Below are 44311 nucleotides of genomic sequence, written 5' to 3'. Positions count from 1 at the left end.
CTTTCCGGCGGCCAGCGCCAGCGCGTCGCGCTGGCGCGCGCCATGGCGATCGAACCCAAAGTGCTTCTGCTCGACGAGCCGTTCGGCGCGCTCGACGCGCAGGTGCGCCGGGAACTGCGCCGCTGGCTGCGCGACATCCATGACGCCACCGGCCACACCACCGTCTTCGTCACCCACGACCAGGAAGAGGCGCTGGAGCTTGCCGACCGCGTCGTGGTGATGAGCCAGGGCCGCATCGAGCAGGTCGGCACCGCCGACGACATCTATGACAGGCCGAATTCGCCTTTCGTCTATGGCTTCATCGGCGAATCGAGCTCGCTTCCGGTCAAGGTCGAGAATGGCGAGGTCTGGCTCGCCGATCGCCCGGTCGGGCTGTCGGCCCCGGACGCCGCCAGCGGCAACGCCAGGCTGTACTTCCGCCCGCACGACGTCGAATTGCTGAGCGGCTGCTGTGGCTGCATCGCCGGCACGGTGGTCGCCAGCCGCCGCGTCGCCGGCACCCGCCGGGTGGAACTCGAGATCGGCGGCGAACGCCAGCGCGTCGAAATCGAGCTGCCCGTCGACCATCCCGCCGCGCAGAAGAGCCGGATAGCGTTCCGCCCGGGCCGCTGGAAGCTGTTTCCGGCTGCTTGATATTAGACCGAGCACTACTCCAGCCAGTTCTCGATCTTCAGGTTGCGGATTTGGATGAACTCGCCCGTATTGGCCGTTACCAAAGTGATGCCCATAGCGCAGGCGTGCGCAGCAATAAAGAGGTCGTTATGGCCAATGGGTTGGCCGGCGGCCTCCAGTTCTGCACGAAGGGCGCCATACTCTGCATCCGCCGGCACATCGAGCGGCAAGACCGGAATCTCGGCCAGCAATTGCTCGACTTTTTTGAGCAGCTTGGCTGATCCGTTCCTGGCACAGCCATACCGCAATTCCGAGGCCACCACGATGCTTGTGCAAATGGCGTCGTCTCCCTCGCGCTCCACTGCATTGGCGGCTTTGCCAGCCGGATTTCGGATCATGTCACTGATGATGTTCGTGTCCAGCATGAACCGCATCAAAAAATGTCCTCGGATTCGACCGGCGCATCATTGATTTCGGGAAAATCGTCCTCGGGGCCGAGCGGCGGCTCGTTTGCCCATTGGGCGAGCAACGCGCCGAGCCCAGCTTTGCGGATCGGCTCAATGACAAGGCGGTCACCTTCACGGCTGATCAGGACCTTCTCGCCGGGGAGTTCGAACTCGACAGGAATGCGCACCGCCTGGCTGCGGTTATTGCGAAACAGCTTCGCTTCCTTCGACGGCCGTGTCGTTGAATGGCGGTGTTGGGGCATGGTTGCCTCCCTTTGTATATGCATATTGTATATGCATGCTGGCCCAGCAATGCAAGGGTAAGAAAGCGTTGGGCGGAACAGAATTCTAGTGATAGCGCTCGTGACGACATTTTTTCTTACGGTGGCACCGCGAAACCATTGCAGGTGTCTCGTCGGGCCAGTGGCGCAGGGCTATGGTCGGGCGATTAAGCACTAGACGGAGTCTCATTTCATGAAGCGATTTCTCCTCGGCGTCGCCACCGTCGCCGGCCTGTTTCTCGCATCTTCCCAAGCCTGGTCTGCCGACAAGCTTCTCAACGCCTCCTATGATGTCGGCCGCGAACTGTTCGTCCAAGTCAACAAGGCCTTTACCGAGAAGCACCCGGGTGTGAGCATCGACCAGTCGCATGCCGGCACCTCGGCGCAGGCGCGTGCCATCGCCGAAGGGCTCGGCGCCGATGTCGTCACCTTCAACCAGGTCACCGACATCGACTTCCTGGTCAAGAAGGGCCTCGTCTCGGCCGACTGGCAGAAGGATTTTCCCGACAACGCCTCGCCCTTCTATTCGCTGCCATCCTTCCTGGTGCGGGCGGGCAACCCCAAGCACATCAAGGATTGGAGCGACCTGGTGCGCGACGACGTGCAGGTAATCTTCCCCAACCCGAAGACCTCGGGCAATGCGCGCTACACCTATCTGGCGGCTACCGCCTACGCCAAGGAGGCCTTCAAGGGCGACGACGCCAAGGTGAAGGAATTCATCACCAAGTTGTTCAACAACGTGCCGATCTTCGACACGGGCGGGCGCGCAGCCACCACCACTTTCGTGCAGCGCGAGATCGGTGACGTGCTGATCACGTTCGAATCCGAGACCCGCGGCATCCGCAAGGAGTATGGCGACGACAAATTCGAGCAGGTCACGCCTTCCGTCAGCCTGCTGGCAGAATTCCCGGTGGCGATCGTCGACAAGGTCGCCGACGAACATGGCACGCGTGATCTGGCCAAAAGCTATCTCGATTTCCTCTATACGCCCGAGGGCCAGGACATCGCCGCCGACAATGGCCTGCGTGCCCGCGACGCCGCGGTCGCCGCCAAACACAAGGCCGACTTCCCGGACGTGCGCCTGCTGACGGTGGAAAACGTCTTCGGCGGCTGGGACAACATCCAGAAAGAGCATTTCGCCGCCGGCGGCCTGCTCGACCAGGCCTATGGCAGCCGATAAGGTTTTCGCGGCGCGATAGCAGGGCGGGATAAGCAAATCAGGAAAGCCGGCGCTTTGCCGGCTTTCTCCGTTTGCGGCAAAGCATGGCAAATACGACCTGCCGCGCACAAGGTTACGAAGAATCAACGCGTTTGCGCCTAATGTGCCGGTAAATCGGCTTGTTCGCGAAACGGCAGCGCTCCACAAGCCCCGTCATCATTTGCACACAAACAGCCGCCAGATGCGGGTTGTTGGGGCTTCATGGGTTGACTCGGGCATGCTGACAAAAAAAGGCAAATACGGCCTCAAGGCCCTCGTGCATCTGTCCGGCTTGCCGGTTGGCCAATTGGCCTTCGTCAACGACATCGCGGTCGCCAACAACATCCCCAAGAAATTCCTCGATGCCATTCTAGGCGAGTTGCGCAATGCCGGCTTCGTCCAGAGCCGCAAAGGCAAGGAAGGCGGCTATCGCCTCGCCCGCCCGGCCTCGGAGATCAAGATCGGCCATGTCGTGCGTGTGCTGGACGGGCCGCTGGCGCCGATCCCATGCGCCAGCCGCACGCAATATCAGCGCTGCGAGGATTGCGACGAAGCGACGTGCCAGGTCCGGCACATGATGCTCGAGGTGCGCCAGGCAATCGCCGAGGTACTGGACAACCGCAGCCTTGCCGCCATGCGCGATGCCGACAATGATGATTTTCCGGTCGAGTTGACGTCGCAGATCTAGGCCCTGCGCATGCGCGGCATTTGCCGGCGCAAGTCGAATGCCGGCATGGCGCCGATCAAGGTTCAGAACCGCCGCGTCACACGCACCGCCTCGGCGACAAGTTCGGCGATCGGGTGCGTCGCATCGAGCGTCAGCGCCCGCTCGTCCGCCGCCGGCGGCTCGAGAATGGCGAACTGGCTGTCGACCAGGCTTGCCGGCATGAAATGACCCTTGCGGTTGCCGACGCGCTGCCGCGCCGTGGCCGGGTCGATCTCCAGGTAGAGGAAGACGATGTCACGGCGGAAGCCGCGCAGTCGTTCACGATAGCTTCGCTTCAGCGCCGAACAGGCGGCGACCACGCCCTGCCCTTTGCCGGCCGAGGCCGCGATGCGCTCGCCGATCGCGTCGAGCCATCCCTCGCGCAAAGTGTCCGTCAACGGCTCGCCTCTGGCCATGCGGGCGACGTTTTCCGGCGGATGCAGCCGGTCGCCTTCGATGAAGACGGCGCCCAGTCTCTCTGCCAGCGCCATGCCGACGGCCGACTTGCCGCAACCGGCGACGCCCATCGCCACGATGACCGGCGCCTGCCCGCTGGCGCCGGTCGGCGATTGATCTGTCCTTTCCGCCACGATGGGCTAGCGGCTTGCCGGCGCGCGGCCGTAGAGCAGCAGCATGGCGACGATGACGACGCCATAGATGATCTGCCTACCCGCCTCCGGCATCTGCATGACCGACAGTATGGATTGCAGGAGCGTGATCAGAATGACGCCGGCCACAGTGCCGAGATAGGAGCCGCGCCCGCCAAGGATCGAGGTGCCGCCCAGCACGACGGCCGCGATCGACGGCAGGAGATAGGCGTCCCCCATCGACTGCGCCGCCTTGGAGGCGTAGCCGGCAAGCAGCACCCCGCCGAAGGCGGAGAGCCCGCCGGAGACGGCGAAGGCGATCATCACCACGCGCCTTGTGTCGATGCCGGAGAGATAAGCGGCACGCTCGCGGTTGCCGATACCGTAGACGGTGCGGCCAAATCCGGTGCGGGTCAGAACGAACACCATTGCGGCGCCGATCAGCGCCCAGATGATGACCGCATTGGGAACTCCCGGAATGGCAAAGCCGGTGGCCAGGTAGCGCATGGCGCCGGTGGCCGAATCCTGGGGCGAGAACCCGCCGGTGTAGACCACCATCAGCCCTTGCGCGACGGCGTTGGTGGCGAGCGTGATGATCATGGAGGGAATGCGCAGATAGGCGACGCCGATGCCGTTGACGATGCCGATCAGCACCCCGCACAAGATGCCGAATGGAATGGCCAACGCAACGCCGGCCGGGCCATAGGCGGCCGCGGCGCAAGCCATCATCGCGCCCGCCGCCACCGACCACGGCACCGACAGGTCGATCTGGCCGAGCAGGATGACCAGCATCATGCCGGTGGCGATGACGCCGAGAAAAGAGGCCACCTTGAGCTGCTGCAAGAGATATTCAGGCGACAGGAAGCTGCGCGAATAAAGGCTGCCCAGCAGGAGCAGGACCACGATGCAGGCAAAGGCCGTCAACACCGCGGGATCGGCGCGGCGAATGAATTTCGGCATACGGCCGGCGATGCCGCCCAATGTCGTCTCGCTCACAGGAACCACTCCAGCCGGTTGCGGACCCTAAACAGCGCGAAGGCGCCGAGGCTGACGGCGATCAGCAGGATAACGCCCTGGAACAGCGGCTGCCACAGCGGGTCGAAATCGAAGACGAACAACAGATCGCCGATGGTGCGGAAGGCGAGCGCGCCGAAGATAGCGCCGACGGCACTTCCCTTGCCGCCGAACAGCGAGACGCCGCCCAGCACCACGGCGGCAATGGAAAACAGCGTGTAGGAGTTGCCGCTGGCATAGGCCGCTTCGCCCGTATAGGTGAAGAACGTCAGGAACAGGCCGCCGATCGAGGCCAGCAGCCCAGCCAGCGTATAGGCTGCGAACTTGCCGCGCCGGATGGGCACGCCTGACATGTAGGCCGCCATTTCCGACGACCCCGCCGCATAGGCCGCGCGGCCAAGCACCGAACGGCTGAACGGCACCCAGATCACCAGCACGACGGCCAGGAGCACAACCATGCTGGCCGGCACCACGTCGAACACACGGCCCGTCAGCGCATCGGCCAGATCCTCGTTGACCGATCCGCCCGGGAACGGCCGCAGTAGAAGCCCGATGCCATAATAGACCGCGCCGGTGGCGATGGTGGCGACGATCGGCTGCAGCCGCCCGTAGATGACGATGGCGCCGTTGATCGCCCCGCACAGCAGTCCGACGGCCAGTACCGCCAACACCCCAAGCGCCGTCTGCATCGGTGTGCCCACCACCAGCCACGAGGCCAGGCAGTTGGTCAACAGGAAGATCATGCCGACGGAAAGGTCGATGCCGGCGGTGATCACCACCAGCGTCTGCGCCATGGCGACGAAGGCCAGCAGCACGCCCTTGTTGGCCGCCGTCTGCACGACATTGGCGGTGAAGCCGGCCGGATGGTTCGCGGTGTAGATGACGAACATGACGATGAAGATGCCGAGCGCCAGCAGCGTCCCGCGCTGCTCCGCCAACCAGTAGCGCCAATCCTTCACGCCAAAATCCCTTTCACGCGTTCGCTCCCTGCTTCACCGGGCTATCCCCGCCAGGCATGTTGAGCGCGCTTGATATCAGCGCCCGCTCGGTGATTTCGGCGCCCACCAGTTCGCGCTTGACCGCCCCGTCATAGAGCACCAGCACCCGGTCGCAGCAGCCGATCAGCTCGTCATAGTCGGTCGAATAGAACAGGATTGCCGCCCCCGCGTCCGCCAGCTTGCGCATCAGCTGATACAGCTCCTGCTTGGTGCCGACATCGATGCCGCGCGTCGGATCGTTAAGCAGGATGATGCGCGGCTGGCGCATCAGCCATTTGGCGATGACGACCTTCTGCTGGTTGCCGCCCGAGAGCGCGCCGACCGGAATGTCGAGGCCGGCCGTCTTGATCGCCAGCAGGCCGACCATGTCGTCGATCAGCCGCTGCTCGGCGGCGCGGTCGATGATGCCGCCTTTCGACAGCCGGTCGAGCGCGGCGAAGGACAGGTTCTCGCGCACCGTCATCGGCAGCATCAGGCCTTCGGTCTTGCGATCCTCGGGAATGAGCGCCATGCCGATGCCGTTCTCGCGGGCGGCGGCGGGGCTGGCGATGCTGACCGGCCTGCCGTCGACCAGGACCTGGCCGGAAAGGCCACGCAGGACGCCGAAGAAGGCGAGCAGCAATTCGCGTTGGCCCTGCCCGTCGAGGCCGCCGAGGCCAACCACCTCGCCTGCCCTGACAGACAGCGAGATGTTATCCAGGCGATCCGTCCAGGACAGCTTGCGGGCTTCGAGCACAGGCGCCGTGACGGCCGGCGCGAATGTCGGCTTGGGCGGGAAGATGTGGCTGTATTCGCGCCCGATCATCAGTTCGACGACTTCACTGTCGCTCTTCGAGCCGGCGGGATAGCTGGCGACATTGCGGCCGTTACGGAAAACCGTGCACTGGTCCGCCAATTCGGCGATCTCGTTCATGCGGTGCGAGATGTAGAGCAACGCCAGCCCTTCCGAACGCAGCCGCTTCAGCACGGCGAAGATCTTCGACACATCCGCCGCCGTCAGTGCCGAGGTCGCCTCGTCGAGGATCAGGATGCGCGGCTTCCTGGCCAATGCCTTGGCGATCTCGACCATCTGCCGGCGCGACAGCGGCAGGTCCTTGACCAGTGCCAGCGGATGGATGTCGGAAGCTCCCGCACGCGCCAGCGCGTCCTCGGCGATGCGCCGCTGCGCCTTGCGGTCGATCATGCCGAAACGTTTCGGCGGATCGGATATGACGATGTTATCGGCGACGCTGAGTTCGGGAATCAGCGACAACTCCTGGAAGATGCAGACGATGCCGGCCTTGTTCGCGGCGCCCGGCGAGGCGAAGGTCGCCTCGCGCCCGTCCAGCAGCATGCGGCCTTCGTCCGGCGCAACGACCCCCGCCATGATCTTGATCAGTGTCGATTTGCCGGCGCCGTTCTCGCCAAGGATGGCGTGAATGCTGCCGGCCTCGACCGACAGCTCGGCCTTCTCCAGCGCCCGCACGCCGCCATAGCGCTTCGATATGCCTTCCATGCGGAAGAGCGGAGCCGCACCGTCCATCAACCCTCCCAGGGCGCTCGTATATTCGGGGACCGGCGCCGCGGGGTTAGCCGCAGCGCCGAAATGGCATCCAGCGGAACTACTGGTTTTCCTTGGTCTGGCCCATGATTTCCTGGGCGCTGAAGTTGATGCCGCAGGTCGGGAAGGAATTGCCGACGAAGAAATTGTCGGACTCCTTCGGGAAGTAATCCGTGCCTTCCTTCATGTCCGGATCAGAGGCGACGGCCAGCGGCAGCTTCACCTCTTGCGGCACCACCTCGCCTTCCAGCGCCGCAATGGCCGCCTTGATGGCGACGGCGACCTGGGCCGGCCCCGAGCCGGCGGAGGTGCACTTCAGGCCGTCGGCCGAATGCGCCGCGCAGAACTTGCGGAAACCGTTCTCGGTTTCGCCGCCGAACGGCACGAAGGGATGCTTGGCGTCGATCATCGCCTGCACGATACCCGTGTCACCGCCCTGACCGGTGATGCCGTCGAAGGGACCATTTGTGGCGATCGCATCCGCGGTCACCTTCTGTGCCACGCCGTCGTCCCATTTGCCGGCAACTTCGGTGACGTCCCACTTCTTGCCGGAAGCGTCGAGCACCTCATGAATGCCGTTGTGGCGGTCTGTATCGACGGAAGTGCCGGCCACACCACGCACTTCGAGGATCTTGCCGCCATTGGGCACTTTCTCGACCAGCCATTTGGCCCATAATTCGCCGAGCCCCTTCTGGTCGACATTGACGTTGATGGCGTCCTTGGTGTCGAGGATGTTGTCGAAGGCGACCAGCACGATGCCGGCTTGCTTGGCGCGCTTGATGACCGGGCCGAAGGCGGTCGGATTCTGCGCGTCGGTGACGATGGCGTCATAGCCGGAATCGATGAAGTTGTTGATCGCCGAGATCTGCGCCGGCACGTCCTCGCCGGTCGAGACGACCTTGAATTCCTTGATCTTGGCCTTGACATCCGGCTGGGCGGCATAGGCCTTTGCGGTCTGCACCATCTGGATACGCCAGGTGTTGGCGATATAGCCATTGGCGAAGGCGATACGGTATGGGCCTTCCTTCTTGGGATATTTGAAGAATTTCGTGTCCGCGCTCCAGGGCGCGAAGCAGTCGGCTTGGGCGGCCGGGCCCGGCACGATCTCGGGGCCGGCGGCCATGGCGGCCGAGTTGAGCATGACGAATGCGCTGGCGGCAATGATGCCACCCACCAGTGACTTGATCATCGATAATCCTCCCATTTTGTAATTCTGATGTCGTTTCGCGATGTGAATTTCGCACGGTCGGCTCGGGCTCCTCCTGCGTTGCCCTACCTGCCTTTCCGATGGCCAAATGGCCTATGCGATGCCTCCTCCCCCTCGTTCCCAGGCCGTTGGGGAAAATAGCATATTATACATAATAAACAAGAATTAGTTGTCGCTTATGTATAATAGACAGGCTGCGTGCCGTTGCATTCTCTTCCCTGTCCGATAATTATGGTAGCGCTACCAAGAGTGCTGTGTAAAGCGCCCTTTCTCCTGATCGCGAAAGTGTGTTCAGCGCGCCGTGCTCTCGCGGCGCATGAGTTCGAAACCGAGATCCACGACGCGCTGCTGCGGCGGCTCGCCTCCTATCGCCGCCAGCGCCATGGCCACCGCCCGCCGTCCGATCTCGTAGCGGGGCGTGCGGATGCTGGTGACCGAGGGAAACGCCACCTGCATCATGTCGAGATCGTTGAAACCGACGATGCCGATCCTCTTGGGCACATCGATCGAAGCGCGATGACACTCGAACAGCGCGCCTAGCGCGATGTCGTCATTGTTGCAGAATACGCCGTCGAGCGTCGGCATCTTGGCCAGCGCGTCGCGGAAAAGCTCGCGCCCCAGCGTCACGCTGGACGGCACCGGCGTGGTGGTGATCAGGCGTGGATCGAACAGGCCGGCTTTCTCCACCGCCATGCGGTATCCGGCCAGGCGTCGCTGCGAGCGCGGATCCATGCGCGCTCCGATGAATCCGATGCGACGGTAGCCCGCTTCGATCAGATGCTCGGTCGCCGCCCTGCCGCCGTCCAGATGCGAGAAGCCGACCATCATATCCACCGGATCGGGGCCGGTTTCCATAACCTGCACCACCGGGCAGCCTGCGTTCTCCAGCAATTTTCGCGAAGCTGGCGTCTGGTCGATGCCGGCCACGATCAGCGCCGCCGGCCTTTGCGGCCCGAACACCTGCAGCAGCCGCTCTTCTTCAAGTCCGGAATAGTGGGTGTTGCCGAGCTGGATGCGGAAGGCGCTGTCAGACAGGCTGTCATAGATGCCACGCACCACCTCGGCAAAGACGCTGTTGGTAAGCGACGGCACCAGCACGCCGAACACCTCGGCGCGGGCCGAGGCCAGCGCCCGTGCGTTGGGATCCGGTACGTAGCCGAGTTCGTCGACGGCGGCGTGGATCTGGCGACGCAGGTCCTCGGAGACCCGCTCCGGCTCTCGCAAGGCACGAGACACGGTGATTGCGCCTACGCCGGCCTTACGCGCGACGTCTGATATGGTCGGGCGGCCGCCGCCTCGGCGCGAGCGCGGCTTGATCAAGGACAGGCCCCATGCGGTGCGTGGCCGCCAAGGCGCTGCCGCAATACGATCGACGTTGCTGTCGCCATCTCACCAGCCTGTGCCACACCCGCTCGCCTCTGGCGTCGCGCAGCCCCGGCCCGTTGTCAAGCCGGGCGCTTGCGGGCGAGTGCTTCCGCTCTGCCTCAGGCCATTGCCGTCGCGCCGCGTCTTGCCTTCCAAAGCACCAGCACCATCATCAGGATGTTCAGCAGGTTCCAGGCGATGCCGTTCAGGAACGCGGCGGCGTAGGAGCCGGTCAGGTCGTAGATCCAGCCCGACATCCAGCCGCCGATCGCCATGCCGAAAATGGTCGCCATGATGACGATGCCGACGCGTTGGCCGGCCTCCCTGGCGGGCATGTATTCCCGCACGATGATCGCATAGCAGGGCACGATGCCCCCCTGCGACAGGCCGAAGACCAGCGAAACGACGTAGAGCGAGGCAAGCCCGTCGAAGGGAATGTAAAAGAACAGTGACAGGCATTGCAGCACCGAGCCGATAAGCAGGGTCTTCACCCCGCCGATGCGGTCGGCGACGAAGCCCGAGGCTACGCGGCTGACCACGCCGGCCGCCATCATGATCGACAGCATGTCGGCGCCATGCGCCACGCCGTAGCCAAGATCCATGCAGTAGGCCACGATATGCACCTGCGGCATCGACATCGCCACGCAGCAGCCGAGACCGGCAATGACAAGCAGCACCTGGAGTGCCGTCGGCGACAGCGAGATCGGCTGCACCAGCCGGCTGCCCGCGGAACCGGCGACCGCGATCGGCGCACCGCGCCGCAGCATCAGCACCAGCGGCACCATGGTCGCCAGGCAGAAGAGGCCGATGGCTACATAGGTGAAGCGCCAGCCTTCCGCTTTCATCAGGGGCGGCATGACGGTCGGCCAGATCGTTCCGGCGAGGTAGCTGCCGGCCGCGGCCGCCGCCACGGCGACACCGCGCCGGCGGTTGAACCAGTGCGAGATGTCGGCGATCAGCGGCCCGAAGATCGCCGATGTACCGACCCCGATCAGCAGGCCCTGGGCGAGCGTGAATTGCAGGATCGAGGTCGACAGCGCCGCCAGCAGAAAGCCGGCAACCAGGGCCATCGAGGAAGCAAGCGCCGGGATCCAGTAGCCGACGCGGTCGATAGCGCGCCCGACCAGAACGTTTCCGGCGGCAAAGCCGACCATGGTCGCGGTATAGGGCAGCGCGGCGTCGGCCCTGTCGACGCCGAACTCGGCCTGCACGGCCGGCAACACCACGACCACGGCCCACATGCCTACGCCGCCGACTGTCGATAGAAGCATCGATACCGCCAGCCGTATCCATGCATGCGAGCTGTCGACGACGGCACTACCGGCTGCTGGTGAGGAGAAGATCGAGGCCAAGCTGTTTCCCATTCCGTCATCGACATTGACCATTGTCGCGGTCATGCGGCCTAGCGGCCGACGGTCCTTTCGCCACTATCGGCGCATTCGCCGCGCCGAGCAGCGCCACATGGGTAATTCCATGGTTCCAGAGTTCGTCGGTTCCGGGCTCACCGGAACGTGCGACGACGAATGACGTTTTGCAATCAGCTCAACGCGAAGGAGATTGCCATGACCGCGAAACGGAAATGGTCGGCTGAGGTGACCGAGCACAGCAATGCCATGGATCTCGAAGACCATGTCTTCGAATCCCATGACCCGAAGAAGATCGCGGCTTCGCTCAAGCAGTCGGCCGAACACAGCGACCGGCGCAAGGCCGAACCGTTCCAGTCCGCCATGTCGATGCTGAACTTCTACATCAACCGTGCCGGCAAGAACCTGCCGGTGAAGCAGAAGAAGGTCCTCGAGGACGCCAAGGACGAACTGCGCGCGGCGTTCGGACGTGAGAAGGAAGAGTAGGCGGAAAGCCACGCAACGGGTTCCTGGAACGTCTTATCGTGACCTGATCACGCCGTCTGTGTTGGCGAGCAGCTTGCGTACCGCGGCACGCGCCGCGTCGGGCCGCTGCAGGCGAATGTTCTTCTCGATCGCCTCGTGCATCTTCTGTGCGTGCTGCAAATCGTCGAGTTCCCGCGTCGTATAGGTGAAGAGATGGTCGAAGGCGGATTCGATCAGCACCCCGAGCGGCACCAGGAGATCGTTGCCAGACGCCCGCAGGATCGCGAGATGAAAGCGCGTGTCGGCGCGGGTGCGCTCCTGCAGACTTGGCGCCTCGCCCATCTCGCGGCAGGCTTGGCTTATTTCGGCCATTTGTTCGTCGGTGCGCCGCATGGCGGCAAAAGCCGACGCCTCCGGCTCGATGATGTGGCGGAATTCCTGCACGGTCTTCAGAAATACCTCGCGATCCGGCGAGGTCGCGTACCAGGCGAGCACGTCGCGGTCGAGCAGATTCCAGCGCTCCTTCGGCTCGACCCAGCTGCCGATCTTGGGGCGCGAGGCGAGCAGGCTTTTGGCCATCAGCATCTTGATCGCCTCGCGTACCGCCGAGCGGCTGACGCTGAAGGTCTCCGACCATTTGGCTTCGTTGGGCAGGATGGTGCCGGGCGGATAGTCGCCACGCACGATCCTGAGCCCGATCTCGCTGGCCAGCGAGGTGTGCACGCTGGAACCCGGAATGCGCGCCGCATCGGTGCGGCGAACGCCGGCCTGACGCTCGGCCGATCCCCCTTTTGCCGGCGATGTTTCCTTCTTCGGCTTCGCGTCCCGCATACGCTCCAGAAAGTCCGGATTGAGCAGGGTGTCAAGCACGGCAAGCGGGTTCACCCGCAAAGCCGGCTTCTGTGCACAACTCAAAACCCCTGCGGGGCCTGTTTTCAAGCGATCTTGACGTATTTGCGCCAGCTGTGTTCCGGCCGAAAGCCCAACATGTCGCGCGCCTTGCGATTGGACAACAGCGTCTCGAATTCGCCGAGCTCACCCTTGACCGGTACGCCGGGATAGAAGCGCTTCAGCAGTTCCGCGGTCGGCAGATCCGACGAAGTGTCGTCATTGGCGGCGTTGAACACCTGGTAGCCGAGCCCGTCCTTCTCGATGGCGCGCAGCGTGATCTGGCCGAGGTCGCGCGCATCGACATAGCTCCAGGCGATACGCTTGCGGAAACCCGGATCGGCGAACCATTTCGGAAACAGGGAATATTCGTGCGGCTCGATGACGTTGCCGATGCGCAATGCATAGATGTCGGTACCGTCGCGCTGCGCAAAGGCCCGTGCCGTCTTCTCATTGACGACCTTGGAAAGGGCATAGCTGTCCATCGGATCGACGTCGTATTCTTCGTCGAGCGGGAAATATTTCGGCGCGCGCGGCTCGTTGGCAAAGACCAGCCCGTAGGTGGTCTCGCTGGAGGCGATGATCACCTTGCGGATGCCGAGCTTCACCGCCGCCTCGATGACATTGTAGGTGCCCATCGCGTTGATGCGGAACACCTCGTTATCGGGCGTGATCATGATGCGCGGGATGGCGGCGAAATGCACCACGGCGTCGACGGGCTGCGGGCGCAGCGACGGGTCGAATTCATGCAGGCCCGCATAGCTCGACAGCGCGTTGAACACCTGCCCGCTGTCGGTGATGTCGGTAATCAGCGTGCGCACCTTGGGATTGTCGAGCGGCTTGGTGTCGATGTTGAGCACCTGGCAGCCCTGCTCCACCAGATACTGCACGACGTGGCGCCCAGCCTTGCCGCTGCCGCCGGTGAACATGATCCGCTTCGTCATTCTGGTCTCCACGAAAGCCCTGGGATTATGTGTATTGTCAGACAATATTGCTTTCTGCAACCGCATACGGCTAAAACAGCAGCGACATTATCGATAATCGCAAAACAGGACACACAGCATGAACACGACCGCAGCGAGCGAGAAGATCGGCTTCATCGGCCTTGGCCTGATGGGTCATGGTATCGCCAAGAACATCGTCGACAAAGGCTATCACTTGACCTTCCTCGGCCGCAAGAACCGCAAGCCGGCGGAGGATCTGGCTAGCCGGGGCGCCCACGAAGCCGCGACCTCCCGCGACGTGGCGGCGGCATCGACAATCGTCTTCATCTGCGTCACCGGTTCGCGCGAGGTCGAAGCCATCATTCGCGGCCCCGGCGGTCTCAAGGAGGGACTGAAAAAAGGGGCGGTCGTCGTCGACTGCTCGACCTCGGACCCGGTCTCGACCGTGGCGCTCGCCGCCGAGCTCAAGGCGCTCGGCGTCGACTATGTCGACGCGCCGCTCAGCCGCACGCCGAAGGAGGCTTGGGAAGGCACGCTCGACGCCATGGTCGGCGCCCCCGACGCCGTCTTTGCCAGGGTCAAACCGGTGATCGAAACCTGGGCCGGCCGTATCGTCCATATCGGCGACACAGGTGACGGCCACCGCATGAAATTGCTCAACAATTTCGTGTCGCTGGGCTATGCCGCGATCTATTCCGAGGCATTGGCCTTGGCCGAGAAGGTCGGCATCTCGCCGGCGCGCTTCGACAGCGTCATCCGCAACGGCCGCATGGATTGCGGCTTCTACCAGACCTTCATGCGCTGGACGCTGGAGGGTGATCGCGACGCCCACAAATTCACCGTCGCCAACGCCTTCAAGGACCTGACCTACCTCGAATCGATGGCGGGTTCTGCCGGCATCGCCAACCCGCTCGGCAACGCCACCAAGAACGCCTTCGCCGGGGCCTTCGCCACCGGCCCGGCCGAGCAGTACGTGCCGATGCTGGCCACCCATATCGGCAAGGTCAACGGTGTCGACCTGATGCCGATGAAGGATGGAAAGAAACAGACGATTTAAGGGGTGAGAAGCGGTCCGCGCAGCGGATGAAAGGCCAATAGCTTGGCTTTCGAGCTTCGAACGCCTTGAGCCTGCGAAGGGCCGACGAAGGCTACGCATTGCCCATGGAAAGGCGATCACCAAGCGCGAGCGCCGATTACCCTCGGCCCCTTCCGACTCTCTCATCGGTATCGGCGAGCAGCTTGTGCACCGCATTGCGCGCCGCCGCGGGTCGCTGCAAACGAATGTTCTTCTCGATCGCCTCGTGCAGCTTCTGTGCCCGCCGCTGGTCGCCGACCTGTTGAGTCGTGAAGACGAAGAGATGATCGAGCGCCGATTCGATGAGCACGCCGAGCGGCACCAGCAGGTCGTTGCCGGAGGCCCGCAGGATGGCGAGATGAAAGCGCGTATCGGCGCGAATGCGCTCCTGCAGGCTTGCCGCCTCGCCCATCTCGCGGCAGGCCTGGCTGATCTCGGCCATCTGCTCGTCGCTGCGCCGCACCGCGGCAAAGGCGCTCGCTTCCGGCTCGATTATGTGACGGAACTCCTGCACCGTCCGCAGGAACACCTCCCGGTCCGGCGCGGTCGCGTACCAGGCGAGCACGTCGCGATCGAGCAGGTTCCAGCGCTCCTTCGGTTCGACCCAACTGCCGATCTTGGGGCGCGACGCCAACAGGCTCTTGGCCATCAGCATCTTGATGGCCTCGCGCACCGCCGAGCGGCTGACATTGAACGTTTGCGACCATTGGGCTTCGTTGGGCAGGATGGTGCCTGGCGGATAGTCGCCGCGCACGATCCTGAGCCCGATCTCGCTGGCCAGCGAGGCGTGCACGCTGGCACCGGGAAAGTGCGCCGCATCGGGCCGGCGCATGGCGGCCGGACGGCGGCCGGCCTGTGCCTTGGTCCGAATGGCTCGCTTGTTTGACTTTTCGTCCGGCATCCACGTTCCAATGCGTCGGCCGTACCTGTTCCGGTCAGGAACTGTCGGTCCGCCGATGCCATTGCCGAAAAATTCGAACATGGGGCGCGCCAAAGCCGGAGCCGCTGCCCCTGAAATGCGTGTCCCTGTTCGTCAGCAGAGGTGGCGGGGCGCCCGCTGGCGAGCGCCCCGATCGAGACGCCTACTTCTGGATGCAGGTGTCGACCGTATCCTTGGTGCATTCGTCGAGGCCGGTGAACACCGGATCGTCGACCTTCTTGCCTTCGATCAGGTCGATCATCACGGACGGCGCCTTGTAGCCCATCTCGAACGGCCGCTGGCCGACCAGCGCGGTGACAAGGCCATCCCGGGCGATCGCCACCTCGTCGCCGATCGTGTCGGCGGCGCCGATGACGAAGTCGTTGCTGGCCAGCTTGTCCTTCAGCGGTCCGACCAGATCGCGATAGGGCTGCGGCGCGCCGAACAGCGGCCAGCCGCCCATGATGCCGAACGCATCGAGCTTGGGGTTGGCAGCAAGGATGTCGGTCATCGCCTGCACGCCCTTGGCGCCGTCGTCATTGGTGAACACCGGGCAGCCAGCCACTTCCGTCCAGCCGCCTTCGCCGGCAAGAGCTGCAAGTCCTTCCTTGCCCGACAGCGCGTCACGCATGCCTTGCGCGCGGCGTAGGATGTTGTCGGCCGCCGGATTGCCCTCGATGGTGCAGATCGTGCCGCCATTCGGCTTGGCCTTCTTGATGTATTCGCCGATCTTCTTGCCCATCAGATAGTTGTCGGTGCCGAGATAGGTCTTGCGAAGTGCTGCGTCCTCCTTGGCAAGGTCGGCATCGACGGTCATGATCGGGATCGACGGGTTGGCGCTCTTGATCGTTTGCGCGATCAGCGGCGCGTTGGACGGCGAAATCGCCATCGCCACCGTGTCCGGCTTGCTCAGCATATCCTGCACGATCTGCGCCTCGCCGGCCTCGTCGGAAGTCGACGCCGGACCGGTGTAGAAGCACTCATATTCCGAGCTGGCGTTTTCCTTGTTCCATTTCTCGCAGCCCTGGTGGATGGCCTCGAAGAACGGATTGTCGAGACCTTTCACCACGATGACGAGCTGCTTCTTGGCCAAAGCCGGCCCGGCGCCCAACGCCATGGCGGCGACGGCGGCGAGCAAAACTGTTTTCCTCATGTCAGTCCTCCCTTGGAAACAGACGGACACGGCGTGCCCGCCACACAGATCGCCCTGATGCGAGATGACAGAAGCAAGCGCTCGTGCCGTCAGGCCAGGCCGATAAGCATTTTCAGATGCGACCAGGCCGGCAACGATGCCGGCACGATCGGTAATCCTCCACCGGTTGCGCCGCCAAACGACGTCGTCAAAGCCGGCATATCTTCCTCCGACGCTCAACTAATAACGGCTTGCCGCCAACGTCAATTGCTATTTGTCCTACAAAACGGATTTTTCCAGAAAGGCAGGATCTCATTCGTCCGACAATTGCCCAAATCTTATTCGTCAGACAATTGACGCCCGTGCAGGCATTTGCGTAAATGACCGCGTCGCTGCTTCCGGGGAGGAGCTGGGAGAGCGAACCGAAGCTGTCGCCCCTTCCCGGGACAGACGGCCAGACATGGGAGGCAAAAGGCTGGTGGCGGTTCTCGAACTCACCAACATCTCGAAGCATTTCGGCGCCATCCAGGCGGTGAACGACGTGTCGCTGTCGATCGAGCCCGGCCAGGTCGTCGGCCTGATGGGCGACAACGGCGCCGGCAAGTCGACGTTGGTCAAGATGATCGCCGGCAATTTCCGCCCGAGCCACGGCACCATGCAGATGGACGGCAAGGATCTGATCCTGCACAAGCCGGTCGAGGCCCGCCAGCACGGCATCGAGATCGTCCACCAGGATCTGGCGCTGTGCAATAATTTGACGGCGGCGGCCAATGTCTATCTCGGCCGCGAACTGCGCCGCGGCGTCGGGCCCTTCCGTATCCTCGACTATGCCGCCATGTACAAGCGCGCCGGCCAGATATTCGCCGAGCTCAAGTCCGAGACGCGCCCGCGCGACCTCGTCAAGCAGATGTCCGGCGGTCAGCGCCAGGCGGTGGCGATCGCCCGCACCATGCTGTCGCAGGCCAAGATCGTGCTGATGGACGAGCCGACGGCGGCGATTTCGGTTCGCCAGGTGGCGGAGGTCCTCAACCTGATTCGTCATTTGCGCGACCAGGGCATCGCCGTGGTGCTGATCAGCCACCGCATGCCCGACGTTTTCGATGTCGCCGACCGCGTTATCGTCATGCGGCGCGGCAGGAAAGTCGCCGACAAGGCGATCGCCTCGAGTTCGCCCGAGGAGGTGACAGGGCTGATCACCGGCGCCATCGAGCAGGTGGTGTGAGAGCGGCAAAACCGGATTTCATTGCGCTGGCGCGTTTCGCTGCCGGCAGGAAAGGTCGATAATGGCAGTCACCCTTGATCAGACGATCGCGCAGAAACAGCACAGTTTTCTGTCGCGGCTGCTCTCCAGCCAGACGTTCTGGGTGGTGATCGCCGTCATCCTCGCCTGTATCTTCCTGTCCTTTGCCACGGATGCCTTCGCCACCCCGAAGAACCTCTTCAACATCACCCGCAACGTCACCTTCGTCGCCATTGTCGCGCTGGGCATGACCTTCGTCATCATCACCGGCGGCATCGACCTGTCGGTCGGTTCGGTGCTGTGCCTCTGCTCGATGGTGCTGGCCGTTACCATGCATGCCGGGTTTTCGATCGAAGTCGGCATCCTGGCCTCGATCGCCACCGCACTCGTCATCGGCGGCTTCAACGGCATTCTGATCGCCTATCTCGGCTTTCCGCCCTTCGTGGTGACGCTCGGCATGCTGTCGATCGCCCGCAGCCTCGCCATGGTCGCCTCCAACAACACCGTCGTCTTCCAGTTCGGGCCCGATCACGACAAGCTGCTGGCGCTGGGCGGCGGCGCCTGGCTCTTCGGCATCGCCAATCCGGTGCTCTACATGATCCTTTTGGCGCTGATCACCGGCTTCATCCTGCGCTGGACCAAGTTCGGCCGGCATATCTTCGCCATTGGCGGCAACGAGCATGCTGCGACGCTGACCGGCGTTCCGGTGCGCCAGATCAAGGTCGCCGTCTACATGATCTCGGCGCTGTCGGCGGGAATTGCCGGCATCATCCAGACCGGCTGGCTGGGCGCCGTCACCACCAATCTCGGCAACGGCATGGAGCTGCAGGTCATCGCCGCCACCGTCATCGGCGGCGCCAATCTCGCCGGCGGCGTCGGCACCGCCTTCGGCGCCATCGTGGGTGCCGCCCTCATCGAGGTGATCCGCAACAGCCTCGGCCTGCTCGGTATCAACGCCTTCTGGCAGGGCACCTTCATCGGCGGCGCCATCCTGCTGGCGGTGCTGTTCGACCGCATCCGCAACTTCAGGCGCAGCGATTAAAAGCCTGGCTTTGCCGAAGCGCCGTTCATTCGGGTCCTATCGCTCAGTCTGAAAATCGGCTGAAGCGGCCTGCCGCCAATACCGGCCGTGCGGCTATGCCTTGACGGATACGGAAAACCGGCCGCACAATCCCCAAGCAGGCGAAGGGAGGCCAGTCGCCTGCGGGAGGATATACCCATGACGGAAGCGATCAGGCTCTACTGGGGCCGGTTCGGACATGTTTCTGTCCTGAATGTCGCGAGCGACTTCGTCACCCATGCCCATGTCGAGGCACATCTCATCATCTGGCTGGAAGGCACCGCCGGCGAGATGACCATCGGTCGTGAGACGGTTCTGCTTGGGCCTGGCACGGCTGCCGGCATCAACTCGCTGCAGCCGCACAGCCATGTGCTGTCGCAGGACGGCACACCAGGCCTGTTCCTCGCCTTCTACATCGACCCCGACTGGGCACGGCGGCGCCGTGACCTGCCATCGTCCGCGCCGCTTTTCACGCAGGCGGCAATCACGCTCGAACCCTGGCTGCACCAGGCTGCTGCCAGCCTGCTCGATCATCTGACCGACAATGAGAGCATCGACGATGTCGCCAACTACGAGATCGAGCGCTTCATCGATTCGGTGCTCGATGCCGCCGACGCTTCGGCTCCGCAGGAGCCGCGCGGCCGCGTGAACACCGTGCAGGATTTCCGCGTCCGCAAGGCGATCCAGTTGATGAAAGCCAATGTCTGCGAGCGTATCTCCTTCGATGACGTGGCGCGCAGCGTCGGCCTCTCGCGGCCGCATTTCTTCGCGCTGTTCAAGGAACAGACCAGTTTGACGCCCAACGTCTACTGGAACACGCTGCGCATGGAGGAAGCGGTGCGCCAGCTCCAGTGGTCGCATGAGCCGCTGATATCGGTCGCCTGCAATCTCGGCTTCACCACCCAGGGCAATTTCTCGCGTTTCTTCCGTGACCATGTCGGCGTGCCGCCGACGCTCTATCGCGAAGCGGCGCGAGCCGTGTCCTGAGGGGCCGGAAACCGGCTATTTTCAGACTGATTGATACGTGCCCAAGACGCATTGATAAGCACCGCGACCACGGTCGGCCTACCGTCCCAAGCAGAACGTTTGCAAGGGAAAGAGCATATGGCTGATGTCACCATCTCCACCGTCATCGACGCGCCGGTCGAAAAGGTCTGGGCGCGCATCCGCGACTTCAACGGACTGCCGAGCTGGCATCCGCGCATGGTCGAAAGCCATATCGAGGACGGCAAGGACGCCACCACGATCGGCTGCGTGCGCAACTTCCAACTGGCCAGCGGCGCGCGGCTGCGCGAAAAGCTGCTCGATTTCTCCGATGAGAATTTCCTCGTCAGCTATTCGATCCTGGAAACGCCGCAGCCGCTCACCAACCACAAGGCTACGCTGCAATTGCGGCGCGTCACCGACGGCGACCGCACTTATGCCGAATGGACCGCCAGCTTCGACGCAGCACCCGAAGAAGCCGACAAGCTGGCCGAGGGCATGGGCGCCAATGTCTTCCAGGGCGGCTTCAACGCCCTGAAGAACCATTTCGCCGGCCAGGGTTGAGGAGCGGGCCATGGCGCTGGCATTGCAGAGTTTTGCAACGGTGAAAGACGCCAGCGCGGCGCTGAAAGCCGCCGGCACGCGCTATCTCGGCGGCGGCACGCTCGTCTTGCGCGCCGCCAATGAAGGCGATGTTTCGGTCTCCGGCCTTGTCAGGTCGACCGACCCGGCCTTGTCGGCCATCGCGGTCTCCGGCGGCACGATCCGCATCGGCGCTTCGGTGACCATGGCGGCGATCGCCCGCCATCCCGAGCTCAGCCAGCTTGCCAAGGCCGCGCGTGCCGTTGGCGGTCCGGCGATCCGCAACATGGCGACCGTCGGCGGCAATCTGTTTGCGCCAAGTCCCTATGGCGATTTCGCGGTCGCCCTGCTGGCGCTGGACGCCATCGTGAGCACCAATGACGGCGAAATGCCGATGGAAGCCTTTCTGGCCAAGCGGGACGGGAGCCGCGCGATCGTCACCTCTGTAAGCTTCACGTGGCCGGCACAGGGAAGCTTTCGATTCGTGAAGGTCTCGCGGGTAAAGCCCAAGGGCGTCTCGGTGCTCAGTATCGCCGCTATCCTGGAACAGGCCGGCAACGGCACAATATCCTCGGTGCGGATCGCGCTCGGCTGCATGGCCGACCGGCCGATGCGAGCCAAGACAGCCGAGAAAGCGCTGCTCGGCAGGACACTGGACGCGGACGGCGTCGCTTTGGCTCTGGCTGCCGCCAACGACGGCATCGAACCTATTACCGACCCGATCGCCAGCGCCTGGTATCGCGCGCAAGTGCTGCCGGTTCATCTTGGTCGGCTGCTGCTCAGCTAGTTTCGGGGGCGCGCGCTTGCCCTGCGGGGCAGGCGCGCAAGGAGGAAGAATGGCGAAGGTCCCGGTTCAATTCACGCTCAACGGTTCTGAAAAGGCCGAATTCATCGACAGCGGCACCACGCTGCTCAACGCCTTGCGCGACAAGATCGGCGACACTTCGCCGAAGGGCGGGTGCCATCAGGGCACCTGCGGCGCCTGCTCGGTGATCATCGACGGTGAGCTCCGGCTGTCCTGTCTGACGCTCGCCGAAACCTGCAACGGCGCTGCCATCACCACCACGTCGGGTCTTGCCGAAGGCGGCGTTCTGCATCCTCTCCAGCGCGCCTTCCTCGACGCCTTCGCCACGCAATGCGGCTTCTGCACGCCGGGCATGCTCATGGCGGCCAAGGTGCTGCTCGACCACATCCCCAATCCCAGCCGCGACGACGTCGTCGAAGCGCTGTCGGGCAACATATGCCGCTGCACGGGCTACGAGCCTATCATCCAGGCGGTGCTCACCGCCGCTCGCGCCAACTCGCAGAACGCGGCCTGAGGGAAGCAAGATGGAACTGCGCAAAAGCTATTTCTCGGACGTCCGCAAGGATGACCTCAACGAGATCGGCCAGCCGAGGCCCCGCTCGGATTCGCCCGGCCATGTCACCGGCAAGACAGCCTATTTCGCCGACCGCAACTTTCCCGGCATGCTGCATCTGAAGATGGTGCGCAGCCCGCACCATCATGCCCGCATCCGGTCGATCGATACCTCCGAAGCGGAAAAACATCCGGGCGTGGTGAAAATTCTCACCGCCAGGGACGTCCCGCACAATGTCTACACCATCCTGATCCTGATCCAGATCGGGCCGGAGGACGAGACGGTTCTGGCCGACGGCAAGGTGCGCTGGAAGGGCGAGGCTGTGGTGGCGGTGCTGGCCGAGACGGAGCGCGCCGCCCAGGAAGCCGCGGCCAAGGTCAAGGTCGATTACGAGGTGCTGCCGGCCGTCTTCGACATGGAGGAAGCGCTGAAGCCCGGCGCGCCCCTCGTCAACGAATATCACGGCCAGAACTACTATCTCTATGACAGCGGCGAGTGCCGCAAGGTGCGCTTCGGCGATGTCGAGACAGGCTTTGCCGAGGCCGACTACGTCCTCGAACAGAGCTATCATTCCTCGCCGATCGAGCATGCGCCGACCGAGACCACCGGCTGTATCGTGGCACCGGAGGGCAATGACCGCTTCACCTGCTATACCAACACGCAGGCGATGTTCTTCACCCTCGACAACACGTCGATCATTTTGCAGATGCCGGGCAGCAAGCTGCATTTCGTCGGCGGCACGGTGGGCGGCGGCTTCGGCGGCAAGGTCGATGTCATGGTCGAACCGATCGCCATTCTCGGCGCAAAATTAACCGGACGACCAGTCTGTTTCATCTACAGCCGCGAGGAGGAGATGCAGATCTCGTCACCTCGCGCGGCCGAAAAGGTCGTCATCAAGGACGGCGTGATGAAGGACGGCCGCATCGTCGCCCGCAAGGTCACCGGCTACACGGACGCCGGCGCCTACTCCCGCCATTCGCCCTATGGCGCCCAGAAGGGCGCGGGGCACTATCCCGGCCCCTACACCATCCCCAATGTCTGGATCGATACGTACTGCGTCTACACCAACCGCACCCCCTCCTCCGCCATGCGCGGCTTCGGCGTCACCATCGGCGACTTCGCGCTGGAGGTGCAGATGGACAAGCTGGCGCGGCTGATCGGCATGGATCCGCTCGAATTCCGTTTTATCAATGCCTATCGCGACGGCGATATGAAGGCGCATCGCCAGCCGACCGAAGGGGCGGCCCTTATCGAGTGCATGCAGGAAGCCTCGCGCGCGGCCAACTGGCCCGTGGCCGAGAAGTACATGGCGATGTCCTCCTACGCGAAGGGAGCTTGAGATGGCGATCAGGCGCGGGCGCGGCGTTGCCGCGATCAATTATCCCACGGGCATGAACCTCGGCGGCGACCCCACCCAGGCGCTGGTGCACTCCACCCCGACCGGCAATTTCATGGTGACGCTGTCATCGGTTGATCTCGGCCAGGGCATGAAGCAGATCATGGCGCAGATCTGCGCTGAGACGATCGGCGTGCCGACGGACCGCGTCGTCGTCGACACCGCCGATACCGACACCGGCCCGCACTGCATGGGCACTTTCGCCTCGCGCGGCACGCACCGCGCCGGCAACGCCGTCATCCAGGCGGCCAAGGAAGCCCGCCAGGTGATGCTCGAAGTGGCCGCGGAGGAGCTGGAGGTCAACGCCTCCGACCTCGAGACCGACGGCCAGGGCAACATATTGGTCAAAGGCGCGCCGCAGAAATCGATCTCGATCTTCGACGTCGCGCTGTCGGCGCATTTCAAGCGCGGCCGCTCGATCTCGGGACGCGGCATGTTTCTCATCCCGCGCTCCTATCCGGAGAAGGAGACCGGCGCGATGAAGCCATCGACCTGCTATGCGCATGCCTGCACGGTGGCCGAGGTCGAGGTCGACGACGAGACCGGGGAAGTCACCGTGCTGACGGTGAAGAACGTCTTCGAGATCGGCCGCGCGCTGAACCCGAAAATGGTCGAGCAGCAGCTGGTCGGCGGCTCGTGGATGGGCATCAGCCACGCGCTCTACGAAGCGACCGAACCCTATTATCCCAACCGTGACCATGGCGGCACCGATTTCAACCAGTACCTGATGCCGGGTCCCGGCGATCTCGCCGAGACCGAGATCATCGTGCTGGAGCGGCCCTCGGCAGATGGTCCCTACGGCGCCAAGGGGCCTGGCGAAATGTGCGCCAATCCACAGATTCCGGCGGTCGCCAATGCCGTCTTCGACGCTGTCGGCGTGCGCATCGACACGTTGCCCATCACGCCGGAACGCATTTTGCGCGCGCTCAAGGCGCAAGCGACGACCTGAGGACCGACATGCCCGAGGTAAACGCCGAAACGGTCGCGACTTCGCCAGAAGCGGTCGCCGAGCGCCTCGCTGCCTCGCATTATCTGGCTGATGAAAGCCTGGCGACGGCCATCTTCCTGGCGATCCGGCTGGGTAAGCCGCTGCTGCTCGAAGGCGCTCCGGGCGTCGGCAAGACGGAAGCGGCCAAGGCAATCGCCGAGTTGCTCGGCCGCGATCTGGTGCGGTTGCAATGCTATGAAGGCATAGACGCCGCACATGCGCTCTATGAGTGGAACTACCAGCGCCAGCTGCTCGCCATCCGCCATGCCGGCGAGCAAGAAGTCGATATCTACGACGACCGCTTTCTGATCGCCCGCCCGCTGCTGCAGGTGCTGAAGGCGCCGGAGCAGCGCATCCTGCTGGTCGACGAGATCGACCGTTCCGACCACGAATTCGAGGCGCTGCTGTTGGAGTTTCTTTCCGACTTCCAGATCAGCATTCCCGAGCGCGGCACCATCCGCGCCACCGCACAGCCGATCGTCATCCTGACCTCCAACCGCACCCGCGAACTCGCCGAAGCGCTCCGGCGGCGTTGCGTCTATCACTGGATTGGCTATCCCGATGCCGAGCGCGAGGCGGCCATCATCATGCTGCGCGCCGGCGATGTCGCAGAGGCAACGGCACGCGCTGTGGCGTCCGCCGTGCAGAACATCCGCGCGCGTCCACTCGCCAAACCGCCCGGCATCGCCGAGGCCGTCGAATGGGCGAATGCCGCGACCATCCTGGAAAAAGGCGGCAGCCCCTGGCCGGAAGCCTTCCGCCGCGCCATCGGCGTGCTGATCAAGGACGAGGAGGATCTGTCCTACATCGCGCCCGAGCTTGGCCGCATCGTCGACGAGGCGCTGGCGTGAGCCGCGATCTCAGCGCGCCCTTCTCCCTGACGCCGGCGGGACAGCGCGCCCCTCTGTCCTGGCGGACATCTCCCCCACAAGAGGGGAGATCAGCAACCTCGGCGCTTCGCTCAATCCTGCAACGTTGGAGATTGGCGAAAGCCGGGATGACATCCGATCTCCCCCCAAGTGGGGGAGATGTCCGGCAGGACAGAGGGGGGCGCGAAGGAACGCAACGGTTGGAATATTTCTGCCATGCCGCGCGACCGTAGCTTGCCCCGTGCGGCGGCGCCCTTCCTCAGCTTCGGCCGGATGCTGCGCCGCTACGGCTTTGCCATCGCCCCCGAACAAGTCACCAGCTTCATGCAAGCGATAACCTTGCTCGGACCACGCTCGATGGCGGACATACGCGAGGCAGCCCTTGCCACGCTGGCGCCGCCGCCCGATCGCCGCGCCGAATTCGAAGCCCATTTCCAGAGCCATTTCTATGGCAACGCGTCAGCCGTGATCGAAGGCGACGCCGACGAGGAAACGCGCATCAAGGATGATGGCGGTGCCGACGATGAACGGATCGAGGCCGAGCAGAGGCAGGAAGGCGGCGAGTTGTCTTCGGCCCTGGAGCAGTTGAGCACGCGCGACTTCCAGCGCGACCACGACAGTCTGACCACCTTTCGCCGAAAGCTGTCATCGGCCCTGCCCGCCCGTCGCTCCTTCCGCACGGTGCGTACTCATTCCCGCGGCAAGCTCGACCTGCGCCGCTCGCTCAGGGAAATTGTCGGCGCCGATGGCGATGTCCCCTGGCCGCTATTGCGTCGCCGCCAGATCGTGCCGCGCAAGCTGTTGCTGCTGATCGATGTCTCAGGCTCGATGAAACTGCACACCGCCGACTATCTCAAGCTGGCGCATGCCGCCGTGCAGGGCGCGGATCGCGCCGAGACATTCACCTTCGGCACGCGGCTCACCCGCATCACCTCGGCATTGCGCATCCGCGACCGCGATCAGGCGCTGGCGTGGGCAGCAAGCCAGGTCGACGATTGGGATGGCGGTACCCGCATGGGACCGACCCTGCTGGCATTCCTCTCGGTGCCGCGCTTTTCGTCGTTCACGCGCGGCGCCGCGGTCGTCATTCTCTCCGACGCGCTGGAGCGCGGCGACCATGCCGAACTGGAGATTGCCATGCGCAGGCTTAGCGCCCGCGCCTTCCGGCTATCGCTGGCGACCCCGCTGGCCGGCGATCCACGCTTCCAGCCGGCGACAGCGGCGCTGCGCGCCATCCTGCCCGACCTCGACGATCTGGTCGACGGCTCGTCGCTGGCCGGCCTCACCGATTTCATCCTGTCGCTCGCACGCCCCGCCCCGGCGGCCGCGACCATCTGGAAAAGGGTATCGTGATGCAGAAAGCCATCGACGCGCATTTCCACATCTGGCGCCAGAAAGACCAACCATGGCTGGTCGGCCCGATGGTGCCGCGCATCTTCGGCCCCTACGAGCCGATCCGCCGCGACTATCCGATCGGTGAATTTCTGGCCGACCAAAAAGGTTCGGGCGTCGAAAAAGCCGTCTATGTCCAGACCAACTGGGCCAAGGAGGATTTCGAGAACGAGGTCGCCTTCCTGCAGCAGACCGCCGACGAGACCGGCTGGCCGCACGCTATCGTCGGCTATGCCGACATGACAGTGGACGATGTCAGGCCGCAGATCGACCGGTTGATGAAATACAGGCTGCTGCGCGGCGTGCGCATGCAACTGCACTGGCACGAGACCCCGGCCTTCCGCTTCGCCGCCTCGGCCGATCAGGTGATCGACCCCAAGGTCCGCGCCAACGTCGCGCGGCTGAAGGATTATGGCCTGTCCTTCGACCTGCAGCTCTTCCCCGCCCAGATGAAGGACGGGCTGACGCTGGTCGGCGAAAACCCGGAGACGAATTTCATCCTGACTCACACCGGCATGCTGACCGGCATGGAACCGGAAACCACCGAAGCCTGGAAGGCCGGACTGCGCACGCTGTCGGGGGCACCCAATCTCTACGCCAAGCTTTCGGGCCTCGGCACCTTCGTTCACCGCAACGACCCGGCGCTGATCGCCTACATCATCGACAATGCGATCGACATTCTGGGCAGCGATCATCTGATGTTCGGCTCGAACTTTCCCATCGAAAAACTGTGGACCAGCCACGCCGAACTGATGAAGGCGCACCGCGATGCGGTGGAGAAGCATGGCACGGCGGCGGAAGCCGACATTTTCTGGAACGCGGCGGAGAAGGTTTATAGGCCGGTGTAGCGCATCTTTCCTCATCTCACCTCGAACTGTGGATCGACCGGGATCTGCATTGCCGTCACCAGATGGTTGGTCTGTCCCGCCAACCCGATGATCGACACCAGCTCGCCATGCTGTGCGTCTGTCATGCCCTTGGCCCGCGCCGCCGCGGTGTGCGAATGGACGCAGTAGGAGCAGCCATTGGCGGTCGACACCGCGATGTAGATCATCTCCTTGGTCAACGGATCGATCGCGCTGTCGGCGACCATGACCGCCTTGAGTTGCTCCCACACCCGCTTCAGCGCCGCAGGATCATTGGCCAGCCCACGCCAGAAATTATTGACGAAATCGGATTTACGCGTCGCGCGGATATCATCGAACACCGCCTTCACTGCCGGGATTTTCTCCACCTCGGCATCGTTCAGAAGTCTGGTGGTAGACATGGTGTTTCCTTTCGTTTCTCGATGCCGCACGATTGAATCGGACGCTGAACAGCCGCCGCCAATCCATTCACTTCATTCGCCTATTCGCTTTTGCAGTGCAAACGGCATCGCGACGGTGTGTCGAGATTCAGGTCAGGCCGACTCGAAAACGGCGGGTTCCGAGAACCGGAGCAGAGTGTACTTGAAGCACGTGAGCACCTGAAGCGCAGGAAGCCAGCGTTTGCAGGCCGGCCTCACCTGAATACCGACACAGCTCTAATGCACCGCGGCATACATGATCTTCTCCTCCGTCGCCTCCGCCGGCGAAAACTCCTCGACGATGCGGCCCTGACGGCAGACCAGGATCCGGTCGGACAGGTTCATGATCTCCGGCAGGTAGGACGAGATGACGACCACGGCCAGACCCTCGTCGGCCAGCCGGTTGATGATCTGGTGGATTTCGGCGATGGCCCCGACATCGACGCCGCGCGTCGGCTCGTCGAAGATGACGATGCGCGGCTTCTGCACCAACCCCTTGCCGATCACCACCTTCTGCTGGTTGCCGCCGGAGAGCTCGACCACGCGCGCATTGTCGTTGATCGCCTTGATGTTCAGCGTCTTGGTCCATTCGGCTGAAAGCGCGCGCATCTCCTGCTGGTTGATCACCCAGCCCTTTTCGCGGCCTGCTGCCAGCAGCCCGCCGAACAGGTTCTCGGCGATGCCCATCGTCTCGAAAATGCCTTCGCTCTTGCGATCCTCTGTGACGTAGACGATGCCATCGGCCACCGCTTCGCTCGGCACGAGGTAGCGCACCGGCCTGTCGTCCAGCTCGATCGCCCCGCCGCGCAGGAAATCGCGTTTGTAGATGCCGGACACGATTTTGAACGTCTCGGTGCGGCCGGAACCGATCAGCCCGAACACGCCGGTGATCTGGCCTTCGAAGATCGAGAACGAATTGTTGCGCACGACATTGCTCATTGAGATGTCCTGCACCGACAGAACTTTCTTCCCCGCCTTGCGCAGCTTGGCCTCGTCTCGCTGGCGATAGATCTGCCCCGATAGCGTGCGCCCGACCATGGCGGCGACGATCCGGTCGCGATCGAAGGCCGCCGTGTCGTCGGTGATGACCAACTCGCCATCGCGCAGGATGGTGATGCGGTCGGCAATCAGCAGCGCCTCTTCCAGCGCATGGCTGATGAAGACGATGGAGACGCCGCGCGCCTTGAGGCGCCGGATCAGCGCGAAGAAGTGCCGCTTCTCCTCCGGCGTCAACGTCGCGGTCGGCTCGTCGAAGATGATGATCTCGGCATTGTGGTGCACGGCGCGCGCGATCTCGACCATCTGGCGCTTGGCCGCGCCAAGCGTCGCCACCATCGCGTTCGGGTCGACCGGAAAATTCAACGACTGCAGGAACTGCTGCGCGGAAATGTAGGTGCCGCGCAGCCGGTTGAGGAATTTCTCGGTACCGAGATAAAGATTCTGCGCCACCGTCATCGACGGCACCAAGCTGGTTTCCTGGAACACCATGGCGATGCCGGCTTCGAGCGCTGCGTGCGGCGAGGCGTAGGCGATCTCCCGGCCCTTGTGGAACATCTTGCCCGAACTGGCGCCGACCACGCCGGCGATGACCTTGGTCAGCGTAGACTTGCCGGCGCCGTTCTCGCCGAGCAGCGCGTGGATCTCGCCCTTGCGCAGGTCGAAGGTGACGTTCTTCACCGCGGGCACGCCGCGATAATTCTTGGTGACATTCTCCAGGCGAACGATCGGTTCCATCAAAAACTTCCCGAAGCGATAGCCAACACGCAGTCGCCGCCCTTCGAGGCGACAAACAGTTCGCCATCTTTTTCAAGCACGCTGCAAATGCCGTGACGTATGCCGTTGGCGCGGCTGTGCAGGCTGAACCGAGGCTGCATGTTCTGGTCGAGCCTGACCACCAGACCGTAGGAGCGGCTCGGCGACCAGGGCTTGTGGATGCCCATCGTGCGGATGCCGCCGCATTGCAGCGGTTCGAGGAAGCTGCGGCTTGAGGCCAGCGCCGGTGCGATCCAGTAGGCCGGCGGCACCTGCTCGATCATGTCCTGACGGTAATGCGTCTCCTGCAGCACGAATTCGATCAGCCGGTTGCGCGGCGCAAACAGCGTCAGCCAGGCGCCTCCATCGGCGGATGGCGACAGCCGCGCGGGATAGCCGGGCAGATGGGTCAACACCGTCGAGCGGCTGCCGCTTGCCGCACCGAAGCGGATGAGCTGATGGCGCCAGCTCTCGCTGACCAGCACGTCCCCGCCGACGGGATGGAGCCCATAGGGAAAGGCGATGGCGCCGGCCAGCTTGCGGAAGTCCCCGCCTGCCGCATCCTGCTTCCAAAGCGATCCCGACGCGCCTTTCTTCATCAAATCGGCGGCCCATTGCGATGGCGCGTATTCAGCCGAACCATTGGCCAGCCACAGCGCGCCGTCGTCGGCATAGGCGAGCGCGGTGATGCAGCTGACACCGGCCGGCAGCGAAACATCCCTGCCGCCGACCAGCAACTTGCCGCTTTCCAATCCGACCGCCAGCTCGCCCGATGGCGAGAGCGCCAGCGCGGAAACGGTGGACGAAAAGGTCTCGACCAGCTTGGGCGCGGTTCCGGCGGCAATCGAATAGACGGCGTTGCCGCTGGAAACGAGCAGCTTGTCGCCAGCCACCAGCAGATTGTCCGGCTCGGTCAGTTCGACAAAAGCCGGCGCATCATCGAGCCGCGTGTTGGGGCGGAAAGCGCCGTCCAGCGGCGGGATCGTCACCGCCTTGCCGCGAAATATATCCAGGATCGGATCGAGGATCATTACTTTGCTCCCCAATAGGAAGCCGGGCTGGTCCAATTCGGGTCGGCGCCAGCAATCTTGTAGCGGCCGATGCGGTTGTTGAGGATGCCGCCGACGAAAAGATATCCCTTATGCTCGCGCATCGAGGTGACCATCGGATGCGCGCCGCCCGAGAGGTCGCCCATCGCTTCGACGATGCCGCCTTTTTCCGTAAATTTCACGACGCCCCCGGTGTTGATGTTGGGGAACAGCCATTCGTCCTGCGGCAGCCGTCGCGTCATGCGCTTGCGCATGTCGGGATGGCGCAGCGACAGGTCGAAGCTCGGCGTGCGCATGCCGAGCCACGCCATCCAGTAATTGCCGTCGGAAGCGCGGTTGATGTTATCAGGATAGCCCGGCATGTCCCGGATAACGCATTCGGCGGTGCCGGCCTTCGGCCCTTCCAGCCAGTAGCGATGCACACGGCAGACCCAGCTCTCGGCGAAGAACAGCGACTTGCCGTCATGCGCCATGCACACACCATTGGTGTAGCGGTAGCCGTCGAGCAGCGTCCTGGTCGATCCGTCCTTCGGGTCGTAGACCAGCAGGCGGCCGGTGGCGCGGTTCTCGATCGAATCCAGCGCCCAGTCATGCGCGTCGTAGCGCTTGGTCGAGTCGGTGAAATAGATGCGGCCGTCCGGCGCTATGTCGCAGTCGTTGGGATCGCGCAGCCGTGCGTCGTCGACGACCGACGTCCAGGAGCGCGACGTTTCGGCCGACAGGCGTTTCACCTCGCGATCGGGCGAGACGGAATAGAGCCCCATGGCGCCGACACAACTGATCAGATTGCCTGGTTTGTCGAAGGCAAGGCCGAGCGGAAAGCCGCCGATATGAGCGAACACTTCCGACTTCACGTAGTCCGGCGCGAAGAAGCGGACGATCTCGCCATGGCGCGTGCCGCAATAGAGATGATCGTCACGGTCGAGGATGACATCTTCCGGTCCTTCCAGTTCGCCGAGCCCGATATGGTCGGCGCCCGACAGCCCGTTGTCGAGTTCATAAGGCGTGCCAGAACCGGGCGCCGCCGACTGCGTCTCGCCCATCCTGAGATAGACCGGCGCGACGTAGACCTCGTTCAGCACCTTGTGGCGATTCTTCAACCAGCGGATGTCGATCGTCACCGCCACCGCCAGCATGATGCCCAGCACCATCTGGTTGGTGCCGGTGCCGTAGCCCAGCCGGATCAGCCCGTTGGTCATGGTCAAGACGATGATGGCGCCCATCAGCCCCTTGATCACCGAGCCGCGCCCGCCGCCAAGGCTGACGCCGCCGACCACCGCCGCGGTCAGCGCCATGATCTCGAGGTTGAGGCCGGTGCCTGGCCCCGCCCCGCTCAAGCGGCAGGCGATGAGGAAGCCGCCGATCGAGGCGCAGAAGCCTGAGAAGACATAAGTCATGAACACGGTGCGGCGCACACGGATGCCGGCATTGTGAGCCGAACGCCGGGAGCCGCCGACCGCCAGCACATGCCAGCCGGGCCGCGAGCGCGTCAGCGCGATATGAGTGACGATGGCGAGGATAATGGCCAGCCACACCGAGACCGACAGGCCCCAGAAGGTGCCGTCGCCGATGAAGTCGAGCACATCGGAGGTGGCCTGGGAAAGCTGCACGTCGGCGGCATAGGTGGTGACCAGGATATCGAACAGCGCCCGCCCGAAAATGAAGGTGACCAGCGTGGTGAGGAAGGCGCGCAGCCTGAGGTAACCGACGAGATAGCCGTTGACGGCGCCGAAGACGAGGCCGGCGGCGAGCGAAGCGGCCAGCGCCAGCCAGATCGACTGTTCGAGGATGAAGAAGACATAGACGGCGGAAAAGCAGGACAGCGCAAAGATCGAGCCGACCGACAGGTCGATGCCGCCGCCCAGCATCACCACCGTCATGCCGGTGACGACCATCGAGAATTCGCCGAGCTGGCGGGTCGATTCCTGCAGCGAGGTCAGTTTGAAGAAGCCCGGAATGATCGAACCGAACACGCTGAGTGTCGCCACCAGCGCCAGGAAGGGAATGGCGTTGTCGGTCCAGCGCTTGGTCAGGATTTCGCCGACCAGATGGTCGGGAACGAGATTGTAGCGCCAGGACTGGAGGCGTTCGCGAAAGGACATCGGCTCACTGCTGCCGCGAGAGAAAAAGGAAAAGGAAAGAGAAAGAGGTGGCCGGACGGTCCGGCCACCTCGCAGCTATCGGTTTCACGAGAACCGGTTACTTCGCCGCCGCTTCGGCCTGCAGAGCCTTCAGGTCCCAGCAGCTGTCGGGCTTGAGGTCGGCCTTGGTCGTCGCCTTCTCCAGCGTGTAGATGTAGGTGTGCGACGTGCCGGCCGGCTGGCCGCTCTGCAGCAGGAACTTTATGATGGCGTTCATGTCCCCCGACTGTCGGGCAAGGTCGGTCATGACAACCGCGCCATAGGTGCCGTCGGCCAGCTTGTCGCAGTCGGCCGCCTTTTCGCCGCCGCCAGTGGTGACGAGAAAAACCTTCCCGTCGAGCTTGGCGTCGCGGATCGCAGCGGACGCGCCGGTGGCGTCGCCGTCCCAGAAGTCGATGATGGAGCAGATGTCGGGATGCTGCTGCAGCATCGTTGTGGTCACATTGCGCGAGGTGGTGGCGTCCCAGTTGGAGTCCGGCTTGGCGACGACCTGGAAGTCGGGATGCTTGTCCAGCACCTTCATGATGCCGGCGTACTGGTAGAGGCTGGAGGAATTCGCCTGGTCGCCCTGCACCAGCCCGATCTTTTTGGACGAGTTCTCGCCGCAGCCCTTGATCGCGGCTTCCGCCTCGAGTTGGCCGAGCCGGTCCCAATCGCTGCCGACAAAGGCATCGGCCGGGAAATTGGCGGGATTGTCGACCAGGATCACATAGGTGCCGGCTGCCTGCGCCTTCTTCATCAGCTTGGAGTAGGAGTTGAGATCCGGGGCGTGGATGATCAGCACATCAGGCCTGGTGTCTGACGAGATGGCGTCGGTGATCGCCTGCGCGCCGGCATCGACGACCCAGTTCGGGTCGCGCGTCTCGAACGTGCCGCCCCAGGCCTCGACTTCGGTCTTCAGATAGTGAGCCCAGCCCTGCGCCAGGTCGAAGCCCATCGCCAGCGGCACCAGCATGACGCGTTTGCCCTTGAGTGCCTGCGCATAGGCAGCGGGACCCGGATCGTCGGCAGCGAAGCTCGGCGCCACGAAGGCCGTGACGGCAAGCGCCGTAGCGGCCGCCATGAGTGTCTTGATCAGTTTCATGTCACATCCTCTGGTTGGTCGTTGTTATCAGCGGCCGGCCCCAACCGCCCGCTTTGGCTTAGTCTTCCTGTTTGAGCATGATCTCTTCCGAAACCGGTTCCCATTTTTCGGGATCATGCTCTAGATGTCGCCCTGCTGCGCCGTCTGTTCGTCGCGCGGATTGATGATGCCGTCGACGATGATGGCACCGAGCAGGATCGCCGCCTTGATCAGGTTCTGGTAGAGCAGCGGAATGTCGATGATGGTCATCGCATTGAGCAGGATGCCGATCAGCGCCGCTCCGACCAGCACGTTTCGCACCCCACCTCGCCCGCCCGAAAGGCCGATGCCGCCGATCACCGCCACCAGCACGATGTCGTAGAGCAGCGTCGAGTTGACGACGCGGGTGTTGATCGAATGCAGGCTGGCCGCCGTCAGCAGGCCGGCAATCAGCGCGACGAAGGCGGAAAGCACATAGCGCAGTACCAGCATCGGCCGCACCGGCACGCCGATGTTGCGCGCGGCGACCGGATTGTCGCCGGCGAAATAGATGTAGCGGCCCCATTTGGTGTAGCGCAGGAACAGGAAGAACAGGAAGGCGAGCCCAGCGAAGACGAACACCTCGATGGGAATGTCGAGGAGGCGCATGCCGCCGAGCAGTTCCACCCAATGGCCCTGCGGCACCGGAACGGCATCCTGCGTGATCAGTTGCGAGCGCACATAGCCGAAGACGAAGGAGCCGGTCGCCAGCGTCACGAAAATCGCCGGCACGTCGGCATAGGCGACAAGAAAACCGTTGAGCAGGCCGATGGCGAGCACGCCGGCCAGCACATAGGCGAAGGCGAGCCCGTCAGGCGTTCCTGAATTCATCAACTGCAGATACCAGGCGACCGACATCGCCATGATCGCCACCGCCGACAGGTCGATGCCGCGGCCGATGATGACGACCGCCATGCCCAACGCCAATATGCCCAATACCGAGACCGAACGAACGATGGCAACGAGATTGTTCGGAGCGATGAAGCCCGGCAGGCCTATGGCCGCGGCAATGAACAGCATCACCGCTATGGCAAAGACAATACCCTCCTGGTTCAGGCTCTTGAAACTCGGCCGACCGATCGCGTTCATTGTCTGTCTTCACCCCGGCGGCAGCGCTGCCGACCCTGGGAAAGAAAGCTAATCGGCTCAACGTCGGTTCGTCAAATGAATCCGCGTTCAAAACACGGACTGCCGACGAGACTCGCGATGTGGACGCATTGATTGCTGAAGCTGGCGCAATGCCCGGAAACTCCAGCACTTTTGGCAATTGTTTGCGCCATCCCTGCGTCTTGCGCAAGCACGACACCAAGGCGCAAGGCGAAGATGGAATTTAACCGTGCGGTAGATGGGAAGATTCGATTTCAGTTCCCGGCCATGTGGCCGGAAACCTCGGCGCCGGCGGTCCTCGGCAACACCAGGAAACGGAACGACGCCACCAGCCCGATGACGCCGATCACCAGGAAGGTGACTCGAAAATCGACGAGGTCCAGCGCAGGCTGGGCCCTGGCGATCTGCGACAAATTGAGGATCGCCGCCGCTATCGCCACACCGAACAGCATTGCCACCTGCTGCAGCATCGAGGAGAGCGTCGCCGCCGAGCTGCGCTGCGCTGCGACGATATCGGCGAAGGCCAGAGTGTTCAGCGCCGTGAACTGCATGGAACGCGACAGGCCGGCGATCAGCATCAGCCCCACCATGAGCGCCTGCGGCGTCTGCGGCGAGATCGCCGCGCACGCCATGATCGACGCGGATGCAATGACGCCGTTGACGACCATCACCGAACGAAAGCCGAAGCGGCGCAGAATCGGCGTCGTCACCGTCTTCATCCCGAGATTGCCGAGGAAATAGGCCAGGATCATCATGCCGGCATCGACCGGGCTCATGCCAAAGCCGACCTGGAACAAAAGCGGCAGCAGGAAGGGCGTGGCGTTGATCGCGACGCGGAATATGGTGCCGGCCGCAAGCGTCGAGATAGCGAAGGTCAGCACCTTGAACGAGGACAGGTCGAGCAGCGGATGGGGGGCGCGCCGGAGATGCCGCACCGCCAGCCAGCCGATGACGATCCCTGCCGCGATCAGCAGCACTGTCGGCAGCACGCCGTCGTCGGGATGCGCGATGCGCTCGAGGCCGTAGAGCAGGCAAGCAAGTCCCGCCGATGTCAGGAAAAAACCCGGCCAGTCAAGTCGCTTGGGATCGGCTTCACGGTCGCCGGGGATGAAGCGGGCGACCAGCGCCAGGCCGAGGGCGCCGAGTGGGATGTTGATGAAGAAATTCCAGTGCCAGGACAGATAGGTGGTGATGAACCCGCCGAGCACCGGCCCGATCACCGGCGCGAACAGCGCCGGCCAGGTGATGAGCGCGGTTGCGTTGAGCAGTTCCGATTTCGACGCGTTGCGCAGCACGAGGATGCGGCCGACCGGCGCCATCAATGCGCTGCCGAGCCCTTGCGCGGCGCGCGCCGCCACGAACTCGGTGAGATTCTCGGAGAAGCCGCAGGCGAGCGAAGCCAGCATGAACAGTGCGATCGCCACCAGGAAGATGTTGCGCGCGCCGAACCGGTCGGCGAGCCAGCCCGACAGCGGCACGAACACCGCCATGGTCAGCATATAGATGGTGATGCCGATGCTCATCGCCACCGCCGGCACACCGAAGGAGGCGCCCATCTGCGGCAGCGACGTCGAGATGATCGTCGAATCCAAGAGCTGCATGAAGAAGGCGATGGCGACGATCAGTGCCACACGCCGCGAATTCCTGGCTGGGTCGGCTGAAGCTTCAATCTCGGGGATGGCAGTCATGACGGACCGCTTTGAACAGCATTTGGCGGATGTCGTCCAGACAAGAGCCAACAAACTTTCGTGTCGCGGCGCGGCCTGTTATGGATGAACGGGGCGGCCGAGGAACGTGCACGCATGAAGCCTATCTATATCGACTATCTCAACGCCCTCGACATCGATGCCCTTGCCATGACCGACGCCGAAATCCTCGACGCCGTGGAGACCGGCCTGGTCGCACAAGGCAACGGCCAGACGGTGATCGAGCCGCGCGTTCATCTTGAGCCTGATCCCTCCTTTCACGGCCATTTTAATGTTTTGCGCGGCTATGTAGCGCCGCTCGATGCCGCGGGCGTGAAGATCGTCGGCGACTATGTCGACAACTACCTGCACGGCCTGCCCTCCGAATTCGGTATCCTCAATCTGTTCGATCCACGCACCGGCGCGCCGCGCGCCATCCTCGACGCCACCGTCATCACCGACATGCGCACCGGCGCCGTCACCGCTATCGGCGCCAGGCATCTGGCGCGCAGGAATTCGAAGGTGCTTGCCCATATCGGCGCGCGCGGCACGGCCTACTGGAACGTGCGCCTGCTCGACCACCTCTTCGACTTCGACGAGATCCGCGTCCATTCGCGCCGGCCGGAAAGCCGCGACGGCTTTGCCGCCAGGCTCTCCGCCGACCTCGGCAAGCCGGTCAAGGCGGTGGCCGACTGGCAAAGTTGCGTCGAGGGCGCCGACATCGTCATCGAGGCCTCGCGGCTGCCGGAGCCGCAGCCGCTGCTGAAGACCGATTGGATCAAGCGTGGTGCGCTGGTCGTGCCCTATGGCACGATGAGCGCGGTCGAGCTGTCGCTGACCGACATCATGCAGAAAATGGTCGTCGACGACTGGGGCCAGTGCAAGGGTGGCAAGTTCGGCTCGCTGCGCGCCCATGTCGAAACCGGCCGGCTGAGCGAAAAGACGCTGCATGCCGAGCTCGGCCAGATCGCCGCCGGCCTGAAAACAGGGCGCGAAAGCGATGACGAAACAATCCTGTTCTGGCATCGCGGTCTATCGCTATCCGATATCGCGCTCGGCAAGGCAATGCTGGCCAAGGCGCAGGCACAAGGCATCGGCCAGAGGCTGCGCTTCGCATGAGCGCTCTGATCCTCACCGGAGCCGGCGTCAGCGTCGGCGATGTCGCCGCCGTTGCCCGCGGGGCACGCACGGTGGAAATTGGGCCCGATATTATCGGCAGGCTGGAGAAGGGGCGGAAAGTGCTCGACAAGGCCGCCGCGTCCGGCCAGCAGATCTACGGGCTCAACACGGGTCTCGGCGCCAATCTCGGCACAACGGTCGAGGGCGACGCCAGCGCCTTCCAGCGCCAGTTGTTGGAAGGCCGCAGCGGCGCCGTCGGCGAAGCGCTGCCGGTGGAGACCGTGCGGGCAGCCATGCTTGCCCGGCTGGCGATGCTTGCCGTCGGCGGATCCGGCCTTTCGCCCGCAGTGTTCGTCGCCCTGGTCGACACGCTCAATGCCGGCATCCATCCGGTGATGCCGTCGCTGGGCTCGATCGGCGCCGGCGATCTCGTGCTGATGACCGCTGTCGCCCGCGTGCTGATCGGCGAAGGCGAGGCCGACTATCAGGGCCGGCGCATGCCCGCGGCCAAGGCGCTGGTGATGGCTCGCCTGGCCCCCATCGACCTGGCCCCGAAGGATGGGCTGTCGCTGATCAACGCGTCCGCCGTTTCCGCGGGCAGCGGCGCGCTTGTGGTGACGGATGTGCTGTCCGCCCTTGCCCAGCAGCAGCAGGCCGGCGCGCTGACCATGGAAGGCATCGGCGCCAATCGCACCATTCTAGATCCCCGCCTGCATCTGGCGCGGCCGGCGGCAGGCCAGGCCGAGGCCGCCAAGGCGCTGCACGATCTGCTGGCCCGCGACGAGGCGCCGGCGCCGACCACCTTGCAGGATCCGCTGTCGATCCGCTGCATGCCCTCGATCCATGGCACCGTGATCGAGGCGATCGATCAGGCGAGACGTGCCGTCGAGATCGAGCTCAACGCCGCCGCCGACAACCCGCTGGTGCTGAGCGACGACGAGTTGGTGCTGTCGACCGGCAATTTTCACACCGCCTCGCTGTCGCTTGCTTTCGAGACGCTTGGTCTGGCAATCGCGCAATGCGCCGCGGCAAGCGCGGCGCGCTTCATCCAGCTCACCGGTTCGGGCCGCAACGGCCTGCCGAAATACCTGTCGCCGGTCGGCGGCGCGTCGGCCGGCTTCGTGCCGCTGCAAAAGACGGTGACATCGATCCTGGCCGCCATCCGCCACAAGGCCAATCCGGTGATGCTCGATTTTCTGCCCGTCTCCGAGGGCGTCGAGGACTCTGCCACGCAGACGCCGCTGGTGATCGCTAAATGCGCCGCTATGATTGCGCTGTGGCGGCGGCTGATCGCATTCGAGCTGATGGCCGCCGCCCAGGCCGTCGACCTGCGCGACGGATTGGTGCTGGCACCGCGCACGGCCGCTATCCACACCGCGATTCGTGCGCTCGTCCCGGCGCTGAAGGAGGACCGGCCGCTCGGCATCGAAGCCGACGCGCTTCATGCCGCACTTGCCGATGGGAATTGGCAGGCGACCTTAGCCCCGGCCGACCTTGTCGAGGAACAGGCGTAGCTCGGCCGGGTCCATGTGCACCACATGCCTGTCCTCGGGATAGGCGCCACTGTTGACGTCGGCGACATATTCGGAGAATGCGGCCACCCGCTCCGCCTGCAACCGATCATATTCAGCAGCGAAGTTGCGATAGACCTTGGAGTGTCGCGGCATGTGGCCCCGGTTCTGCCCAAGGATATCTTCGGCGAACAGATATTGCGCGTCGCAACCGGTGCCCGCGCCCATCGACAGCATGATCAGCGAGGTACGCTCGGAGATCGCCTTGGCGACCTCGACCGGCACCACCTCGATTTCGGCGCCGATGGCGCCGGCGGCCTCGAGTTGTTTCACCGCTTCGAACACCTGCATGGCGACGCCGGCAGTCTTGCCGACCGCCTTGAAGCCGCCGGTCCACGTCGCGCGGGATGGAATGAGGCCGACATGGCCGATGACGGGGATGGCATCGTCCGCCATCCGCTTGATGGTGGCGTAGCCCGCGCTGCAATAGACCGCGTCGGCGCCGGCCTTGTAGAGCCGGAAAGCCCAACGCAGGAAATCATCCGATGTGCCGATTTCGTAGAAATTGTCTCCCGGCATGGTGAACAGGCTCGGTGCCGCATCGCGGTATTGCGGGTTGAGCACGAGTTCCGGCGGCACGGAGACGATATCGACCCCTGCCCGCTCGGCGGCTTCCGCCTCGTCCAGGGTCAGCACGCGCAGCATGGTCAGCTGACGCTTGCCCTTCATGGCGCGCAGGTCGGCAACGGTCGGTCTCTTTCGGCTCATCAAAACGTCCCTCTTTTGCTTGCCGCGGTGCCGGATCGGTCACCGCGCTTCAGATCTCGATCATCACCTTGCCAGCCTCGATCTTCACCGGATAGGTCGCGAGATTGACGCAGACCGGCGCGCCCTTGGCCTGGCCGGTCTTATAGTTGAAGCGGCCATTGTGCTTGGGACATTCGATGATGTCGTCCATCACCAGCCCGTCGGCGAGATGTGCCTTCTCATGCGTGCAGAAACCATCGGTGGCGAAGAATTCATTGTCCGGGGAGCGATAGATCGCGAAGGTTCGGCCACCATGGTCGAAGCGGATGACATCCTCTTCCTCGACATCGTCCACCGCGCACGCTTCAACCCAATCTGCCATATCGGTCTCCTGCAAAAAATTCGCGATCGCTATTCGGCGGCCGCCGACATATCGACCTCGTGGAACTCACCGCGATAGGGCCTGGCGGTCGGCGGCAGCTCGCGCTTGAGGTAATAGTCCTCGTATTTCAGCTGCCTGAGCAGGACCGGCCAGACCTCGCGATAGGCATGCCACATCGACGGGTTCGGCACGGGCAGGTCGTGCTTGATCAGCTCATGCAGCCTGGGCAGCGCGTGATAGGGCACCATCGGGAACATGTGGTGCTCCACATGATAGTTCATGTTCCAGTAAATGAACCGGCTGATCGGGTTCATGTAGACGGTCCGCGTGTTGAGCCGGTGGTCGACGACATTGTCGGCCAACCCGATATGCTGCAGCAGGCCGGTCGTTACCATGTGCCAGGTGCCGTAGAGGCGCGGCAAACCAATCAGCACAACCGGTATCCATGACCTCAGCGCGATAGCAAGCGCGATCGTCGCGATATAGATGGCGACATGCCACCGCGCGGCCGTCACCGCCTTTGCCCACTCCATTTCCGGAACGTAGCTCTTCTCCTCGTCGGACAGCTTGCCGAAAGCCTGGCGCACCAGCGTCGGCAGCGAATAGCGGAAATCGAGGATGCCGGTGAAGGCCAGCGCCGCCTTCAACAGGTCCGGCGGGCGCATGACGGCGATCTCGGCGTCGCGGCCGACGATGATGGTATCGGTGTGGTGGCGGGCATGGCTCCAGCGCCATTGCACTGGATTGCGCATCAGCATGAAGGAAGCAATGTGGTAGACGACATCGTTCATCCAGCGCGTGCGGAAGGCCGTGCCATGGCCGCATTCGTGCCAGCGCGAGTCACTCGACGAGCCGTAGAGCACGCCGTAGACGAACAGGAACGGCACCACCCACCATGAGCCCCAGAACCAGATGATGCCGGCGGCCGAGGCCAGGATCGCAACAATCCAGATGATGGTGTCGCGGATCGCCGGCCCGTCGGAACGCTGCATCAGCTCCTTCATCACCTTGCGGGGGACATCGGTATGATACCATTCGGCGGAGGCCAGGCCGGTCTCGATCGCGGCCCTGGTGCTTTCACCGACCAGGCTGTAATCCCGCTTTTTTGCCATCGTTGTCACACGGGCCTCCAAACTTCTCGCACCGCTCGCAATCCGGTCCGCCGGCCGGAGGGCTTGCTTTGAATACATGTCGCGCTCATGCCGGACCCGCCAGCCTTGGGAAATTGCCGGAAGGCCGAGGATAATCCTGTTCGGGCTGGCGGGCGATCGCCGCAATCCTGGCTTCGGCGCCGGCGATCGCTTCCCTGCCGTCCAGGACCCGGAACACGGCGTCGTAGGCCCGGCCTTCGTCATGCTCCAGCCAGATCATTTCGCCGCGTTCGCGCGCGGCGAGATCGCCGAGCACATGATGCGTCGATGGCTCGATGCCCAGCGCATACTGTCCGGCCTGGAAATTCTGCCATTGATAGGCGCAAGGCAGCTGGTCTTTCCGCGTCACCATTTCGAAGCCGAGGCCGAGCCGGTCGTTGACCACCACCACAGGTACCTCGCCCTTTCCATCGGCGTCCATTTCATGCTGCCAGACCTGTTCGCTGAATCCCATCCGCGGTTCCGGCACGGTGCGATAGCCGACCTTCTGCGCCTCATAGCGCTCCCCGGCATGGCCGGCCCACACCACGTCGCGGATTGGCGCCACGTAGCGCGAGCCCTCGTCAAGCAGGGGATAACTGACATTCACATGGTAGAAATACATATGCGGGGTGCGATTGAAGCCATGGTTCACGACACGGTCGGACAGCCGGATCTCGTTGCCGCCGACATCCGCCTCGATCCGCCGGATCAGATGCAGATCCTCGCCGAACACCGCCGATTGCTGCACGATGCCTTCGGCCCACAGCACGCAGCGGTCGCCGTCCCACGCCTCACCATAGCCGGTCAGCCGCGCCGGGATGGTGCCGACACGGCCATGCAGCGAATGGATCACGGTCTTCTTGCCGGGATAGTTGTAGTTCTCGGCCGGCACCTCTTCCCGACCCAGTATATGGTCGAGGCCGCAGGTGACCAGCAAGCCGGAAAAGGAGCGTGCCCAGGCCAGCCCCCCTTCCCCCTCATAGTCGTGAAGACCGGGGTTGCGAAAACCGCTCGGCGAGTGCCAACCGATGGCCTGACCCTTGAAGTCGCAATCGGCGATATCGAGCGCCCGGTCGACGAGTGCGGTGAAGCGCAGGCCGGAGCCGGTGCGGAACTCCAGCATGCGGATACCGCGCTCCACCCCGTCGCCGAGCGTCATCAGCCGCACGCCCGCGAACTGCGACAGCATGCCTGAGCGTTCCGAGACCTGCCGGCGCGAGAGCGTCCTGCCGTAAAGCTCTACCATGCCGTCACTGCGCCCTCTTCATCAGAGCCGACAGGTCGGCGCCGGTGATGAGGCTTTCCACGGTCAGCAGATCGGTATCGGCGACCGTCTGCTCGGCAACGATCTCGCCGTGGCGCATGACGATGATGCGGTCGGCAACCTCGAACACGTGATGGATGTTGTGGGTGATGAGCAGCACCGAATGGCCGGCCTGACGCATCTCCTTGACGAACCGCAGCACGCCGTGGGTTTCCTCGACGCCGAGATTGTTGGTCGGCTCGTCGAGGATGATCACCTTGGCGGCGAACTGCATGGCCCGCGAAATGGCGATCGACTGACGCTCGCCCCCCGACAGCGTTGAGACCAGCGCGTCGGCGTCGAGTTTCTTCGAGATGCCGACGCGCTTCAGCAGGGAGGAGGCAGCATCGCGCAGCTTGGCGAGATCGAGCGGCGCAAACACGCCCAACCATTTGAAAGTGACCGGTTCGCGGCCGAGGAAGAGATTGCGCGCGATGCTGAGATCCGGTGCCAGCGACGTATCCTGGTGGATGGTCTCGATGCCGAGATCCATCGCGTCGCGCGTCGAGCGGATCGAAACCTTTTGCCCGCGCACGTAGATGTCGCCGCGATCGACCGGGAAGACGCCGGAGATCGCCTTGATCAGCGTCGATTTGCCGGCGCCATTGTCGCCGAGCAGGGCCACTATCTCGCCTTCCCGCAGCGTCAGCGAGGCATTCTTCAACGCGCGCACGCTGCCGAAGGATTTTTGCAGGTTCTGCAGCCGAAGCACTTCTTGCATCATCGTCAGCTCCTTGCGGCGTTTTTCTGCAGCAAAGCGTGCAGGATGAGCATGGCGAGGATGATCACGCCGACGAAGATGTTGTAGGCGAGGCCGGGCACGCCGACGAGCACGATGCCGTTGCGGATGGCGCGCAGCATCAGCGCGCCGACGATGGTGCCCAGGATGGTGCCACGTCCGCCGGTCAGCGCCGTGCCGCCGACCACCACCATGGCGATCACTTCGAGCTCATAGCCTGTGCCGGCCACCGGCGAAGCGGCCGAAATACGAAAGGCGCTGATCATGCCGGCAAGCCCGGCCAGCACCGAGGTGGCGATGAACAGCCAGATCTTGACGGCGTCCGCCGGCACGCCGCGCGCCACCGCCGCGTTGCGGTTGGAACCGATGGCGCTGATCCAGTTGCCGAGCTTGGCATAGCGCAGCACGTAGATTGCCAGCAGCGACAGGCCGACGAACCACCACAGCGAGGTGTAGAAGCGGAACGAGCCGATATTGAAGCTGCCGGCAAGCAGCGTTACGAAGAAGCCAGGCTGGTCCCAGGACTTCAGCGGGAAACCCTGGGTGATGTAGAGGGCCGCACCGCGCACGATCAGCAGCATGGACAGGGTCACCAGGAACGACGAGATGCCGATCTTGGTGACGATCACCCCGTTGATCGCCCCGA

Annotated in this window: 45 protein-coding genes (1 of these 45 only partly in view); 19 read left to right on the top strand and 26 right to left on the bottom strand. The window is 63.7% G+C overall.

Features of this window, described 5'->3' with window-relative positions; translation table 11 throughout:
- Window positions 1–633: sulfate/molybdate ABC transporter ATP-binding protein (locus LB566_RS11380; RefSeq protein ID WP_224624468.1), on the top strand; the 633-nt coding region annotated here is incomplete at its 5' end.
- Between the two features lie 14 nt (window positions 634–647).
- On the opposite strand, the gene LB566_RS11375 is transcribed toward LB566_RS11380, so the two are convergent.
- Together LB566_RS11375 and LB566_RS11370 are read right to left on the bottom strand one after the other, a co-directional pair.
- Complete coding sequence (locus LB566_RS11375; RefSeq protein ID WP_224624467.1) at window positions 648–1046, bottom strand: type II toxin-antitoxin system VapC family toxin; 399 nt, start codon at window positions 1044–1046, stop codon at window positions 648–650.
- Window positions 1046–1321 carry an antitoxin gene (locus LB566_RS11370; protein ID WP_140553856.1) on the bottom strand — a complete coding sequence of 92 codons (276 nt, stop codon included), beginning with the start codon at window positions 1319–1321 and terminating at the stop codon, window positions 1046–1048. Before LB566_RS11370 ends, LB566_RS11375 begins: the two co-directional genes overlap by 1 nt.
- Before the next feature lie 211 nt (window positions 1322–1532).
- Here LB566_RS11370 and LB566_RS11365 point away from each other — a divergent pair, with 211 nt between their 5' ends.
- Both LB566_RS11365 and LB566_RS11360 read left to right on the top strand, forming a co-directional pair.
- A complete protein-coding gene (locus LB566_RS11365; protein WP_140553854.1) occupies window positions 1533–2519 on the top strand; it encodes a sulfate ABC transporter substrate-binding protein in 987 nt (328 codons plus the stop codon).
- 256 nt (window positions 2520–2775) lie between these two features.
- A complete protein-coding gene (locus tag LB566_RS11360) occupies window positions 2776–3225 on the top strand; it encodes an RrF2 family transcriptional regulator (protein ID WP_006202816.1) in 450 nt (149 codons plus the stop codon).
- Window positions 3226–3287: 62 nt separating this feature from the next.
- On the opposite strand, the gene LB566_RS11355 is transcribed toward LB566_RS11360, so the two are convergent.
- The 7 genes from LB566_RS11355 to LB566_RS11325 all read right to left on the bottom strand — a co-directional run bounded on the left by LB566_RS11355 (window position 3288) and on the right by LB566_RS11325 (window position 11318).
- Window positions 3288–3770 (bottom strand): gluconokinase, encoded by a 483-nt coding sequence (locus LB566_RS11355; RefSeq protein WP_224624494.1) that lies wholly within the window; start codon window positions 3768–3770, stop codon window positions 3288–3290.
- Between the two features lie 69 nt (window positions 3771–3839).
- Window positions 3840–4826 carry an ABC transporter permease gene (locus tag LB566_RS11350; RefSeq protein ID WP_140553852.1) on the bottom strand — a complete coding sequence of 329 codons (987 nt, stop codon included), beginning with the start codon at window positions 4824–4826 and terminating at the stop codon, window positions 3840–3842.
- Window positions 4823–5803, bottom strand: coding sequence for an ABC transporter permease (locus tag LB566_RS11345; protein WP_140553851.1), 981 nt, complete (start codon window positions 5801–5803; stop codon window positions 4823–4825). The genes LB566_RS11350 and LB566_RS11345 overlap by 4 nt, the downstream gene beginning before the upstream one ends.
- A gap of 13 nt (window positions 5804–5816) precedes the next feature.
- Complete coding sequence (locus LB566_RS11340; RefSeq protein WP_224624466.1) at window positions 5817–7364, bottom strand: sugar ABC transporter ATP-binding protein; 1548 nt, start codon at window positions 7362–7364, stop codon at window positions 5817–5819.
- Between the two features lie 79 nt (window positions 7365–7443).
- Window positions 7444–8571, bottom strand: a complete 1128-nt coding sequence (locus LB566_RS11335) for a sugar ABC transporter substrate-binding protein (protein ID WP_140553847.1) — start codon at window positions 8569–8571, stop codon at window positions 7444–7446.
- 309 nt (window positions 8572–8880) lie between these two features.
- Complete coding sequence (locus LB566_RS11330) at window positions 8881–9909, bottom strand: LacI family DNA-binding transcriptional regulator (protein ID WP_224624465.1); 1029 nt, start codon at window positions 9907–9909, stop codon at window positions 8881–8883.
- A 164-nt stretch (window positions 9910–10073) separates the two neighbouring features.
- Window positions 10074–11318: an MFS transporter gene (locus LB566_RS11325; protein ID WP_224624493.1), complete on the bottom strand. Its 1245-nt coding sequence runs from the start codon at window positions 11316–11318 to the stop codon at window positions 10074–10076.
- 198 nt (window positions 11319–11516) lie between these two features.
- On the opposite strand from LB566_RS11325, the gene LB566_RS11320 reads away from it, so the two are divergent.
- The gene (locus LB566_RS11320) at window positions 11517–11804 is read left to right on the top strand and encodes a DUF3175 domain-containing protein (RefSeq protein ID WP_224624464.1); all 288 of its coding nucleotides are present in this window, start codon (window positions 11517–11519) and stop codon (window positions 11802–11804) included.
- Between the two features lie 33 nt (window positions 11805–11837).
- Here LB566_RS11320 and LB566_RS11315 read toward each other — a convergent pair whose 3' ends face one another.
- On the bottom strand, window positions 11838–12614 hold the full coding sequence (locus LB566_RS11315) for a FadR/GntR family transcriptional regulator (RefSeq protein WP_224624492.1): 777 nt from the start codon (window positions 12612–12614) through the stop codon (window positions 11838–11840).
- A gap of 104 nt (window positions 12615–12718) precedes the next feature.
- Complete coding sequence (locus LB566_RS11310) at window positions 12719–13615, bottom strand: NAD-dependent epimerase/dehydratase family protein (protein ID WP_140644296.1); 897 nt, start codon at window positions 13613–13615, stop codon at window positions 12719–12721.
- A gap of 118 nt (window positions 13616–13733) precedes the next feature.
- On the opposite strand from LB566_RS11310, the gene LB566_RS11305 reads away from it, so the two are divergent.
- Complete coding sequence (locus LB566_RS11305; RefSeq protein WP_140553839.1) at window positions 13734–14672, top strand: NAD(P)-dependent oxidoreductase; 939 nt, start codon at window positions 13734–13736, stop codon at window positions 14670–14672.
- A gap of 136 nt (window positions 14673–14808) precedes the next feature.
- Here LB566_RS11305 and LB566_RS11300 read toward each other — a convergent pair whose 3' ends face one another.
- Together LB566_RS11300 and LB566_RS11295 are read right to left on the bottom strand one after the other, a co-directional pair.
- Window positions 14809–15591 carry a FadR/GntR family transcriptional regulator gene (locus tag LB566_RS11300; RefSeq protein ID WP_140553837.1) on the bottom strand — a complete coding sequence of 261 codons (783 nt, stop codon included), beginning with the start codon at window positions 15589–15591 and terminating at the stop codon, window positions 14809–14811.
- A gap of 181 nt (window positions 15592–15772) precedes the next feature.
- Window positions 15773–16762: a sugar-binding protein gene (locus LB566_RS11295; RefSeq protein ID WP_140553836.1), complete on the bottom strand. Its 990-nt coding sequence runs from the start codon at window positions 16760–16762 to the stop codon at window positions 15773–15775.
- A 457-nt stretch (window positions 16763–17219) separates the two neighbouring features.
- Here LB566_RS11295 and LB566_RS11290 point away from each other — a divergent pair, with 457 nt between their 5' ends.
- From LB566_RS11290 to LB566_RS11245, 11 genes are all read left to right on the top strand, one after another.
- Window positions 17220–17963 (top strand): ATP-binding cassette domain-containing protein, encoded by a 744-nt coding sequence (locus tag LB566_RS11290; protein ID WP_140500157.1) that lies wholly within the window; start codon window positions 17220–17222, stop codon window positions 17961–17963.
- Window positions 17964–18024: 61 nt separating this feature from the next.
- A complete protein-coding gene (locus LB566_RS11285; protein ID WP_140553834.1) occupies window positions 18025–19023 on the top strand; it encodes an ABC transporter permease in 999 nt (332 codons plus the stop codon).
- A gap of 177 nt (window positions 19024–19200) precedes the next feature.
- Window positions 19201–20028, top strand: a complete 828-nt coding sequence (locus LB566_RS11280) for a helix-turn-helix domain-containing protein (protein WP_224624463.1) — start codon at window positions 19201–19203, stop codon at window positions 20026–20028.
- Window positions 20029–20145: 117 nt separating this feature from the next.
- A complete protein-coding gene (locus LB566_RS11275) occupies window positions 20146–20589 on the top strand; it encodes an SRPBCC family protein (protein ID WP_224624462.1) in 444 nt (147 codons plus the stop codon).
- A gap of 10 nt (window positions 20590–20599) precedes the next feature.
- The gene (locus tag LB566_RS11270; protein WP_140553828.1) at window positions 20600–21394 is read left to right on the top strand and encodes an FAD binding domain-containing protein; all 795 of its coding nucleotides are present in this window, start codon (window positions 20600–20602) and stop codon (window positions 21392–21394) included.
- A 49-nt stretch (window positions 21395–21443) separates the two neighbouring features.
- A complete protein-coding gene (locus tag LB566_RS11265; protein ID WP_224624461.1) occupies window positions 21444–21926 on the top strand; it encodes a (2Fe-2S)-binding protein in 483 nt (160 codons plus the stop codon).
- A gap of 10 nt (window positions 21927–21936) precedes the next feature.
- A complete protein-coding gene (locus LB566_RS30345) occupies window positions 21937–23304 on the top strand; it encodes a xanthine dehydrogenase family protein molybdopterin-binding subunit (RefSeq protein WP_263496115.1) in 1368 nt (455 codons plus the stop codon).
- 1 nt (window position 23305) lies between these two features.
- Window positions 23306–24310, top strand: coding sequence for a xanthine dehydrogenase family protein molybdopterin-binding subunit (locus LB566_RS30340; RefSeq protein WP_263496114.1), 1005 nt, complete (start codon window positions 23306–23308; stop codon window positions 24308–24310).
- Between the two features lie 8 nt (window positions 24311–24318).
- Entirely contained in the window at window positions 24319–25200 is an 882-nt protein-coding gene (locus LB566_RS11255; protein WP_140553821.1) for an AAA family ATPase, read from the top strand.
- A gap of 234 nt (window positions 25201–25434) precedes the next feature.
- Complete coding sequence (locus LB566_RS11250; RefSeq protein ID WP_224624460.1) at window positions 25435–26571, top strand: vWA domain-containing protein; 1137 nt, start codon at window positions 25435–25437, stop codon at window positions 26569–26571.
- Window positions 26571–27458 (top strand): amidohydrolase family protein, encoded by an 888-nt coding sequence (locus tag LB566_RS11245; protein ID WP_224624491.1) that lies wholly within the window; start codon window positions 26571–26573, stop codon window positions 27456–27458. Before LB566_RS11250 ends, LB566_RS11245 begins: the two co-directional genes overlap by 1 nt.
- An 11-nt stretch (window positions 27459–27469) precedes the next feature.
- Here LB566_RS11245 and LB566_RS11240 read toward each other — a convergent pair whose 3' ends face one another.
- The 6 genes from LB566_RS11240 to LB566_RS11215 all read right to left on the bottom strand — a co-directional run bounded on the left by LB566_RS11240 (window position 27470) and on the right by LB566_RS11215 (window position 35028).
- Window positions 27470–27877: a carboxymuconolactone decarboxylase family protein gene (locus LB566_RS11240; RefSeq protein WP_224624459.1), complete on the bottom strand. Its 408-nt coding sequence runs from the start codon at window positions 27875–27877 to the stop codon at window positions 27470–27472.
- A gap of 255 nt (window positions 27878–28132) precedes the next feature.
- The gene (locus LB566_RS11235; protein ID WP_140553815.1) at window positions 28133–29629 is read right to left on the bottom strand and encodes a sugar ABC transporter ATP-binding protein; all 1497 of its coding nucleotides are present in this window, start codon (window positions 29627–29629) and stop codon (window positions 28133–28135) included.
- Window positions 29629–30678 carry a hypothetical protein gene (locus LB566_RS11230; RefSeq protein WP_140553813.1) on the bottom strand — a complete coding sequence of 350 codons (1050 nt, stop codon included), beginning with the start codon at window positions 30676–30678 and terminating at the stop codon, window positions 29629–29631. Before LB566_RS11230 ends, LB566_RS11235 begins: the two co-directional genes overlap by 1 nt.
- Window positions 30678–32798: an ABC transporter permease gene (locus LB566_RS11225; protein WP_224624458.1), complete on the bottom strand. Its 2121-nt coding sequence runs from the start codon at window positions 32796–32798 to the stop codon at window positions 30678–30680. The genes LB566_RS11230 and LB566_RS11225 overlap by 1 nt, the downstream gene beginning before the upstream one ends.
- Before the next feature lie 97 nt (window positions 32799–32895).
- A complete protein-coding gene (locus LB566_RS11220) occupies window positions 32896–33921 on the bottom strand; it encodes a sugar ABC transporter substrate-binding protein (protein WP_224624457.1) in 1026 nt (341 codons plus the stop codon).
- A gap of 120 nt (window positions 33922–34041) precedes the next feature.
- The gene (locus LB566_RS11215; protein ID WP_224624456.1) at window positions 34042–35028 is read right to left on the bottom strand and encodes an ABC transporter permease; all 987 of its coding nucleotides are present in this window, start codon (window positions 35026–35028) and stop codon (window positions 34042–34044) included.
- On the opposite strand from LB566_RS11215, the gene LB566_RS11210 reads away from it, so the two are divergent.
- Complete coding sequence (locus LB566_RS11210) at window positions 35028–35273, top strand: hypothetical protein (RefSeq protein WP_224624455.1); 246 nt, start codon at window positions 35028–35030, stop codon at window positions 35271–35273. The two genes, LB566_RS11215 and LB566_RS11210, sit on opposite strands and share 1 nt — an antisense overlap.
- Window positions 35274–35300: 27 nt before the next feature.
- Here LB566_RS11210 and LB566_RS11205 read toward each other — a convergent pair whose 3' ends face one another.
- Window positions 35301–36734 carry a DHA2 family efflux MFS transporter permease subunit gene (locus LB566_RS11205; protein WP_224624454.1) on the bottom strand — a complete coding sequence of 478 codons (1434 nt, stop codon included), beginning with the start codon at window positions 36732–36734 and terminating at the stop codon, window positions 35301–35303.
- 114 nt (window positions 36735–36848) lie between these two features.
- On the opposite strand from LB566_RS11205, the gene LB566_RS11200 reads away from it, so the two are divergent.
- Together LB566_RS11200 and hutH are read left to right on the top strand one after the other, a co-directional pair.
- The gene (locus LB566_RS11200; RefSeq protein ID WP_224624453.1) at window positions 36849–37850 is read left to right on the top strand and encodes an ornithine cyclodeaminase family protein; all 1002 of its coding nucleotides are present in this window, start codon (window positions 36849–36851) and stop codon (window positions 37848–37850) included.
- Entirely contained in the window at window positions 37847–39364 is a 1518-nt protein-coding gene (hutH, locus tag LB566_RS11195; RefSeq protein ID WP_224624452.1) for a histidine ammonia-lyase, read from the top strand. The genes LB566_RS11200 and hutH overlap by 4 nt, the downstream gene beginning before the upstream one ends.
- Here hutH and LB566_RS11190 read toward each other — a convergent pair.
- The 6 genes from LB566_RS11190 to LB566_RS11165 all read right to left on the bottom strand — a co-directional run.
- Window positions 39329–40129, bottom strand: a complete 801-nt coding sequence (locus LB566_RS11190; protein ID WP_224624451.1) for a 3-methyl-2-oxobutanoate hydroxymethyltransferase — start codon at window positions 40127–40129, stop codon at window positions 39329–39331. The genes hutH and LB566_RS11190 overlap by 36 nt on opposite strands.
- 49 nt (window positions 40130–40178) lie before the next feature.
- Window positions 40179–40490 carry a MocE family 2Fe-2S type ferredoxin gene (locus LB566_RS11185; protein WP_140553799.1) on the bottom strand — a complete coding sequence of 104 codons (312 nt, stop codon included), beginning with the start codon at window positions 40488–40490 and terminating at the stop codon, window positions 40179–40181.
- A gap of 29 nt (window positions 40491–40519) precedes the next feature.
- Complete coding sequence (locus LB566_RS11180; RefSeq protein WP_224624450.1) at window positions 40520–41602, bottom strand: fatty acid desaturase family protein; 1083 nt, start codon at window positions 41600–41602, stop codon at window positions 40520–40522.
- 85 nt (window positions 41603–41687) lie between these two features.
- Window positions 41688–42869, bottom strand: a complete 1182-nt coding sequence (locus LB566_RS11175) for an aldose 1-epimerase family protein (RefSeq protein WP_224624449.1) — start codon at window positions 42867–42869, stop codon at window positions 41688–41690.
- A gap of 4 nt (window positions 42870–42873) precedes the next feature.
- Window positions 42874–43650, bottom strand: a complete 777-nt coding sequence (locus LB566_RS11170; protein ID WP_224624448.1) for an ATP-binding cassette domain-containing protein — start codon at window positions 43648–43650, stop codon at window positions 42874–42876.
- Between the two features lie 2 nt (window positions 43651–43652).
- Window positions 43653–44311, bottom strand: partial view of an ABC transporter permease gene (locus LB566_RS11165; protein ID WP_224619455.1) — the 3' portion only. The gene runs 346 nt beyond the window's last position; only the last 659 of its 1005 coding nucleotides appear in the window; its start codon lies off the right edge, out of view; the stop codon is at window positions 43653–43655.

Source organism: Mesorhizobium sp. CA13, from assembly GCF_020165235.1.
Classification (GTDB): domain Bacteria; phylum Pseudomonadota; class Alphaproteobacteria; order Rhizobiales; family Rhizobiaceae; genus Mesorhizobium.
Note: the sequence above shows the minus strand (reverse complement) of the source record. Positions and strands in the feature narration are given on the sequence as shown.

Bases quoted from the DNA above. Each gene is read 5' to 3' on its own strand.
- LB566_RS11375 (WP_224624467.1), bottom strand. From the start codon at position 1,046: ATGCGGTTCATGCTGGACACGAACATCATCAGTGACATGATCCGAAAT.
- LB566_RS11370 (WP_140553856.1), bottom strand. From the start codon at position 1,321: ATGCCCCAACACCGCCATTCAACGACACGGCCGTCGAAGGAAGCGAAG.
- LB566_RS11365 (WP_140553854.1), top strand. From the start codon at position 1,533: ATGAAGCGATTTCTCCTCGGCGTCGCCACCGTCGCCGGCCTGTTTCTC.
- LB566_RS11360 (WP_006202816.1), top strand. From the start codon at position 2,776: ATGCTGACAAAAAAAGGCAAATACGGCCTCAAGGCCCTCGTGCATCTG.
- LB566_RS11355 (WP_224624494.1), bottom strand. From the start codon at position 3,770: ATGGGCGTCGCCGGTTGCGGCAAGTCGGCCGTCGGCATGGCGCTGGCA.
- LB566_RS11340 (WP_224624466.1), bottom strand. From the start codon at position 7,364: ATGGACGGTGCGGCTCCGCTCTTCCGCATGGAAGGCATATCGAAGCGC.
- LB566_RS11335 (WP_140553847.1), bottom strand. From the start codon at position 8,571: ATGATCAAGTCACTGGTGGGTGGCATCATTGCCGCCAGCGCATTCGTC.
- LB566_RS11325 (WP_224624493.1), bottom strand. From the start codon at position 11,318: ATGGGAAACAGCTTGGCCTCGATCTTCTCCTCACCAGCAGCCGGTAGT.
- LB566_RS11320 (WP_224624464.1), top strand. From the start codon at position 11,517: ATGACCGCGAAACGGAAATGGTCGGCTGAGGTGACCGAGCACAGCAAT.
- LB566_RS11315 (WP_224624492.1), bottom strand. From the start codon at position 12,614: ATGCGGGACGCGAAGCCGAAGAAGGAAACATCGCCGGCAAAAGGGGGA.
- LB566_RS11310 (WP_140644296.1), bottom strand. From the start codon at position 13,615: ATGACGAAGCGGATCATGTTCACCGGCGGCAGCGGCAAGGCTGGGCGC.
- LB566_RS11305 (WP_140553839.1), top strand. From the start codon at position 13,734: ATGAACACGACCGCAGCGAGCGAGAAGATCGGCTTCATCGGCCTTGGC.
- LB566_RS11300 (WP_140553837.1), bottom strand. From the start codon at position 15,591: ATGCCGGACGAAAAGTCAAACAAGCGAGCCATTCGGACCAAGGCACAG.
- LB566_RS11295 (WP_140553836.1), bottom strand. From the start codon at position 16,762: ATGAGGAAAACAGTTTTGCTCGCCGCCGTCGCCGCCATGGCGTTGGGC.
- LB566_RS11285 (WP_140553834.1), top strand. From the start codon at position 18,025: ATGGCAGTCACCCTTGATCAGACGATCGCGCAGAAACAGCACAGTTTT.
- LB566_RS11280 (WP_224624463.1), top strand. From the start codon at position 19,201: ATGACGGAAGCGATCAGGCTCTACTGGGGCCGGTTCGGACATGTTTCT.
- LB566_RS11275 (WP_224624462.1), top strand. From the start codon at position 20,146: ATGGCTGATGTCACCATCTCCACCGTCATCGACGCGCCGGTCGAAAAG.
- LB566_RS11270 (WP_140553828.1), top strand. From the start codon at position 20,600: ATGGCGCTGGCATTGCAGAGTTTTGCAACGGTGAAAGACGCCAGCGCG.
- LB566_RS11265 (WP_224624461.1), top strand. From the start codon at position 21,444: ATGGCGAAGGTCCCGGTTCAATTCACGCTCAACGGTTCTGAAAAGGCC.
- LB566_RS30345 (WP_263496115.1), top strand. From the start codon at position 21,937: ATGGAACTGCGCAAAAGCTATTTCTCGGACGTCCGCAAGGATGACCTC.
- LB566_RS30340 (WP_263496114.1), top strand. From the start codon at position 23,306: ATGGCGATCAGGCGCGGGCGCGGCGTTGCCGCGATCAATTATCCCACG.
- LB566_RS11255 (WP_140553821.1), top strand. From the start codon at position 24,319: ATGCCCGAGGTAAACGCCGAAACGGTCGCGACTTCGCCAGAAGCGGTC.
- LB566_RS11250 (WP_224624460.1), top strand. From the start codon at position 25,435: ATGCCGCGCGACCGTAGCTTGCCCCGTGCGGCGGCGCCCTTCCTCAGC.
- LB566_RS11245 (WP_224624491.1), top strand. From the start codon at position 26,571: ATGCAGAAAGCCATCGACGCGCATTTCCACATCTGGCGCCAGAAAGAC.
- LB566_RS11240 (WP_224624459.1), bottom strand. From the start codon at position 27,877: ATGTCTACCACCAGACTTCTGAACGATGCCGAGGTGGAGAAAATCCCG.
- LB566_RS11235 (WP_140553815.1), bottom strand. From the start codon at position 29,629: ATGGAACCGATCGTTCGCCTGGAGAATGTCACCAAGAATTATCGCGGC.
- LB566_RS11230 (WP_140553813.1), bottom strand. From the start codon at position 30,678: ATGATCCTCGATCCGATCCTGGATATATTTCGCGGCAAGGCGGTGACG.
- LB566_RS11225 (WP_224624458.1), bottom strand. From the start codon at position 32,798: ATGTCCTTTCGCGAACGCCTCCAGTCCTGGCGCTACAATCTCGTTCCC.
- LB566_RS11220 (WP_224624457.1), bottom strand. From the start codon at position 33,921: ATGAAACTGATCAAGACACTCATGGCGGCCGCTACGGCGCTTGCCGTC.
- LB566_RS11215 (WP_224624456.1), bottom strand. From the start codon at position 35,028: ATGAACGCGATCGGTCGGCCGAGTTTCAAGAGCCTGAACCAGGAGGGT.
- LB566_RS11205 (WP_224624454.1), bottom strand. From the start codon at position 36,734: ATGACTGCCATCCCCGAGATTGAAGCTTCAGCCGACCCAGCCAGGAAT.
- LB566_RS11200 (WP_224624453.1), top strand. From the start codon at position 36,849: ATGAAGCCTATCTATATCGACTATCTCAACGCCCTCGACATCGATGCC.
- hutH (WP_224624452.1), top strand. From the start codon at position 37,847: ATGAGCGCTCTGATCCTCACCGGAGCCGGCGTCAGCGTCGGCGATGTC.
- LB566_RS11190 (WP_224624451.1), bottom strand. From the start codon at position 40,129: ATGAGCCGAAAGAGACCGACCGTTGCCGACCTGCGCGCCATGAAGGGC.
- LB566_RS11185 (WP_140553799.1), bottom strand. From the start codon at position 40,490: ATGGCAGATTGGGTTGAAGCGTGCGCGGTGGACGATGTCGAGGAAGAG.
- LB566_RS11180 (WP_224624450.1), bottom strand. From the start codon at position 41,602: ATGGCAAAAAAGCGGGATTACAGCCTGGTCGGTGAAAGCACCAGGGCC.
- LB566_RS11175 (WP_224624449.1), bottom strand. From the start codon at position 42,869: ATGGTAGAGCTTTACGGCAGGACGCTCTCGCGCCGGCAGGTCTCGGAA.
- LB566_RS11170 (WP_224624448.1), bottom strand. From the start codon at position 43,650: ATGATGCAAGAAGTGCTTCGGCTGCAGAACCTGCAAAAATCCTTCGGC.